The sequence below is a fragment of the Verrucomicrobiia bacterium genome, assembly GCA_035765895.1.
Lineage (GTDB): Bacteria > Verrucomicrobiota > Verrucomicrobiia > Limisphaerales > DSYF01 > DSYF01.
On sequence record DASTWL010000042.1, the window covers coordinates 1 to 57,671 of the forward strand.

Genomic DNA, 57,671 nt, shown 5'->3' on the forward strand with positions numbered 1-57,671 from the left:
CCGCATCAAGGCGCGCTCGTGGACACCCCGAACGGCAAATGGTGGTTCATTCACTTTCAGGACGCGGCGTTTATGGCCGCCTCGTGCAGTTGCAGCCCGTCCGCTGGCAGGACGGCCGGCCCGTCATCGGCCAGCCCGCGGAAAATGACGGCGTGGGCGAACCGGTGTCCGATCACGTGATGCCCGCGCTGGCAGCCGCATCCGCCGACGTGCCCCAGACAAGCGACGAGTTTGCCGCGCCGCAACTCGGGCTCCAGTGGCAATGGCAAGCCAATCATCGTGACGATTGGTTGTCGTTGCGCCCCGCCCCGGCTGGCTGCGATTGTTTGCGCAGGCCAGTCCGGATTCCCGCCTGAACAGCATCCCGCACCTGCTGGCGCAGAAATTCCCCGCACGCACGTTCGTGGTTGAAACCCAGGTGGAACTGACCGCTGCGCATGCCGGTGACGAGGCGGGCCTGGCCGTGGTCGGCCGGGAGGAGGCGGCCATCGCACTGGTGCGTGACGGCGCCGGCGGCCAAATCATTTGCCGCTCAGCCCGGCGTATGGATTGGCGCCAAGGTCAGCCTTTATTGCTCGCAAACTGCAGCGGCAGGTGGGCACGCGGATTTTGATTACTTCCGTTTCAGCGCCGCCGGACCAGCGTAAGTAAAGCGGCTCAGGCGAGTAATTTCACTTGAAGCGGCTCGCCGCACCCGCCAGGGCGGCGTCCAGTTCCTGCAACGGGCCGAGTGGTTTGATGCGTTGTTCGTCCGTTGAAACGTCCGGCTCGCCCGAAGCCAGCTTGTAAACCACCAGATGGTCGGTGAGGAGAATCAGGCCGTTGAACCGCCAGCCGGTTACATGGGTTCGTCGTTTGAATCCGAAAATGTCCAGCAAGACGCTCCCGTAGCGTTTGGATTTGATGTCGCTCAGTTCGATCAAGTAGGCCCGGCCCTGGTCCCGCGCTTCGATGCAGGCCAGCACGGCCGGATCCAGATCGGCCTTGGTGATGCCCGGATTGGGCATGAAATGTTGAATGACCTCGACGTAGGTCAGCACCTTGATGTTGGGCGTCGTTTGGGGATCGAACCCCAAGGCTTTCAAATCCGTGGTGGTCGTTTGGTAGGGAACAATCTGGTCGAAAGCGGCCTGAACATCCGCGTAATTCGTCCACTGAGATTTGAACGTCGTTCGGGTGGTTGGCAGCACCGAGGAGCAACCCACCGCAAACACCAGCAGCCCGCACCCCACGACCACCTCTGCCCTGCGCCAGTTCATAATTGGCCTCTGGTTTGACGGAAGTCCGCACGAAGCCGCTTAGGCAACATCGGGCAGCCCTCCATCATTTCGCTACATTCTACCCTACGCCCGCGATGGCGGGATTCAAGGTTCCGGCGACGCAGCCTCCTTTGCATCCATGGTTTGCGCTCAACCGCCGGCTTGGCGCGGCTTAATCCAGGGGGTTTTGAGGGACCACAAATCGACGAGGCCGGCAAAAAAACTTGAAGCTTGCGCCAAGGGTGAGCAATATCCGCGTCCGGCTGCGCGCTTAGCTCAGTGGTAGAGCATTACCTTCACACGGTAGGGGTCGCAGGTTCGAAACCTGCAGCGCGCACCATTCTTCTTCTCTGGTCCGATTCACCCGCCGCCAGAGCAACCGGTCTTTGCCGTCGGATGTCTGCCTTCACCATCCGCCATCCACCAGCAAATCCGTGATCTTCTGCGCCAGATCTTTGGCCAGCAAGGGCGTGGCCTGCCGTTCCGAGGAAACCAAATCGCTTCCCACCCGCAACAAGGTGCCGCCCTTGACGGTTTGATCGAGAACGGTGCGACCGCTGCCCCGCTCGATCACCTTGACGTGGGCGGAGAGCGAGATTTGATAATCCCGCACGGTGCGCACATCGTCCCGCTGCAAACTCAATTCCCGCCGCTGGTATTGTTCGATCACGCCGGTCAGAACCAGGTCGGCGTCACCCTCGGTTGCCAGGCGCAGGGTGCCATCCCGTTGGACTTGTTTGCGCAGTTGGGATGTTACTTCGTCCGCCAGCCCAGGTTCGGTGGAGTTGTTAAGAAACGGCGTGACCTGGACCGAGCGGGCGCTGGCCAGTTGTCCGTTGGTGGGGCCAAGGTGATACCCGGCGCAGCCGCATAGCATCAGCGCGGCCAGCAACACGAGATAGGTTCCGCCGCGCATAGGCTTACTTGGTATCCGCCCCGAGGCGGGCTTTGAGCTGATCGATTCGCTTGCGCGAATCATTGGCGTATTTCGAGGTTGGATCGAGCAGCAGCACCTCGTTGTAGTAGATCAAGGCGCCGCGGATTTTGCGCTTTTTCTCGTAGAAACGGGCGATTTCAAAACTGCCCCGCGCCTGCTCCGCGCGCAGTTCTTCCATCAAGTTTTGCGCCTCCTTGACGCGTTGATCCTGTGGATGGAGCGTGACGAAGTCGGTGAAGGTGGCGATGGCCGAGGCGGCCGCGCTCTGATCGTATTCCGCGGTTTTGGCTTCCTTGTAGTAGGCCATGCCGGCCTTGAAGGTGGCATCGGCGGCGATGGCGGGCCGGTCATTGTAACGGTCGGCAGCCCGTTCATAAGCGCGGACCGCTTCGGGATAATTTTTCTGTTTCTCCCGCGCGGCGCCAATCTTGAGCTGCGCCGCGGGAGCCACCGAACTGTAGGGTCCGGTTTGCACGATTTTGGTGAACATGCCCACGGTTTTTTCCATGGAAGGGTAGGCGGGGATGTAACCAAAAATCCGGAACCACTTTCCGGCGAGGTATTTGTTGGCAATGTTGAACTGGCGCTGCAGCACCTCCTGGAACAGGCTGATGCGCGGGTAGCGCTCCACCACCTTCTGGTATTCCTTGAACGCCCGCTCGTCATTCCCCTTTTCCTCGTAGCAACGCGCCACGATGTATTGCGCCTCGGGAGCGTAGTCAGAGAGGGGCCAGATGCGGACGGTCCGTCGGGCGGCCTTGAGGGCCGTGGAGAAATCCTTCTTCTCCAGCGCAGTCCGGGCGACTTCCAACTGATCCTTGGCCCGGGTGCGCTGCCATTTGCCCTCGCCGCCCAACGCCTCGTAAGACCACCCCTCGCCGGGTTGGTAGATCAAGGGTGCCGGCGAATGCACCACGGTGACCAGCCAGCAAAAGACCGCCAGCAGGAGGCGAATGGACCAACGTTTCATCGACGCACCGTAGCGACGGCATTTTTTCAAGTCAAGGCAAGCAGGGTTGCCGCCGCCACATGGCGCTGGCGCTTCACCCCTTGTAAACGATCATCACGCCGAAATCCGTCAACTGCTTCTGCGTGCCGATGTCAAGGTAGGTATAGCTGACCGGAATGAATTCGACGATGAACTCCTCGCCCACCTTTTGGATGAACTGCGTCACCGTTTCATCAAAATGATCGTGGCCGACCTCGACGCAGTCGATGCGCCGGATGGTTTTGACCTTGAGCGTGCGGTCGGTTTCCTTGGCCGCCACCTCCAGCGGTTTGAGCGGCTTGACGATGAGGCTTTCGCCGGGTTTGTCGCGCACCGGCACCTTCAAGTGCATTTCCACCTTGGCCGCCGCCGAGGAGGCGATGGGGTTGATGGGATGCACCTCGCCTTCGGTGGGCAGGGAATCCGTCGGCGAACCCGCCCGCGTGCCGGGCGCGCCGGGTTGCGGAATGGTAATCCTCTCGTTGCAGGACGGGCACTCGATTTCCGAACCGGCGCCTGAACTGTCCACCGCCAGTTCCTGATCACACTTGGGGCAATTGAAGATAAGGTCCATAGGCTGAGCGTTCTGAATTGAAAACTAGGACTGTGTTTCCACCGAGACCAGCAAAATCTCGGGCCAAATCTGCTTGCGACGCCCCACAGCGTCCTTTAGGTTCCGCGGTCCGCGGAGGGTTGGTAGCTCAGCGGTAGAGCAGCGGCCTTTTAAGCCGTTGGTCCAGGGTTCAAATCCCTGCCAACCCACCACTCCCTCAGCGCTTTCCCGCCCGCTTCAATGCGCCGCTCCGTAGCCGCGCACGAATCCGATGCATTGCGCGACCTCCGGCATCGAGCTTTCCCAGTGGTATTCGTATTCCACCGAGATGTTCCCCTGAAACCCTTGGGCCTTGAGTTCGTCCAGCACGCCTTTGATGTCGTTGACGCCGGTGCCGTAGGGCACATCGTGCGCATCCACCTTGCCGAACTCATTCAAGTCCTTCAGATGCGAACTGATGATCCGGCCCTTGAGAATGCGCAAGCAATCCACCGGCTTCAAACCGGACCGCGCCCAGTGTCCCGTGTCCGCCGCCGAGCCAATGCGCGGGTCCCGGTTTTGCACGACGGAGAGAACATAATGCGGATCCCACATGCGATAGCCCGGGTCGTTGGCCCGGCGGGGATGGTCGTGGAAGCCGACGCGAATGTCGTATTCCTTCACAAGCTTCTCAATCGTGTCGATGGCATCCACCGATTCCGTGGTGATGGCGTAAAGCCCCAGCTTTTTTGCAAAGTCGAACACCTTGCGGGCGCCCGCCTCATCCTTCGGGATGGAGACGACACCATAGTTGACGGCCCGCACGCCGTATTTTTCCAGGGCCGCCTTCACCTGCGCGATGTCCTCGGGCGACGAGTTGTGGTCAAACTTCACCTTCCCGTCCGCGGAAAATTTTTGTCCCGGATAAAGCTCGATGACCTTGCCGCCGCACGCCGCGGTTTTCTCGATCCCCTCAAACACCGTGTAATGGTTCCACGTCCACGCCTGGCAACCGATCGCGAAGCCGCCCGTGCGGCAGGATTCCGGAATGGGCTCGGCCTTGGTAGAAAGACCGGTGATGATGAATGCGGCCGCCAAAGTCAGCAGGAATTTGTGATTCATAGGCTTGAGAGATTGCGCGCCCCATCGCACCGGCAAATCGCGATGCTGTCAATCCAATTGCACCGCTGGCGGCACGATCAGAGACGGCGGAATGCGAAGGGTCTGCTTTTGACGGCGTCATCCACTTGCGGCATGCTCGGCAATCATGGGTCGGACCTACCTCTTTGCTTGCCCCAAGTGTGCCTATCAGGCGCGCGTGGCCGGCGGATCCGATGAAGGGATGAATCTGGTGATTCACACGTGCGCCTGCACCGACTGTCGCCGGCTGTTCGACGCCGTGCAACGGGCCCGCCTGCCACTGAGTGAGGCGCGCCAGTTTGGGGCGACGGCCGAAGCGCGCACCGGGCTGGCCGGGCTCCGCAAGAAACGACCCTGGCGACGGCCGCCCACGTTCGAGGGCCTGCTCGCGCGGCTTGGCGGCCTCAGCGATGAACCCCGGCGTTGGGTGGAATTCACGCCGGGCTGCGCCGTTTCCCGCCTGCACCGGGTGCGCCCGTGGAAAATCGGCGGCCGCTGTCCACGCTGCGGCGCCGTGATGGAGCGGAATGCCCTGCCCTTCCGGCTTTGGGACTGAGCCGGAGGTGATTTAGGCAGGCGGTGATCCCGGCGGAGGCCAAAAGTCCGGGAATTCGTTTTTGACACCACTGGCCGCGATTGGCACCTTGCGCGCCTGTTTAGGGATGGTTGCGAGCGGCCCGTAAGCACGATAAGCCGCCGTTGAATGTCACGTTTTAAAGCTTTATGGCAGAACTAACCGGAAATCTACTGGTCGCCCAGTCGGGCGGTCCCACGTGCGCGATCAACGCCAGCATCGCTGGCGTGATCACCGAGGCGGGCAAACATGAATTCATCGAGGAGATCTACGGCGGCCTCAATGGGATTCTGGGCATTCTCAACGAGGAGCTCGTTGACCTCAACGACGAGAAGGCCAAAACCATCGAAGGCCTCCGCCACACTCCCGCCGCCGCGCTCGGCACCTGCCGTTACAAAATCAATTTCCAGAAGAAGCCCGAACAGGCCGCCCAGGACATGGACCGGCTGTTTGAAGTGTTTGCCGCGCACAACATCCGCTATTTCTTCTACGCCGGCGGCAACGATTCCCAGGACACGTCCCACAAAATCCATCTCGAAGCGGTGAAGCGCGGCTACGACCTGCGCGTCATCGGCGTGCCGAAGACGATTGATAACGACCTGCCGCACACGGACAACTGCCCCGGTTACGGTTCGGTCATCAAATACAACTCCGCCACGGTCATGGAAGTCGGGTTCGATGTCGCCAGCATGGCGACCGACGACGGCTCATGCTGCATCATTGAAGTCATGGGCCGCAGCGCGGGCTGGATCGCCGCCGGCACCGTGCTTGCCAAACGCGGCAACCCCGCCAACCCGCCGCACATCATTTTGCTTCCCGAGATCCCCTTTGAAGAGGAAAAGTTCCTCGCCAAGGTGAAGGAAACCGTGGACGCCCATCGCTACTGCATCGTCGTGGTCGGCGAGGGCATCAAAGACGCGCATGGCAACGAAGTCGGCGCGGACAAGACCCGGCTCGATGCCTTCGGCCATCCGGTGCTTGCCGGCGCGGCCGAGGAACTGAAGGAACGCATCCAGGGCAAGATGAACCTCAAGACCCGCACCGTGCTGCTGGGTTACGCGCAACGCGCCGCGGCGCATTTTGCCAGCCTCACCGACACCACGAATGCCTTCGCCGCCGGTGAAGCCGCCGTGCGCGCCGCGATCGACGGCAAGAGCGGCTACATGGTGAAAATCGTGCGCAACCTGCAGGGCGACGGCTCAATCCGCTGGACCACCGATTTGCAATCGCTCGAAGACATTGCCAACGTCGAGCACTTCCTGCCCAAGGACTGGATCTCGGAAGACGGCATGATGGTGAACGAAAAGTTCATCGAGTATGCCAGTCCGTTGGTGGAAGGCGAAGTGAAGTTCCCCACCGAAGGCGGCCTGCCCAAATACGCCGTCCTCGAGAAGAACAAGGTGGAGAAGAAGCTCGCCGCGCGGATTTGATTCAAATCGAAATTCCCAAACCGGAGCCGTCGGCCGACGGCTCCGGTTTTTTGTCGTCGTCTTCGGATAATGTCACCCGCCCGGACCGAATTCCAAACTCGACATCCCCCGCTCGCCACGGCTTAATCGGCGAGCTTTTTACGCGCCATGCCGCTTACGCCTGAACAACTCGCCCAAGCCAAGTCACTCGGTTTTTCCGACCGCCAAATCGCGCATCTGACCGGCACCACGGAAGACGCCATCCGCGACCAGCGCAGGCAACTGGGCATCGTGCCCAGCTACCGCCTTGTGGACACGTGCGCTGCCGAGTTTGAGGCCTACACGCCCTATTACTATTCGACCTACGACCGTGGCGACGACGAGGTCAAACAGACCGGCAAGCGGAAGGTGATGATTCTCGGCGGCGGCCCGAACCGCATCGGCCAGGGCATTGAATTCGACTATTGCTGCGTCCACGCCGCGTTCGCCCTCAAGGAAGACGGCTTCGAAACCATCATGGTCAACTCGAATCCGGAAACGGTTTCGACCGATTACGACACGAGCGACCAGCTCTTCTTCGAGCCGCTCACGCTGGAGGACGTGCTGCACATTTACGAACGGGAGCAGTGCTGGGGCGCCATCGCCCAATTCGGCGGCCAGACGCCGCTGAACCTGGCCCTCGGCCTGCAAAAGAACGGCGTGAAGATCATCGGCACCTCGCCGCAGAGCATCGAGATCGCCGAGGACCGCAAGCTGTTCGCCGCGATGCTGCACAAGCTCAACATTCCGCAGCCGCCCAACGGCCTCGCCACCAACGAAGCCGAGGCGCTCGTTGCGTCCAAGCAGCTGGGCTACCCCGTCCTGGTTCGCCCCAGCTTCGTGCTCGGCGGCCGCGCCATGCAGATTGTTTACAGCGATGCCGAGTTGCAGCACTACATGCGCTTCGCCGTGGAAGCTTCCCCCGAACGTCCCGTGCTCGTGGACAAGTTCCTCGAAGACGCCACCGAAGTGGATGTGGACTGCATCGCCGACGTCGGCCTGCCCAACGGCGGCACGATTGTCATCGGCGGCATGCTGGAGCACGTCGAGTTTGCGGGGGTCCATTCCGGCGACGCCGCCATGGTGCTGCCGCCGCACTCCCTCTCGCAGAAGGCGATTCAGATCATTCGTGAATACACGCACGCGATGGCCCACGAACTCAAGGTCGTCGGCCTGATGAACGTGCAATACGCCGTGAAGGGTGAGGTGGTTTACGTGCTGGAGGTCAATCCGCGCGCCTCGCGCACCGTGCCGTTTGTCAGCAAGGCCATCGGGTTCCCGCTGGCAAAGCTCGCGGCGCGCGTGATGGCCGGCAAAACCTTGAAGGAACTCGGCTTCACCGAAGAAGCCTGGCCGAAGTATTGGGCGGTGAAGGAGTCGGTCTTTCCGTTCAACCGCTTCCACGGCCAGGACATTCTCCTGTCGCCCGAAATGCGCTCCACCGGCGAGGTCATGGGACTCGATGCGGACCTCGGCATCGCCTACGCGAAGTCGCAAATGGCCGCAAATTCCCCCCTGCCCATGGGCGGCAAAGTCTTCATCAGCGTCAGCGACCTGCACAAACCGCACGTCGCCGGCGTGGCGAAGCAGTTCATCGACCTGGGCTTCGAATTGCTGGCCACGAACGGCACCGCCACCGTGTTGGAAGGCGCCGGCCTCAAGGTCGAACGCATTCACAAGCTGCAGGAGGGCCGGCCCAACGCGATCGACTTCCTGAAGAACAAGCAGATTCAGCTCGTCATCAACACACCCGCCGGCCAGACGCCACGCGCGGACGAGGTGAAGATTCGCACCACGGCGGTTTACACCAGCACACCGATCATGACGACGCTTTCCGGCGCCCGCGCCGCCGCGCTCGGCATCGCCGCCCTGCGCAAAAGCGGCTACGGCGTGCAGACGGTGCAGGAATATCATTGAACCGCCGGAACGGGAAATCGTCGTTGCCCGATATTTTTCCTTCTCACCGTCGGCGCCCGCGTTAGGCTGGCGGCCCGATGGATTCCAGCCGTCAACTGCTCCCGCTGCTGAAGCAATATTTCGGCTTCAGTTCCTTCCGGCCCTTTCAAGCGGAGATCATTGGCGACGCACTGGCCGGCCGGGATGTTTTTGCGCTGCTGCCCACCGGCGGCGGCAAGTCGCTCTGCTTCCAGCTTCCGGCGCTCGCGCGCACCGGTCTCACGGTCGTCATCTCGCCGTTGATCGCGTTGATGAAGGATCAGGTGGATGCGTTGCAGGCGGCGGGCGCGCCCGCGACGTTTCTCAACTCTTCGCTGACGCCCGCCGAGGGCCGCGACCGTTTCCGCCGCCTTCACAACGGCGAATTCCGCCTGCTTTACGTCGCGCCCGAACGGCTGATGCTCAACGGCACGCTCGATGCCCTGCGTCAGTGGAACGTCCGCCTGTTCGCGATTGACGAGGCCCACTGCATCAGCGAATGGGGTCACGACTTCCGCCCCGAATACCGGCAGATCGCCCAGCTCCGCCCCCTGTTCCCCGATGTGCCGATGATGGCCCTCACGGCCACCGCCACCGAACGGGTGCGGTCGGACATCGTCAAGCAACTCAAGCTGCGCGAGCCGCGGTGCTACGTGGCGAGCTTCAACCGCCCGAACCTGACCTACCGCGTGGCGCCGAAAACCAAGGGCTACGACCAGTTGCTCGATTTCATCCGCGCCCGCCCGCGCGAAGCGGGAATCGTCTATTGCGCCTCGCGGGCCACCACGGAAAAGCTGGCCGACCGGCTAAACCGCGACGGGGTCAAGGCGCGCGCCTACCATGCGGGCCTCATCGCCAAGGAGCGCAGCGAAAACCAGGAGCTGTTTCTGCGTGACGAAGTCCGCGTGATCTGCGCAACCATCGCGTTTGGCATGGGCATCAACAAGCCAAACGTCCGCTTCGTGGTGCATTACGACCTGCCCAAAAACATCGAGGGTTATTACCAGGAAACCGGGCGCGCAGGCCGTGACGGCCTGCCCAGCGAGTGCCTGCTGCTGTTCAACGCCGGCGATGCCGTGAAGCAAATGCGGTTCATCGACGAAAAGCCGAACCCGCAGGAACAGCAAATCGCCCGCGAGCAGTTGCAGCAGATGGTGCATTATGCCGAAACCGCCGAGTGCCGGCGCGCGGAGCTGCTCGCGTATTTTGGCGAAAAATGGAACGCGAATTCGCCTGCTCGGGCCGCCGGCCATCCGCTCCCCGTCGGACAGGGGGAAGGATGCGGCGGCTGCGACAACTGCCTTTCCCCGCGTGAAACGTTCGACGGCACCGTGTCCGCGCAAAAGTTTCTCTCGTGCGTCTACCGCATCCGGCAGCACAGCCATTTCGGCGTCGGACTGAACCACGTGGTCGAAGTGCTCACCGGCGCGGACACCGAAAAGATTCGCAAGTGGGGCCATCAGCAGCTTTCCACCTACAACATCGGCCACGAACACACCCGCCCGGAATGGCAGGCCATTGGCCGTGAACTCATCCGGATCGGCTACCTGACGCAAACCAATGAACGGTTCAGCACAGTCGAGCTCACGCGCGAGGGCAACGCCGTGTTGAAGGAACGCCGGCCAGTAACACTCACGCGACCGATGAAGGCGCCGGTGAAGGCCGCGCACCAGGCCGGCGAAATCGCCTGCGATGAAATGCTCTTCGAGCGCCTGCGCGGCCTGCGCAAACATCTCGCCGACGAACGCGGCGTGCCGCCTTACATCATCTTCTCCGACGTCGCCCTGCGCCAGATGGCGCGGTTGTATCCGGCAAATGAATTCGAGTTTTCGCGCATCAGCGGCGTGGGGGCGCAAAAACTGAAGGAGTTCAGCGCCGTGTTTCTGGCCGAGATCGCCAAACATCTGACGGTCAATCCGCGGCAGATTTTTGCTGACGATGCCTTCACCACGCCGGCCCCGCCGCCGAAACCAGCGCTCACGGACACCGTGCGCGAATCCCTGCGCCGCTTCCGCGCCGGCGAAACGGTCGCGGAGATTGCGAACGCACGGCAGATTGTGCCCGGCACGGTCCATGGTCATTTAGCGACCGCCATCGAAGCCGGCGAGGCGATTTCCTTGAAGGCGCTGCTGAACGAAGACGACTGGGAGTGCATCACCGCAGCACTACGCGGACATGCTGGAGCCTCGATCACCCCCATCCACAACACATTGGATGGGCGTTATGATTTCGGCCTCCTCCGCATCGTGCGCGCCGCGGTGAATCAGGGACGGAATTTTGAGTAGGATGACGAACGTCCCGTCGATCCGGCGAGGCTCCTGGTTGCTTCCCCATCGCGCTGGCAGCTGTTGCCCCACCGACGGACGAAACGCTTCTCCACTCCAAAGCGAAAGCCCGCGAGCGTTGCCGCCCGCGGGCTTGAATTCAACTGACCGCACGCGCGCTTACTTGTCCTCCGGAATGCGCATGCCGTAGAAGGAGCGATAGACGAAGATCAGCGCGACCAGGAAGAAGAACACGCCGATTGCCGTCTTGGCGCTTTGGCTGGTCATCGTCACCGCAATCTGCACGGCGAGCAGGCCAAACAGCGTGGTGAATTTGATCACCGGATTCAACGCCACCGAAGAGGTGTCCTTGAACGGGTCGCCCACCGTGTCACCGACGACGGTCGCCGCGTGCAGATCCGTGCCCTTTTGGCGAAGGTCAACTTCGACGATTTTTTTGGCGTTGTCCCACGCGCCGCCGGCGTTGGCCATGAAGATGGCCTGGAACAAGCCGAAGAACGCGATGGCGACGAGATAGCCGATGAAGAAATACGCGTTGAAAAAGGCGAGGGCCAGGGCCAGGCAGAAAATGACGATGAAGATGTTCCACATGCCTTTCTGTGCATACACGGTGCAGATGCGGACGACCTCCTTGCTGTCTTTTTCCGAGGCCGTGGTGGCGTCGAGCTTCATGTGCTCCTTGATGTAAACCACGGCGCGATACGCCCCGGTCACCACGGCCTGCGTCGAAGCGCCGGTGAACCAGTAGATGACAGCGCCCCCCATGATGAGGCCAAGGATGATCTCGGGTTGAACGATGCTCAGGGCGTTGATCACGGGTTTGAACGGTCCGATGACTCCCGCAGCGAGCTGGGTCTCATACAGCCCTTGCAGCAACATGATGATGCCGAACACCATCGTGGTCGCACCGACCACCGCGGTGCCAATGAGCACAGGCTTGGCGGTGGCCTTGAAGGTGTTGCCGGCGCCGTCGCCCTTTTCGAGCTGATACTTGGCGTTCTCGAAGTCCGCCTCGAAGCCGAACTGGCTCTTGATGTCCTGCTTGATGTTCGGGCGCGACTCAATCTGGCTCAGCTCATAAACAGACTGGGCGTTGTCGGTGACCGGACCGTAGCTGTCCACCGCAATGGTGACGGGCCCCATGCCGAGGAAGCCGAATGCCACCAGGCCGAAGGCAAAGATCGGCGCGGCGAATTTGAAGGCGTCCGGCATCAACGCCACAATCGGCGAACCACTGTAAGTCGCCAGGATCGACGCAATGAACATCAGCAACAGAATGCACAGGCCCATCCAGAACGCCGAGAAATTGCCGGCCACAAAGCCCGACAGAATGTTGAGTGACGCGCCGCCGTGTTTGGAGCAGTTCGTCACTTCACGGACATGGCGAGACGTGGTGCTGACGAAGATTTTGGTGAACTCCGGAATCAGTGCGCCCGCCACCGTGCCGCAGGAGATGATGGCCGAGAGCACCCACCACAGGTTCGCGTCGAGACCGGATTGTTTGGCCAGCAGCAGATAGCTCGCGGCAAACGTGATGCCGATGGAAATCGCCGACGTAATCCAGACGAGATGGGTCAGCGGCGCCTCGAAATCAAAATCCTTTTGGTGGCCATATTTGGCCTTGCTGAACACCTCGTTCACAAAATAGGAAACCAGCGAAGTCACAATCATCAGGGCACGCATCACAAACAGCCAGATGATGAGCGTGGCGCACACCGGTGCGTTGGCTACGAGCGCCAGTGCGAGAAATGCGATCAAAGCCACGCCAGTCACACCGTAGGTTTCGAAGCCGTCCGCCGTCGGCCCGACGGAATCGCCCGCGTTGTCGCCGGTGCAGTCTGCGATGACGCCGGGATTCTTCGGATCGTCCTCGGGCAGCTTGAAGACAATCTTCATGAGGTCCGAGCCAATGTCGGCAATCTTCGTAAAGATGCCGCCGCAGATGCGGAGCGCGCTGGCGCCAAGCGATTCGCCAATCGCGAAACCGATGAAGCAGGGGCCGGCAAGATCCTTGAGAAACACCAAAATGCAGATCATGAAGAACAGCTCCACGCAGACCAGGAGCAGGCCAACGCTCATCCCGGACCGCAGCGGAATGCCCAGCGTGGCAAATGGATTGCCTTTGAGCGCCGAAAACGCGGCCCGGGAGTTGGCCACGGTATTGATGCGGATGCCGAACCACGCGACGCCGTAGGAGCCGAGGATGCCAAGAATCGAGGCCAGCAGAATGACAATGACATCGCCGAGGCCTTTGTGCTCCAGCACATTGAAGTAAAAGAAAATACAAGCCGCGATCAGCACCCACAGAATCGCGAGGAATTTGCCCTGCTGAAAGAGGTAGGTCTTGCACGTCTCCCAAATGGTGTTGGAGACGTTGGCCATGGATTCATGCACGGGCAGGGCCTTGGTCTGCTTGTATTGCACCAACCCGAAGATCGCGCCAATGGCGCACATCAGGATGCCGAAATACATGAGCTGCACGCCCGTGATGCCGCCCAGACCATTGAAGCTGACCTGGGTCAGGTCGGGAATTTTAATGTCCGCCTCGCTGGCCAGGGCGCCCGAGGCGAAGCCGAAGGTTAACAGCGCCAACGCGCCGAACTTGGGAATACGTTTGAGGATGGATTGCGTAATCATAAAGTTCCGTTCGGGGGCTGATGTCCGGGACTATGGCAAATCGCCCCCCTGCACCGCGAACATTTTCTCGAAGCCCCCGGCTGGCGCTTCGCGTTTATTGTTGATTGCAAATCCTTTTTTGCAGGCCACCTCCCGCTGCTGCGGAAGGGGCACCGGTGCCCTGTGCGGAGCGCCGACATCTCGTCGGCTTTAAATACCGTGTGCCCAAAAAGTCACCAGAATGGATCAGCCCGCCGGGACTTTCATGTCCATCGCTGGCCGGAAGCCGGCGTTCTGGTGCGGGGGCAAGTATCGCCCTCCGCCTTTGCCCTTGCCGCCTTCCGGTGCGTTCCGCATCTTGCGGTCATGTCGCAACGGATGATTTCGGACGTGCTCGCGAAGCCCGATACGGCGCTGGAAATGACGCTGCGGCCTTCGGTGTTCTCCGATTTCACGGGCCAACCAAAGGTCAAAGAGCGATTGGAAATCACCGTTGCCGCCGCCCGGCAGCGCGGTGAAGCCCTCGACCACGTCCTCCTCTCCGGTCCGCCCGGTTTGGGCAAGACCACGCTCGCGAACATCCTGGCCAAGGCGATGGGCACAAACCTCAAGGCGACCAGTGGACCCACGATTGAAAAGGCCGCCGATCTCGCGGGCTTGCTTACCAACCTCGAGGAAGGCGATGTGCTGTTCATCGACGAAATCCACCGGCTGCAAAAGACGATTGAGGAATACCTCTATCCCGCCATGGAGGACTTCAAGCTGGACATCATCATCGACCAGGGACCGAATGCGCGCAGTGTGCGGCTGAACCTGCCACGCTTTACCCTGATTGGGGCGACGACGCGCAGCGGCCTGCTCACCGCCCCTCTGCTCACGCGCTTTCCCGTGCGCGAACGACTGGACTACTACGAGGCCGCCCAGCTCACGCGCATCGTCGAACGCGCAGCCCGATTGTTGAACATCGAAATTGAACCCGCCGGCGCCCATGAAATCGCACGGCGCAGCCGCGGCACGCCCCGCATCAGCAACAACCTGCTCCGTCGCGTGCGCGATTACGCCCAAGTCAGGCACGATGGCCGTGTGACCGCTGAAATCGCGGATCGCGCGCTGGCGATTCTGGAGATTGATGAAAACGGGCTCGACGAGATGGACAAGCGCATTTTGGAAGCCATCATCGTCAAATTCAGTGGCGGTCCGGTGGGCGTGAATTCACTGGCCGTGGCGGTCGGCGAGGAACCCGACACGCTGGAAGAAGTCTATGAGCCTTACCTCATCATGGAAGGCTACCTCAAACGCACTTCCCAAGGGCGCGTGGCGACCGAACTCAGCTACCAGAAGTTGGGCATCAAACCAGCAGCGGGCCGGCAGGAGGGTCTGTTGTGACGACTGGCGGGCTGGCTTGCTGACCGGCCGGGTAAAATGGGAGCGCCGGTCTGTGACCGGCTTCGACGCACCACCCGGCAAAGCCGACAACATGTCGGCGCTCCGATCGTTAGGATTGGGTGCCCCTTGATTCCCTCAACCCATTCCATGTCGCCTGCGGCCTTTGGCAAGCAGAAAGACTGGGCAACTTGAATATCGCCCGCACCAGCAGACAGGAATATTTGCCCTACTGAGCCGCCGGCACTGTGGGAGGATTGATGACGGGCGCAACGGGCGTTCCCATGTCTTGCGGGAGCGTTAAGTCGGTAGGTGGCAGCGGGGGCATATCTCCACTGATCACAGCGTCCCGAGTTTGATCACGGTTTAATTCCATCAATACCTTTTGCTCGTCAGCGGTCAGTTGCGGTGTGCCAGTCAATGGCGCTTGGCCAGGCAATGCCGATGGTCCCGCACCCACTACACCGCCGGATGACGAGAGCGCGCCTGTGCTCCGCAAAGGACGTCCGATGGAGGTTACGGATCCCGGAGCCACATTAGCCGCCGGAGCGGGCAGCGGCAACGGCAGCACGGGTTTTGCCCCTGGCACGGGCGCGCCCGGTGCCGCCGCCGCAGGGGCGGCTGCCGCCTTGGGCGCGTTCTTCTCAATATCCAAGGTCTGGAGGGTGCCGTTGTTGCTAATCTTAACGGTGCCGGCGGCGACATTGATTTCCAACACCTGCACACCCTCTTCTGCAGGCGCACCTTCGGCCAAAATGACGCTGACCTCCTTGGCGGGCTCCGGCGGACGGGCGGGACGAGGAATGCGCAACAACGCTGTTTTCCCCCCCATCAACGTGGTGATGCCGGCCAGCAGGACATTGGGCACCTGCGGCGGTGGGGCCGTGGGTGCCTGCGAGGGATCCGGCGGGGCCTTCAGGTTAAAAAGATTCCGGTTGGTGATGGTGTCGACATACGGGTTATCTGCCGTCAAGGCCGAGGCTGTCGAAACCGCAGCCAGCAGGGCGCCGGCGATACCAACCAGCCGGAAAACAGTTCGTTTCATAACATTGATAGTCCGATGAGCAGTTTAAACACCAACCAGCCGCCGATGTTTCGCGCCGCGAGAATTTCAACCTGATCCCAGAAACCAGCAAGAATTTTAACAACAAAAAAGGCCGCCCGAAGGCGGCCTTGGAATTTTGACCGACGCCCAATTACTTGCGACGGCGGAAGATCAACAGCCCCGCGAGGCCGAGACCGGCCAGAGCAAAAGTGGACGGCTCCGGAACAACGGTGGGGGAAACAGTAAAGGGTTGAAGTGTGCCCAGATTGTTCAGTGGGGTTGTGCCACCGTTTTGCACCAAGTCAACCTGAACCAAACTTGAGGCACCACGAGTTGTTGCGCTCGCGTAATCGGCCCCTCCCGTCCAAGCAACGACCATGATGGTGTATGTCCCAGCGGCACCAAAAACTGGTGAACCACCGTCAAATATTCCAGCACCATCAACAAGCGGCCCATGGCTTGGACCAGTTCCGGTCGTCCCGAAAAATGCGACAGGACTTCCATAGTATGTCGCACCGGACATGAAGGTTCCCAAGTCAGTTACGGTTCCCGCCATGTAGTAAAAGGAGGCGAAGTAATCGGCCCCAACATATTCGCCGGTTCCTTGAACCGTAACAGGCGATCCCAAACCAGCATTTTGGGAATAGTTATTAAAATTAAATGTTCCTTGACCATAGGTGGTCAACGCTGTCAACGCGGCTGCACAGGCTGTCGCAATTAGTGTTTTTTTCATTTTTTCTATGGGTTTGTTTTTGAATCCAAATTGTTTCACCTAAACAAATCAAGGGTTAAAACTCCTCACCCAGCTATATGGCGTAGCCGCATTGATGAAGAACCCCTGCCCGACATTCAGCGAGGGCACAGAAGGCGTCCATCCGGAACCAAAACCCACTTTGCCATAAGTTGTATACCCACCCACCCCATCTTCCTTCCAAACCAAAATCTGACTGCCCGTTGGGGGGATCAAATTGAGGTTCGTCACAGATCCAGCGTCAGCGATTGGATTTCCAATCATGCTAAAGCCCGCAGGAAGATTGTTTGTGAAGGACCCAATCATAACCTCACCGACAAATGTGTTAGTGTAAGGCGACCCACCAGTGGCAGACTTAATAAACACGGCTTCACCAGGGTTAAAAGTATTTGTAGAAGCCGTTGTCGGGGTCCATCCGTTACCAAACCCAACACGCCCAGCAGCCGGAGAAAATCCAGAGCCTGTCCACTTTGTTACAGACCAACCAACCGGCAACCCTTGAAGCAAGCCAGCATACGTATTATTTGTGGTGTTTAAAGGATTTGAAACCAGCGAATACTGCCCATTTCCTTGAAGAGGACGATTGACGTAACCGACAATGTTTAACGAGTAAACGTTGGACTGCGCAGATGAAACCCAGACCCCTCCAAGAAGGGCTGCTGCTGCGAGACATAGTGATTTTGTTCTCATGTTGTGTGTTTTTACTACCGTGTGTTGCGTCAATCTCGCAAGGAGAGCAAGACAGGTCAACGTTTTTTTAGAAGAATTTGCAACCGCCGCGATAGCCTCAACCAGTGTGCAAACTTGATCAACTCGCTCCGGTAAACCATTAAGAGCCTGCCAGCCAAAAAAGCAATTGAAAATTCACAAAATGCTTATGGATAGTAATTAGCATTAAAAATGAGATTAGACTAAGCCTCTAAAGCAAACCCGTCGAAAAAGCCGGTTCGTGTTTGCCAACCTCCGAGTCGTTTGGCAACAATGCCACCTTTCTGTTATGCGCCTGTTTTTCCCGCTATTGACGGCCATCGCTGTCGCCACTTTGTCAGGATGCTCAAGTCGCGAAGATTCATTTTCAGGCGCCTCTGAAGGATCACTAACCAACCAAACTACACTCCAATCACGCCTAACGACTTCGTCGCCTTTTGACCCTGATTTGCTGCTGCGAATCCAATTTGGAGGCACCACAAGAATCATAACCGATTCAAACACAAACTATTTTAAAAAATTATCACAATTGCCAGAAACGGAAATGCTCGGACGTCATGTTGCGGAGCTGATGGCCCGCCTGCCTGGGCGTCTCATTGTAGAAGACTCTCCTCATGCAACCGAGTCGGCTGCTCGGGCTGCCAAAGTGCTGGAGCCAGTTTTTGCGGAGTTGATGAAAAGAGGGTTTGTGCTTGAACTGCGCGGCACCAGCAACGGGGTAAATCGGATGATGCTCGCCGTCAAGGGGCCGTCCGCGACCGAACAAAGCTGGAGCCGTAGCTACGTCCAAGCGGCCAACTGTTGGTTCGCAAACGAGACAAATTTGGCTTCATCTTTGGAATGGCAACTGCAAGAGAACGGCAGGTCGATGAGAGTTTGGCAGACGAATGCCTGGCTAATGCTCGAAATCGCAGAAATGGCTCCAGTGCCTAGCATTCAAAAAGGCGATCTGCCGCGTCTGCCAAGCGAAGCAGTGCAAAGCAAAACAAATCCAGTGCTGTCCGTTGAAATGGCGCCATTCCTCTTGCCTCACTCAATCAGACGCGCCGAGTATGGCAACTTTGCCCGGTTCCATTTCCAAGTCGCAGCTACAGATCAGGGCTTTAAAGTTCAGGGAGCCATTCATTATGACCACGACCTTCCAGCGGCAGGTTCGACTTTAGTCGTTCCCACCAAGATCATTGGCAACCCGACGGTTAGTTTTACAGCAGTAAGATCCCCCGACCGTTGGGTTGCGCCCGGGAGCGGAATTAGAGATTTCTTACCTGTTCCGATCCCCCGGGAGATTTACTTTTGGGGAACGGCAGAAGCCCCTTTTTGCTTCTTTGCCGCAGGCCGCCTGGACCAGAAAGAGCTACAGATGCAATACGTCAGACGGCTGGCCCCCAAGCTTCAGGAATTGGCCAACCAAGCAGACGCGGGAAACGTGACGACCGCGCCTGACGGTCAGGAACTGTTTTGGCAGGGCATGCCGTTTGTGACCCCAAACGTGAAAGCGATTGTCCAAGATAACATTCATTACGCCGTTGCCGGTCTGGCGCCTCAAGCTGAATCAACGAATTCGTTTCCGAAGCCACTGCTGCAAAGAATCGAACAGCACCCAAATCTGGTTCTGTATGATTGGGAATTCACCAGCCCACGGCTAACAGGATGGTTGTATATTAGTCAATTGGCGCTCATGTTATCGCACAGCCAACAACTTTCGGAGTCGAGCCCGTCATTGAAGTGGATCCTCGCAGTCCAACATGCCCTTCCCGAAGGTGGGAATACGGTCACCGAAATTACTCAGACCGGGCCGCGCGAGCTCTCCTTCGAAAGGCGCGCTTCCTTGGGATTCACAAGCGCTGAGATCATCTGGCTCGCCAACTGGCTGGAGTCGTCAAATTTTCCGGCGGCAAATTTTGTGATGCCCACAAAGACAGGGTTGTGACCCACAAGATGGAAGCAAGAGCTTGGCGAGGGATGCTCATACAAGGGCCTTTTGGGCCTTGGAATAGTTTGCGTCAACGGGCTGATTTGTGCAGCCCTTCAAGCATGAGCACGGTGTATGGTTCGTCACGCGAACGCCTGCCAGTTTTGTCCTGTGAAAAGAACTTGAATTTGGCAGTCCCGGAGACATCGCTGTGCCAGACGTAATTCGTCCCTTTTCCCGTGTAGATGTCCGATCCACCGGGACCTTGAATCACCGTGGCAGCAAAGCCGGTTTGCAAAAAATTGAGCCACGAGAACGCAACCGTTCTTCCATCCACGGATGCCTTCGCTTGGATTTTTAATGGTGGCGCCCTGTCAAGCCTTGCAATTTTGGCAGGCTCCACGGGTGCCCTTCCATAACCACCATTTGAACGCCAACCGTCGGCATAATAGCTGGCGCTCTGGCGCAGATGCTGCCTTGCGTCCCACAAGTTGTAGCTAGGATGCGTGTCCAAAATGCGGGCAAGCTTCGCCGCCACCACAGCAGCAGCAGCGTTTTCGTTGTAATCATAGTTCATTCCATTTTTTTGCGGGGGAGCGGCATCAAAGAATTCAAGCCCCGGGCCATAGGTCATTTCATTGGAGTTCACTCCATACCCGACGGTAATTGCGGCGCCCAAGTATGCGGGGACCTCACGATTTGCCAAAGGCTGATCGGCCGTCAGCGGCTCGGCACAATGTGACATCACAACCGCAATCCCGGCAGCCACGGCCTTCTCCCATAACGCAGATTGCGAAGCATCAACAGAAGGGCCATTAAGCGGGACGAGGATGAGGCGATACCGATTGGAAATCGCATAATCCGCCATGGCGGAAAAATTGGGGAGTGCCGCGGCGTAAACCCCTCCATGTTCATAAAGGTCAACCCATTTCGCAGCGGGAGAATTGGTGCGACATGTTATGGCGCAAATCCAATTGGTTGCCTGCCGCTGAAATACATTCTGCATAGCCAAACTGGTAAACTCATGGCCGCCAGATTCTGCAAGCACCAGACAAGCAGGGATGCCGTTCTCTTGTAACCCCATCACCACGCGGGTCTGGAACGGCTCCAGCCGCGACTTGTCGCCCGCCTGGTTCTCGGACCAGTAGGTGAACGTTTGCGGCCCGTCCGCGTCGGTGGTCCAGACGAAGTTGGTGCCCGTGCCGCGGTAGACGATCTCACCGTTGCCGCGGGCAATGACGGTGGCGGCAAAGTCGCTCATGAGGAAGTTGCGCCAGGTGAAACGCACCTGCCGGGCGTTCCGGGAAATCGCTGCGCGGAACTCCAGCGGCGGTCCCGGCAGGAGTTTGTCCACGTGCACGGCGGGATCGGGCCGGCCAAAGCCATTGCGCTCGGTCCATCCCTTTGCCCAGCAGCTTCCGGTCTGACGCAGGTATTCCCGCGCATCCCAGATGTTGAACTCCGGGTGGGCATCGAGAATTTTGGCGAACTTTGCCGCGACCACCTGATTGGCCCAGCTTTGTTCGACGTTGTCCTGGAGATACCACGGCATGTAATCGAAAAACTCGAGCGTGGGGCCGTAGGTGTTTTCCGACTGGTTCACGCCGCCGGCGACCGCAACACAGGCCTGCAGTCCTGGCGGGTAATCGAGCCGCAGATGCGGCGTGTTGTTGCCGTGCGGGGCGAACGCCATCATGCCATTGTCCACCGCCGCCCCCCAGACTGGCGAGTTGGCTCCACCCGCGAAGTTCTGTATCACGATGCGATAGCCGAGATGATGTTCGCCGATGTAGTTGAACAAGGTCGGCAACGACGTTTTTTGTGGGTCCATGCCCAGCTTTTTCATCAAGTCCCACGACAAGTCACACGTCCAGCCCTTGGCGGGATCGTTCTCCGGATTGCCCACGAATTTCAGGAAATTGATCTTGGCCGCCTGGGGATGCGTGGGGCTGCCGTCCTTTTCGCGCAAGGGATCGCCCTGACCGATGACCAGCGCCTTGCGGAGGTTGTTCGTGTCGGCAGACCGCACCGGGAGCGCGAGGCACAAGCCGGACAGGAAAAAAGCCAAACGAAGCGACCACAGGCTATTGCGCGTCATGCCGGACGTATGTTTCACAGCTTACCTTTAGCTCAACGCGGACGGTGAAGCGAGCCTGCTCGCGGAAGAAGCCGGCGCCTCAGCCAGACTGCGAGACCAGAATCTTCAACGATTCCGGCGTGGGCCGCGCTGCAAGTTCCACCGCCGCGGCGGTTTGGGCGAGCGGGAAACGGTGGGTGATCAACGGGCGCACGTCCAGGCGACGGCCGAACACCAGCCGGGCGACCTGCTTTTGCAGGGTGAAATCCGCCGAGTAACTGCCGACCAAATCCACTTCGTCAACGCAGATACGGGCAAGGTCCACGGGCAGTTCGGCTCCGCGCTTGGTGTGGGCGAACAGGAGAATTTTCCCGCCGCCGCGCAGCTGTTCAAACGCCTGCTGCACCAGGGCATCCACGGGCACCGCGATCACGACGGCATCGAATGGGAGCGGCGGCCTGGCACGCAGGGAGCGGCGGGCCAGGCCGTCCCGGCCGGCGAGCGCGTCCGGCGGCAGGGCCCATTGCGCGCCGAACTGCCGGGCCAGTTGCAAACGGTTCTCCAGCAAATCCGTCGCCACCACCCGCACGCCCCGCAACGCCAGCAATCGCGTGAACATCAATCCAATCGGTCCCTGCCCAGCCACGTGCACCACATCGCCCGGCAGCAGGTTCAAGCGTTCGACGGCCTTGAGCACGGTGTTCACCGGCTCCAGCATGGCGCCCTCCTCGAAGGTGTTGCGAGCAGGAATCTTCACCACCCCCGGCAGCACGAAAGGCAGCACACGGACGTATTCCGCATAACCGCCACCCGCCGGCTCGAATCCCGCCGTGATGCCGGTGCGCTTGTAGGTGGCGCATTGGGCGAACGCCCGGTGCCGGCAGGCGTGGCAGTCGAGACAGGGCACATGATGGTGCAGGGCCACCCGCTCGCCGACGCGAAAACCGCGCACAAGCGCACCCACCTTGACGATGGTCCCGGCGGTTTCGTGGCCAAAGACGCGCGGTGGCGGCACGGTGCCGTAATGGATTTTTTTGATGTCCGTCGGGCACACTCCGCAGGTCGCCACACGCACCAGCAGGTCGTGCGCGCCGCTGCGCGGCACCGGCAGTTGCTCGAGTCGCAGTTCGTGCGGCCCGCGATAAACCACCGCCGCCATGGTCTTCGGAATGGTCACGGCGCATTTCTAATCGACTGTGCCGCGCGAAGAAAGGTCGGAAAACAACCCTCCGCCGGGCGACCCGCACCAAGCCGGCACCGGGCGCGAATTTCCCGCACGGAATTCATTGCCAGCCCGCCCGTGTGTGCCTAGTTTAGGCATAAGGATTTATCGGCATTGTCAGCCGACTTGGCCCGGTTTTCTAATCGCATGAATCAACGGCACATTTTCTCCCGTCACGAGCAAGGCCGTTCATGTCACCTAAAAGCAGCATAGTTCGCCAGCCAGGTGAAGCGGAGGCGGCCGGCGTCGCCGGAAGTAAAACTGCGGCAGGACCGCACGCCGGGGCTGAAGCGCACGGGCATCATTTGCTTCAACTGCAGGCGGTCCTGGATCATCTGACGGAAGGGCTGGTCATCACCGATCCCGCGGGCAACATGCTGCACTGGAATCCCGTGGCGGTGCAGATGCACGGCTTCGCCACCGCGGCCGACTGGCAGCGCCCGCTGTCCGAATTTGGCGACATTTTTGAGCTCGCCACGCCCGCCGGCAAAATCCTGCCCGTGAATGAATGGCCGCTGGCGCGCATCCTGCGCGGCGAGATTGTTCGCGAATGCGAAATCCACGCGCGCCGCAAGGACATGGACTGGCGGCGCGTGCTCAGCTACGCCGGCGCCCTCGCCCATGATGCGGCGGGCAAGCCGATGGTGGCGGTCGTCACCATCACGGACATCACCGCGCGCAAACGCGCCGAACACAAGTTGCAGGCGAGCGAACGCTGGTTCCGCGCGCTGACGGAGAAGGCCGCCGAGGACATCATCCTGCTGGATGCGAACGGCCGGATCACCTACGAAAGCCCGCATGAAACGCCGCTGCTCGGGTTCGTCTCCGGTGAGATGACCGGCCACAGCTGCTTCGAGCTGGTGCATCCGGACGACCTCCCGTTCGCCCGCCAGACTTTCGCGCGCATTCTGGACCACGCGGGGGCGACGGCCCAGGGCGAGTTGCGGATGGGCCACCGCGACGGCCGCTGGAGCTGGATTCATTTTTCGGCCACGAACCTGTTGCCCGACGAGGCGGTGGGCGCCGTGGTGTTGAATCTCTACGACATCAGCGAGCGCAAGGAGGCCGAACAAAAACTGCGCGCCAGCGAGGAGCGGCTGCAACAGGGCATCAACGTGGCCCGGCTCGGCCTCTTCGAACACGATCATCGGACCGACCTGATTTATTACTCGCCGCTGATGCGGGAGATCAACGGCTGGAAGGACACCGCGCCCGTCACGCTGCAACGCATCCTCGCCGCGGTGCATCCCGACGACCGCGCCACCTTCCTGAGCGCCGTCAAACGCGCCCACGATCCCGCGGGCAACGGCCAGTTCATCACCGAACACCGCATCGTTCAGCCCAACGGCATCATCCGCTGGGTCAGCGCGCGCGCGCAGACCACGTTCGAGGGCGAAGGCGCCGCGCGCCGGCCCGCGCGCACGATTGGCGCGCTGGTGGACATCACCGAACGCAAGCAGGCCGAGGCCCGGTTGCGCTACCAGTTGCGGCTGACGCGCGACATCGCCAACAACACCGCCGCCGCGATTTTCGTCACTGACGGCAAGGGCTGCATCACGTTTTTGAACACCGAGGCGGAGCGCGTCTTCGGTTACTCGCGCACGGAATTGCTGGGCCGCATCCTGCACGATGCGTTGCATCATCATCACCCCGACGGCTGCCCCTTCCCGATGAACGAGTGTCCGCTGGCGAAAATCTTCAGCTCGGGCGAAACGGTCCGGAACCACGAGGACGTGTTCTTTCGCAAGGACGGCTCGCCGATTCATGTTTCCTGCTCGAACAGCCGCCTCGAACTGGACGACGCATGGCCGGGCACGGTGATCGTGCTGCACGACATCACCGCGCGCAAGCAGGCGGAAACCGCGTTGCGCGAAAGCGAGCAAACGCTCCGGCTGGTCATGGACACCGTGCCGCACGGGATTTTTGCCAAGGATGAAACCGGTCATTTCGTGCTCGCCAACCAGGCCATGGCGCGCTTTGCCGGTCTGACCCCCGAACAGATGGTCGGACACACGGATGCCGAACTGTTCGGGGTTCCAGAGCAAATCGCCAACTTCCGCCAGACCGACGCGGAGGTCATTCGCAGCGGCCAGTCCAAGATGATCCAGGAGGAGCTGTTGACCGATGCCCAGGCCCGGACCCGCGTGCTGCAAACCACCAAGGTGCCGTTCACCGTGCCGGCCACGGGCGCCGCCGCCGTGCTCGGCGTGGCGGTGGACATCACCGAGCGCAAACAGGCCGAGGCGCGCTTCCGCGATCTGCTCGAATCCGCGCCCGACGCCATGGTCATTCACGATCAGCGCGGCCAGATCGTCCTCGTCAACGCGCAGGCCGAACGGCTCTTTGGTTATGACCGCAGCGAGATGGTGGGCCAGCCGATCGAGCTGCTGATTCCGCCCCGCTATCATCATTCCCACATCCAGGACCGGCTCGCCTATGCGCAACAACCCCGCACGCGGCAGATGGGCCCGGGCCTGGAACTCTTCGGCCGGCGCAAGGACGGCGGCGAATTCCCGGCCGAAGTCAGCCTCAGCCCGCTGGAAAGCGACGACGGCGTGCTCATCTCCAGCGCCGTGCGCGACATCACCACCCGCAAGGCCACGGAACAGGCGCTGTTGCAGGCGCGCGACAAACTCGAGCACCGCGTGGCCGAGCGCACGGCCGAACTGGCCCGGACCAACGAGCAGTTGAAAACCGAAATCGCCGAGCGCGTTGAGGCCGAGCAGGCGCTGCGCCGCCAGGCTGAACTGCTCGACATGGCGTCGGACGCCATCATCATCCGCGACGAGGACGGCATCATCCGCTACTGGAACCGCGGAGCGGAACGGGTTTACGGCTACACGCCCGCGCAGGCCATCGGCCAGCCCATCCAGCCGCTGCTGCGGTCGGTTTACCCGAACGGCTGGGAAGCCCTGGAGACGGCCCTCGCCAAAACCGGCGTCTGGATCGGTGAAATCGCACAAACCTCGCGCACCGGCCGCCCGCTCATCGTCGAGAGCCACCAGCAACGGGTCCTCCAGCCCGACGGCCGCACGGTCGTGCTCGTGACCAATCACGACATCACCGAGCGCGTGCAGATGAACGACGAAATCGTGGCCGCCGGCGAGCGGGAGCGCGAACGCATCGGCCAGAATCTGCACGATGGCCTGTGCCAGATTCTGACCGCGGCCCGGTTGAAAACGGATTCGCTGATGACGCGGATCAGCGGCGAGGACGCGGCCACGGGGCGCAGCCTGAAGTCCATTGCCACGCTGATTGTGCAGGCCGTCGATGAAGCCCGCGACCTCGCCCGCGGCTTGGAGCCGGTGGAGCACCTGCCCGAGGGCCTGATGTCCGCGCTGCACCAGCTGGCCACCACGACCAGCCGGCTGTTCAACGTGGCCTGCACCTGCGAATTCCCGCAGTCCGTGCTCGTGCTGGACCACAAGGTGGCCACCGCATTGTTCCGCATTGCCCAGGAGGCCACCAACAACGCGATCAAGCACAGCCGCGCTGGAACCATTCAAATCCGGCTCATCCGGGAGGGAAAAGCCGGCGTGCTGACCGTAATCAGCGACGGCAAACCATTTCCGAAACACCCGCGCACCTCCGGCATGGGCCTGAAGACGATGCGCTTCCGGGCGGAACGCATCGGCGCCACGTTGGAGGTGAAGCGCGGTCCGCGCAAAGGCACCATCGTCCGCTGCGTGCTGCCCACCCTGCCGGAGAACCCGGGCGAATCCGCCGTCACCGAGTCGCGCCCGAGCCAGTTGAACATTCTCAACATCCTGTCGAACCCGCCCGCCGCCAGCCAACGCTCCCCTGAGCCACCGAAAGGAGGAACCTCATGAGCGCCCGCAGCAACAGCACCGGATCCCGCAGGCACCGCATTCTGCTGGTGGATGACCACGCCATCGTGCGCGAAGGCATCGCCGAAATCATCAGCACGCACCACGACCTCGAAGTGTGCGGCGAGGCCGAATCCGCCGGCCAGGCCATGGACGCCGTCGCACGGCTGCGGCCGGATTTGGTGGTGGTGGACCTTTCCCTGCAAGGCGGCAGCGGGCTGGACCTCATCAAGAACCTCAAAGCCTTGCACCCGCTGCTGCCAATGATTGTGCTGTCCATGCACGACGAATCCCTCTACGCCGAACGTGCGCTGCGCGCGGGCGCGTTGGGCTACGTGATGAAACGGGAGGCATCCACGACCGTGCTGGAAGCCATTCACACCGCCTTGAACGGCCAGGTTTTCCTCAGCCCAAAAATGCGCGAACGCATGCTGCAAAATGTGGTGGGCAACCGCCCGGCACCGACGGCCGTGCCCGCGATGGCCCAGCTCACGGACCGCGAGCTGGAGGTGCTGGAACTCCTCGGCGAAGGCCGCACGACCCGCCAGATCGCCCAACAACTGCACCTGAGCATCAGCACCGTGGAAACCCACCGGGCCCACATCAAGGAGAAGTTGAACCTGGCCAACGGCAGCGAACTGATCCGGACGGCCGTGGAATGGGCCAACCGGCGCTGAGGCCCCGGGCCGTCACCGGCCGGCTGAACTCAACGCCGCATTTTGCTGTTCAACGGAATGAACCACGGCCGGCGACCCGTTGGCGGCGTCCCCCGCAACCGCATCACGGAATCCACGATGGCACCTTCGTTCAGCACACGATTCACAGATTGGGTCCGGCGCCTTATACGTTGGTCGTATGGATGCAATTCAAGTCATGGAGCTGACGGATGCCTTCCCCACCGGTCTCGCCGCAGTGAAGCCGGAGTTGAAGGTGTTGCTCGTGTATCAAGATTTCGAGATGGGGGTGCAGGGCAAGCAGGTCTTTGACCTCATTGCCCGGGAGGCGGGGAACGAATGCGCGGCGCGATTGACCGTCTGGCGGTTCGACTTCTTCCATTCACCCCAGTTGACGGTTGCAGCCAGTCAACAGGCGGAGGAAGCGGACGTCATCATCTTCGCGCCGCGCGACCCCAACTGGCTTCCCCCACAAATCAAGGCGTGGCTGGAACGCTGGCCACAGCGCCGGAAGCATCACACCGGGGCGCTTATTGGCGTCTTCCACCCGGCCGTCGGAGCACAGGCGCGCTCGTCGGATGTCGCCCTCTTGCTGCTCCGCGCCGCCAGCCGGGCCGAGATGGATTTCTTCTTCCGCGCTGAAACCCCGACGCCAACCGGCTTGGAATTGCCGCGCCCGGCCCATTCGGAACCGTTCACCATCACCCGGACCGCGCGGCCGCAGTATCGCAACTGGGGCGTCAACGAATGATTTCAACTATGGCAACGACAAATAGCAATACGACCACGCAAATCGCCGACAACGAAACCATCGCGCGCGCCGCTTATCTGGAATGGATCAAGGCGGGCAAACCGACGGGCCGGGATTTGGAGTTCTGGCTCAAGGCCGAGGAGAAGGTCCGTCACAGCACCACGGCCCGGCCGCTCCCGCCCCGGAAAGACGGCGGAACCACCAGCCGAACCGCCCTGTCGCGCTCGAAGAAATGAGCCGCCCCGCCACTGCGTCGGATGCCGTCAGCGGAGTTCACTACGGCAGGGCCGCCGCGAACCGGGGCGTAAAACCAGACAGGAGCGCCAAGTGAACGGCGAACAGGCCGGCGGAGGGCCGGTGGAATGGCGTCAGCCAGGCAACGGTCGCGGCGCACCCAATTTGCCGTCCTGTCGCGCCAAACCGGCGGGCTTTGGCGATTACGTGGACTGCTTGGCGGCCCGGCCGGAGCGATGCCTGTTCGCCCTCGCGTTCGGGGAAGGTTACCTCTGCCAGCATCCTGCGCGACGCGACATCGTGGCGCGCACCCGTGATCGTTCACCGCCGGAAAGATTGTGACAGCCGTCCGATCTGGTTCACGCGCCGCGCACCCAGACATCCGCGTGCAGCAATCCCCATTCGGCCAGTTTCCGCCGCGTCAGGAAAAATCCGGCAGCGCTCAAGAATTCATCCGGCGGGATCAACTGCCGCGCCGGCAGCGCCGTGGCCCAGCGGAAAAAGGCATACGCCGATGCCAGAATCAGCCGCGCCCGCCCGCGTTGCCAGCCGCGCGCCGGCACGTTGAAATCGGCAATCAGCCAGTGCGCACCGGGCGCCGCCCGCCGCGCGAGCGCGGCCACCACCGGTCCGAGCTGGGCCGCGGGGAAGCAGTCGAGAAAGAAATTTGTCACGATCAGATCGAACAATCCGTCGCCGCCGGACCATTCGGGCAGATGCGCCTGCACGAATTCAATCGCCTCCGGCCGGCCGCCCGCCGCGCGCCAGCGGGTTTCGGCCACGCGCAACATGCCGCCGCTGGCATCCACGCACGTGATGGTGGCCTGCGGAAAACGGCGGGCGCAAACCTCCAGGAAGCGGCCATGCCCCTCGCCCACCAGCAAAATGCGCCGGGGTTCGGGAATCTCCGCCAGCCACGCCACGCGGCAGCGTTGCAGTTTGCCGCCCGCGAGGAGCCATTCCATGGCGCGATAAAATGGGGCCAGCCGGTCGAAGCTCATTTGGCCGCCACCACCGGGCGCAGACGCCACCAGCCCGCGGCAAACACGGCGCCCACCGTGTAAGCCACCACGTCGAGCGGGTCGCCCACCGTTCGCATGATATGCGGCCCGATGCCCTCGAACAGGATGGACCAGACCACGAGGTGAAAAACAATTTCACTGAGGCGCGGAGGCTCGTCGTGATCGCGCAGATGGAGCCAGCGCTGCAGTTGCAGCAACACGGGCAAGGCGCACGGAATCAGCAGCAGATCGTCGAACTGTCCGGACAGAAAGGCCGAATGCGCGCGGGGCGCAACGACCCAGCGGTTGAGGGCGTAGAGGGCGCACCCCGCCAGGCAAAGCGGATCCCGCCAGTAACCAAACCGTTTCACAGCAGGCCGAGAATCACAATGCCCGTGGCAGCCGCCAGGGCCAGTTTCAAGAAGCCAATGATCATCGTCATAAAGAATTAAATGACAGGCCAAACGCCGGAAATACTCAAAAATCGGCCGGATTCTCCGCCGCCGCCTGCTGCGCCCGCAGCAGATCGTGAATGGTAAGCAGGCCAAAACCGCCTTCCGGGCCGACCCCGCGGACCACCAGCGCGCCGGTCGGCGATTCCAGCAGGTCATTCTGAATGTCGCTCAGGTGCGCATCCGGCTCGACCACCACCACCGGCTGCAACCGGGGTTCGCGTTTGCCATTGAAGGCCAGTTCCGCCTCTTCCCGTTCCAGCATGCCCAGCGGCGCGCCGTCGCGAATCACCGGATAACGGGCATACGGATGCTTCGCCAGCACGGCCCGGACTTCCTTCTCCTCGAGCGTCGGCAACACCACCGGCCGCGGATTGGCGAGCGCGCGCACCGGCTGTTCCTGCCACGCGCGGAGATTGTCCAGCGGCCGGAGGCGTTCGACGTCGTGGCCGTCCTGCTCCAGCAGTTCGTCGTAGAAACTTTGCTTCAGAAAGGAGCGCGTGATGGCCTGGCTGATGAGCGCGGTCAGCATCAACGGCGGCACGATGGCGAACTGGTGCGTCATCTCAAACACGATCAAAATGCTCGTCACCGGCGCACGCACCACGGCACCCAGCGTGGCGCTCATGCCGACCACCGCGAGCATGACCACGTCGTTCGGCGTCAACGGCAGCACGTAATTGGCGCCGCCCGCCACGAGCACGCCCGCCATGGCGCCAAAAAACAGCGTGGGCGAAAAGATGCCGCCGCAACCGCCCGTGCCGTAGCACGCCACGGTGGCGAATAATTTTGCGGTCAACAGCATGGCGGCCGTGCCCCAAAACATCTTGCCCGCCAGCGCATCGCTCAAATCACCGTAACCCAGGGCAAACACGCCGACGCGGCCCGTGTGCCAGAACACGGCCAGCCCGAGCGCCCAGCAAATCAACGCCCCCACCGCCGGGCGCATCCACATGGGAACCTGCTGCCACTGGCGGCAGCTCAACCGCAGGCCCATGGACCATTTTTGAAAGAAGACACCCGCCAGGCTGGCCACCGCCGCCACCAGCGGGATCAACACATACGCCTGCCAGTTGGCCTCGCCCAGCGGCGCCAGCGCAAACGCCGGCTGTGGCCCGAGGATGCCGTGCGCAACCAGCGCCCCGAGCACGCCCGCAAACAGCACCGAACCCAGCAGCCGGCTGTTCAAATCGCCAATCAGCTCCTCCAGCACAAACGTCACCGCCGCCAATGGCGTGTTGAAGGCCGCTGCCAAACCCGCCGCCGCGCCCGTGGCCGCGCCCAACCGGCGCCGCTGCTTCGGTTCGCCGAGCAGGCCGGTCAAATTGGAGCCCACGCCCCCCGCCATCTGCACGCTTGGACCTTCACGCCCCATGCTGCTGCCGCCGCCGATTTGCAGCGCGCCCGCAAGGAACTTCACCCAGACCACCCGCAGTTTGACGTAGCCAAAATCCTTCCACAGTGCGGCCTTCAATTGCGGAATGCCGCTGCCCGCGGCCTCCCGGCAGAACGAACTCATCAACCAGCCCGCGGCCAGCGACGTGACGACGATCAACACAAAGCTGCCGACCGCAAAAGGCGCGACCCCCTGCTTGGACAACGGCACCAAGCCGCCCTGGTAAATGCCGTTCATGGCCATCTGGAAGAGCACCGCCAGGAATCCGGCGCCAAGGCCGGCGACCGCAGTGAGCACTGGGGTCCGGGCCCGCCGGGGAAGGCGGGCAACAAGCGAGGGCAGGAACTGGACTGCTTTCATCAAACGTCAACCCCTCGCCCCACCGTGAGCAGGTTCATTGTCGTAAAAACAGAAGGTGGTCGGAACATCCGCAGCACAGTCAACGCAAACCATGTGTGATGGTGCGTCGAAAGACAGCGCGATTCAAGATTGGAGTTCCCGCCGCGGCTCGCTTCGGGGGACAAATCGACCAAAGCAGAATCTTTTTTTTGGCTATCCAACCACGTCACGATAAACTGCGAACGTGCCGCTGCTGACCAGTTTGCTTTGTCTGATCGTTTCCGCCCGGCTGCTTGGGGGTTTGTTTGCGAAATACAAACAGCCCTCCATCGTCGGTGAAATGATTGCCGGCGTATTACTGGGCCCCGCCGTATTCAACGTCGTTCATGCGACCCCTCCGCTTCAGGGCATTTCGGATCTCGCTGTGTTCCTGGTCGTCTTGTCGGCTGGTTTGGAAATGAACTTCAAGGATGTCATCAAGGCGATGTCCGGCAAGGGGCTCGTCGTCGCGTTGCTGGGATTCGTGATTCCGCTTTCGGCGGGCCTCGGCATCGGCGTGTTGTTCAAGCTGGATGTAACCCGAACGGTTTTTCTGGGCCTTTGCATTTCCATCACCGCCCTGCCCGTGGCGGTGCGCATTTTGGACAGTTTCAAGATGCTCAATTCGGAAATTGCACGTTATGCCGTTGTCACGGCGATCATCAACGACGTGGCCGCCCTGCTGGTGCTTGGAGTGATCCTCGGCCTGCCCCGGGCTGGCAGTGCCTTGGACGTGGCAAAAGGGGTGCTGTTCACAGGAGGCAAGCTGGTGATATTCGCGACGCTCGTTTGGGCATTTGGCAGCCTCCTGGCGTGGGTGGAGCGCAAGGGCATCGCGGTTCACCGGGTGCCCGAACGGCTCGTCGCCATCTTCGGGGCCGAAGCGTTGTTTGGCATCGTTGTGCTGCTGGTGCTTGTGTTCGCCTCCGTCAGCGAGATGCTCGGGTTTCACTTCGTGATTGGCGCGTTCTTCGGCGCGCTGCTGATCAACAAGGATCTATTCCTGGCATCACGCTACTCGGAGCTGGAAAAGACTTTGAATTCGGTGACGGGAGGATTTCTTGCGCCGGTGTTCTTCGCCTATCTCGGCCTGGAGTTCAACATCACGAAGATGAACTCGCCCGAGTTTGTCATCGCGGTTTTTGCCGTTTCCGTCGGAGCCAAAATTCTGGCTGGCTGGCTGGGCGGGCGCTTGATCCGGCTTTCCAACGTGGATTCCCTCGGCATCGGCATCATTTTGAACGGCCGCGGCGTGATGGAACTGGTCATCGCCAGCATTGCCTTCCAGCACGGCCTCATTGGCGAGGGACTGTTTTCAACCCTGATCCTGATGGGCGTGGTGACCACCATTCTGACGCCGGTGCTGTTCCGCAAGTTCGTCCTGCCGCACGTTGCCCCGGTGAACGGGACCGCACAGGCGCAAGCCGCCACGCCCTTGGGCTGAACCAAGTTAAGTGTCACGGGCGCCTCACTTTGGGCGAATCAGCTCGAAACGGTCGCGCGTGCGGCAATACCAGTGGGGGCTGGCCATGCGCCCGATGGGGAAAAACCGGTCCAGATTCACGCGCAACGTCTGCGGGTCAATCAACCCCTCCCGCGCGTGGAGGCGCTTGATCAGGCCAATGACGAGCCGGTTGCCGCCAATTTCCACCGTGCTGTGCTCAACGCACTCCAAACTGACGGGCGCTTCGATGAGGCGGGGCGGTTTGACCACCGATGAAGGCGCCGCGGTCAGGCCGGCGGCCGGCAGTTCACTTTCGCCGTAGGGCAGCGATGCCGCGCAGCGGTTCATGGCTTCGGCGATGGTTTCATCGACCAGGTTCACCACGAACTCATGCGTCGCGCGAATGTTGCGGGCGGTGTCCTTGGGCGTGCCGTCATCGCGGTCACCGGGCGCGAACGCGCACAACGCCGGGTCGGCGCCGAACACGTTGAAAAAGCTGAACGGCGCGGCATTCACCACGCCAGCCGGGCTGACGGTGGTCACGAGCGCGATGGGCCGCGGCGTCACCAGCCCGGCCAGCAACGCGTAGGCGCGATGCGCGTGTTGTCCAATCAGGTCGAGTTCCATAATCGCCGCCGGGCTGCCCCGCGAAAGCCGCCGTTACTTCAACGCCGCCCAGACGCGGTGCACATCGTCGTGATCCTCGAATTGCTGGAGGAATTCCCCCACCTCGGCGCGCTGATCGTCGGTCAGTTCGGCGAACTGCTTCGGCACGAAGCCGATTTCGCTGGTCACCACGGTCCAGCCGTTGGCCTTGAGCCATTCCGCCACGGCATGCACGGCGGTGCGTTCGCAGATGAACCGGGCGCCACAGGCGCTCTCCGGCAAATCGTCATTCTGCTCGTGGGTCAGTGGCTCCACCTCGTTGGCGCCGGCCTCGATGGCCGCGGCCTCGCGGTCCGCACCGGCGTCGGAGTGATGGGCCTCCACCAGCCCGACGTGGTCGAACAGGAACTTGTTCGCGCCTGCGTTGCCGAGCGTGCCGCTCTTGAACATCTTCCGCATCTCGGGCGCCGTGCGGTTCACGTTGTCGGTGTAGCACTCGATGATGACCGGCACGCCGTGCGGGGTTTTACCCTCGAACACCACGTGTTCCATGGTGAGCTTGTCATCGCCGGTGCCCGCGCCCTTTTTGATGGCGCGCTCGATGACATCCTTGGCCACGCTTTCCTTTTTCGCCTTTTCGACGGCAGTAAAGAGGCGGGCGTTCATGCCCGGGTCGGCGCCGCCCATCTTGGCGGCCACCATGATTTCCCGAACGAGTTTGCTGGTCGTGCGGCCCTTTTTGAGGCCGGCAACCAGGCGTTTGGCATGCAACCATTGACGTCCCATGCGGCGAAGCTACCAAAGGAGAACGCCGCCAAACAAGCCGCGAGACGGGCGGGCTCAGGGTTTCACGGCCAGCGGCGGTTCGCCGGTTCCCAGGTCCCGCAGGAGTTCCTGATACGTGGGATCCTGCCGCAACAACAGGTGTCCGGCCTCCCGCAGCTTGTCCACGTCCGTCCCCGGCAGAAAGAAGCTCGTGGGCAGGTTGAGGAAAAACCGCTGCTGCTTCTGGTCGCGGAAGTTGGTGAAGCTGAGAAAGACCGGATAAATCTTCACGTCCGGCGGCAGTTCGAGCCGCTCCTTCAAGTTGCGCAGGCTGTCGCGCAGATAGTCGAGCGTGTCCAGTGAGCGTTCATCGAGGGTATGGCTCGCCGCCGCCGCGGCCGTGGCCAGCGAACCCGGCGGGGTTTCGCGCCGGTCCCAGTCCCGGTCCGGCGAGGCGTAGGCATTGACGATGATGAGCACGATCTTCCGCGCCCGCAACTGGGCCAGTTCCCGGTGCCGGCCCGGACTGAGCGGAATGGATTGCACGTAATCGAGAAACGGCTGCAGGCCGAGATTATCGCTCACACCGCCGTCCACCAGGTGGATGAACGGTCGGTTCGTGGCGTCGAGGTAACTCGTGAGCACCTGCGCCCGGCGCGTCATCCGGCCGGCCTCCTGTTGCCGGGCCGCCGTGATCCAGTCGGGCAACGCACAGTCGCACGCGCCGGCAAAGTTCTTCAACGTCACCGGCGTCAGCGCCCCCGGCACCGCCGATGACGCCGCCACCGCGCTGGCCAGCGGATACTGCGCCACGTCGGAGCAGATCAAATCGAAGCAATGCTGCGTGAAGTCAAACCGCGTGCCGGTGGTGATGTCCGTGCCGTTGATGACGAGAAACGGGCTGCCGTTCGTCTGCAACGTGGCAAACGTGGCGCCGTGAAACAGCAGCCGGTCGTAATAATCCGCCGCGAGTTCCGACCGGCCGTAGGTGGGCGACCACAGCGCGGGCCAGTGCAGCGGGTTGAGCGTTTGCAGGACCAGCGACCGCTGCACGTTGTGCTTGAGAAACGCCGGCTCGAGCACCGAGAACACCCGGTCGCCGTAAAGCCCGTAGGCCGCCGCCGTGACGCTGCCGCCGGAGACGGACGAAATCACGTCCACCTCATCGAGCAGCGAGCGCGGTTGCGGTCCGGGCAGGCGCGTATCGTGCAACTCCTCCAACACGCCATAGGCGAACGCCGCCGCGCGCGTGCCGCCGCCCGAAAAGGCCAGCGCCACCAGCATTTCGTCCGATTGATTGGTGCGGCCGGCCGGATGAAAGTAATAGCCCGCGGAGCGATCGACGGCGGTGAGCGGGAAATTGAGACGCCGATGCGCGCACCCGCACGCCAGCCCGGCCAGCAGCAAACTGCCAAGCACGGCACCAAGCCCGCGGCCAACGTGGTTGCCCCCATGCATGCCGGCGAGTAAGCCCCGCCCGCCCGGCAAACGCAATCCCTGAAACGGCCCGCCTCCGTCAGCGCCGGAAGGGCATCAAGCCAAAGTGAAGCACCAGCCAGACCGGCACGGCAAACAGCGCAATCGCTATCAGCCGGTCCCAGGTCCAGGGCAGATGTCCCGCCAGCACCGATTGAATCGGAAAAATCATGATGGCGAAATAGTTCGCAAAGCGCGAATGCCCGAGGAACGTCCCGTAACGCGGGAAACGCCGCCGCAGGCCGCACACCAGCGCCATCAACCCCAGCCCGAGCACCAGCACGGTCACCAGCAGATTCACCGGCAGCATGGCCCCCAGTTCCACCCGCGGCACGGCCGCGCCCCGCAGCTTGAGGTGCGGATACAGCCATTGAAAGCCCGCCCAAAGGAAACTGAAGCCGGTTTGCAGCGCGGTTTGGAAATTCGCCCGGTCGGACGTCAGCTCGTTCAACAACAGCCCGAAGTAAAGCGGCACGATGCCCCAGATCAGCGCGCTGTGTTCAAAGGGCGTCCGCACCAGCTCCAGGAAAATGTTACCGTAATGGACCAGAATTTGCACCGGGGCCGGATGCTAGAAGGCTGCCCGGCCGCCGTCCAGCCGGCGGCGGGCGCCGGGTTACTCGTCGGCTTCCACCGAGGCCAGGGTTCGTTGAATGACGGACACCAGTTTTTCGTGTGTGAAGGGCTTGAGCAACGCGGCCGCCATGCCGAGCTTGCGAAACTCGCGTTCGAGGTTGTCATCCAGCCGGCCGCTCATCACCACCAGCTTGACCTCGGGGATCATGTGGCGCAGCGCGCGGGCAAACGTCAGCCCGTCCATGTGTGGCATGTGCGCGTCCGTGATGACCAGCGAGAGTGCCGCCTGGTTCTCGGCCGCGCGGACGAGCGCCTCGGCGCCGTCGGCGGCGGTGATGACCTTGAACCGCAGCCGTTCCAGGATGGCGCAGGTGACGCGCCGCACCGAGGCATCGTCCTCCACCACCAGCACGGTCTCGCCGTGGCCATGGAATTCGACGTCGGCCCTGGTCATTTTCTCCGTGTCGCTCCCGGGACTTTGCGCGGGCAGGAACACGGAAAACGAGGAGCCCTGACCGACCTTGGTGTTCACCTGGATGAAGCCGCCGTGGCTGCGGACGATGCCAATCACCGTCGAAAGCCCGAGGCCCGTGCCCTTGTCCGGACTCTTGGTGGTGAAGAACGGCTCGAACATGTGCTCCAGAACTTCCGGCGGAATGCCTTCGCCCGTGTCGGTCACGCGCCAGACGACGTATCTGCCTGGTTTCGCGCCTTCGCCCGTGACCGAATAGGCTTCGTCCACGGCGACGTTCGCAACCTCCAGGATCAGCGTGCCGCCCTCGGGCATGGCGTCGCGGGCATTGACGCACAGGTTGAGCAACACCTGGTGGAGCTGGGTGGGGTCGCCCAGCACCGTATCGACCTGCCGGCCGACGTTGGTCTGGAGCAGGATGTTTTTCGGGAACGTGCTCTTGATGATTTTTTCCATCTCCTTGAGCAGGTGCCGCGGCTGGAGCAGCAGGCGCCGGCCCTCGACGCCTTTGCCGAAGGTCAGCAACTGACGCACCATGTCCGCCCCGCGCTTGGCGCTGGCTTCCATGGTGTCCAGCATCACCGTGGCATCCGGCCGGGCGTTTTCGCGCAGCAGGGAAAGGCCCATCATGACCGGCGCGAGCGCGTTGTTGAGGTCGTGGGCAATGCCGCTGGCGAGCGCGCCGATGCTCTCCATGCGCTGGGCGCGCAGCATCTGGCGTTCGGCATTCTTGCGTTCGGAAATATCGAGCCCCGTGCCCAACAGGGCCGGCTGCCCGTCCACCGTCACGACCCGCGAGGAAAGCTGGAACAGCAGGCGGCGGCCGCTGCGGGTCTGCAAGGTCAGTTCCGCCTGGGAATGACCCTGCGCGAAGGTTTCGCGAATCTTTTCCTCCGCCTTCCTGCGATCCTCGGGCGCCACGAATTCGAGCGGCGACATGGTCGCGATCTGCTCCGCGGGATATTCCAGCAGGGTTTCGATGACGCGATTCCAGCGGAGGAAACGGCCCTCGGGCGTGAAGCAGAAGAACACGCCGGGCACGCTGTTGATGAGCTCGTCGGAAAACTGCTTGGCCGCCTGAAGCCGCTGCTCCGCCTGGAGCCGGTCGGAAATGTCCCGCACGAACGAGACGATGAACTCCTGATGATCGAATTGGAGCCAGTCGCGTTCGATTTCGGTGGGAATGATCTGGCCGTCCTTGCGGCGCAGGCGGCAGTTGATGACGAGGCGCTGGTTTTCGCGGACGGCGGCGCAGTGGGCCGGCCACGCCTCGCGGGGGACATCCAGATTGAATTCCGAAATGCTCAGGCTCCGCAGCTCCATCTCGGTATAGCCGAGCATGTCTGCGTAAGCCTGGTTCGTCCGGATGACACGGCCATCGGGCGTGGTCCAGACAATGCCGACCAGCGCGTGGTTGACGGAAAAATCGCTCAACCGCAGCAGCCGGTTGGCTTCTTCGAGCTGCGCGGTGCGGAGGCGGACGCGTTCCTCCAGCGTTTCATTGATCTGGGTGCGGGCGATCTCGAGCTGTTTGGGGCCGCTGACGTCTTCGATGGCGAGCAGGATCAAACGCGAGGAATTGCCGGGCCGGAAGACCTTGCGCCCGCTGATTTGCAGGCTGCGGCGGCCAATGACCGGCGAGGAGATTTCCACCTCCAAATGATCGAACGGCGCGTTTTCGGGAATCACGCGTTCCAGCCTTGCCCGCAGTTCGGGCAGGTTCCACAGGCCACCGCCCCACTCGGGCAGCAGGTGTCCTTCCGTCTCAGCCGGCGTCGTGCGAAACATTTCGTAGAAGGCGCGGTTGGCCGAGCGGATGCGAAGGTCGGCCGCCAGAATCACCAGCGGCTCCTGCACGGTTTGCACGATGTTTTCCGCGTAGTCACGTGCCTCCTGCAAGGCCTGTTCCGCCTGTTTGCGGGCCGTGATGTCGAGGTTGATCGTCGTCACGGACCAGTGCCCGGGCGTCAGCGGCTGGAGCAACGCCGTCTGGAAAAACCAGTGCAGCCGCCCGTGCCGGTCCCACGCTCGCAACTCCTGCTGCCAGGTGGTCGCGCCGGTCACAAAGGCCTTTGCCGCCACAAGATTCATGGGGTGCCAGTCGTCCCGGTGCTTGGCGCGGGCCCAGCCGTTGGCGTAATGCTCGCCGGGCTGCAGCTCCAATGGCAGCACCTCCTGCGCGGACGCTTCGTCCTCGTAATGCGCGTCCCAGTGATACCGTTCCGCCCCCCACTCGGGCGGATGCTCATTCCAGCCTTCCGGCGCGGTCACCGTGGCGCGCATGATGATGGCGCGGGCGGCGCGCAGCAGGCTGCGCCGGGATTGCTCGGCCCGCTTGCGTGCAGTGATGTCGAGCACCGTGGACCGGCTGGCTACAAACCGCCCCTGCGCGTCGCGAATGGCCGTGGCGTTGATCAACGCGGAAAACGCCGTGCCGTCCTTGCGGACCATTTCCACTTCGATGTCCTTCACCCAGCCGCGCTCGCGCAGCCGGGGGAACTCGTCGGTGAACACGTGCCGGTCCGGCGGCACAATCAGGTCCGTCAGCCGCAGCTTCCCGACGACCTCGTCCCGCGTGAAGCCGAGCCACTGCAGTTCGGTGTCGTTCATGGCCACGATTACGCCTTCGGCATTGAGCGAGTGATAACCGCAGGGCGCGTGATGATACAGGTCGGCAATCTCCGCCGCCGACCGTTGCAGGGCGAGTTCCGCCTGGCGTTCTTCGCGGACGTCGCGAAAGACCAGCACCACCCCGACCACTTCGCCCCGCGCATCGCGAATCGGCGCGGCGCTGTCGGCAATCGGGCATTCCGTGCCGTCGCGCGCCACGAGCGTGGTGTGATTGGCCAGGCCGATGATGAATCCCGAGGCCAGCACTTTCTCCACCGGGATGGCCGCCGGCTGGCGCGTGGTTTCGTTGATGATGTGAAACACCTCCGCCACGGGCCGGCCCAGTGCCTCGGCCTCGCGCCAGCCGGTCAGCTGCTCGGCCACCGGGTTGAGGCGGGTGACACGGCCCTGAACATCCGTCGCCAGCACGGCATCGCCGATGGAACGCAGCGTCACGGTGAGATTCTCCTCGCTGCGGCGCAGCCGCTCCTCGGCGGCGCGCAGTTCCGTCACATCCCGCGCCACGGCATAAATTTTGCCGTTCACAATCGGGGTCGCGCGCCACGAGAACAGGCGGTAGGAACCATCCTTGCAGCGGTAACGGTTGTCGAAGCGCACGACGGCCTCGCCCGCGGCCTGGCGTTCGTATTCGCGCTGCGTTGCGGCGCAATCGTCCGGATGCACGAATTCGATGAACGGCCGGGACAGCAGTTCCTCCGCGGACCAGCCCAGAATCCGCGAGAAGGCCGGATTGACCCGCTGAAACCGGCCGTCCACGCCGGCCACGCACAACGGGTCCAGCGATTGTTCGAAGAACTGGTTCCGTTCGTTTTCCGCGGCCTGCCGTTGCCGCAGATGATGCCGGGCCAGCCACCAGCCGCCGAGCAAGACGAGGACGACCAAGGTGGACAGCACCGCCATGGTCACCAGCAGACGTTGCGTGCCCGCCTGCGCCGCCGACTGCGAAACGGCCAGGTGCCCGACCTCCGCCTGATGCAGCGTGTCGATGAGGCCGCGCGCCGAGTCCATCATCACCTTGCCCTGGCCGGTGAGAATCATCTGGCTGGCGGTGGGCGCACCCTGCGCCCGGCGGGCTTCGACGACGGCCGCCCGGTAGCGGATCAGATTGGTGACCGCGTCGTTCAACTGCGCCAGCCGCCGTGACTGTTCCGCATCCGCCGCCCAAAGACGCTGCAAGCCGGCAATCTGCGCGGGCAGGTTGGTCCGGGCGGTTTGAAAGGGCTGGAGGTAGGCCTCGTCGCCGCTGAGGACATAGCCGCGCTGGCCGGTTTCCAGATCGATCAGGGAATTCAGGGCTGCTTGCAGTCCGGCCTGCACGCGCAGCGCGTGGTTGGCGGCGGCGCGCGCCGCGTGGCTGGCGGTCAGGTTGAACCAGGCCGCCACCACCACCAGCGCCGCCAGACCGAAGGCCACAAAAAACAACACGGCGAGTCTGCGTTCAAGTTTCATGGCATGCCTTGACTGTCCCGAGCAACGGCGGGCTTGTGTTGCCGCCCATGAAACCCGGCCGCGCGCCCGATGGCCAGCCTTTTGCCGGGCTCCCCGCCGCTGCCCGGCGGGGACGTGGCTCATTCGACTGCGTGGAAGGAAACCAGTTGCAGGTCGCGCGGGCTGTTGCGCACGATCACGCCGACGAAGCGGCGGGTGTAGTTGCCGACCGAGGCGCTGACGTGCACCTCGAACGTCCGGCTGCGCACATCACAAAAGCGCGAGATTTGCTGCACCGCCTGGGGATTGGGCACGGCATTGATCAATTCCCCCACGTTGCGAAACGGCACGTCATCATCCGTCCCGTCGGCGCCGTCCATGCCCGCGCGCTGACGGATGATGTCATTGGCAGCCTGTTCATCGACGCCGGGAATGAGCTGCAACACGGCGGCCGAGGCGGTGTTCACGTTGATGCGTCCGCTCGAAAGCGGAGCGAACAAATCCACGAAGCCCACCGGATAGACCGGCGTGTCCGCCTGAAACCCCAACCGTGAATTGGCGCCCTGGCGGGCATGCATCGGCACGTAGTTGGTCGAGCTGGGCCCCCAATACAAATCGGGGGTGATCCCCTTCACCAGCAGCAACTCGGACAAGTCGTCGATGGGACCGTTCTTCGCGAAATACGGCGGCTCCCCGCCCTGGTAATAATCCGACTCCGCGCCCTGAATGCGTTCGCTGTCGTCCGGGTCGGTCCAATCCAAAATGGAGTTCACGATGGCCGGATACTCGCCGGCATCAACGCCCATTTCGATCAGCGCCTGCTGGAGCATGACATCATTCGCCGCGTTGATGTTGGCCTTCCGTTCAAGGTCGATGATTTTGTCCACCGTCACCTGGCCGTTCCCGAGCGGGATGTTTTTCATCGAGAACGACGCGAGCGGCGAGTTGGAAATGGCCAGGCCGCCGGGACCGCCCGCCCATGTCTGGTTCAAGGAATCGTAGGGCTCGGCATTGATGCCCAGTTGGAGGCCCAGCACATATTTGGCGACTTCCATGCCGGAACGGCCCATCCATTCCATCTCCTCGTCGTTGTTGGTGTTCATCGCGAGCCGGCCCTCCACCTTCATCGAGTAGGCGAAGATGCCAGCCAGAATGGACAACGAAATCACCGCGATCATGACGATGATCAACGCAATGCCGCGCGGGCGCTGGGAAACGGCGACCTTCATCGGGGCACTTGCAGGTTGGGGGCCCCGCCCGGCGGCACATTGTTGCCCGGCGGCGGACCGCCCGGCACCTGGCCCGGCGCACGCGCCTGCCAGCCGGGTTGCACGGCCACCGCTGCCGGCGCGACGATGCGCGTGTATTCCTGGCCGCGGTCAAAGGGCTGGTTCGGATTCTCCGTGGTAAGGGTCACGCGGATGAGCTTGGGCATCTGATTGGTCTGCGTCCATTCATCGGTCCAGTCGTCCTTCTGCACGTCCCAAAATTCCATTTCCATGCGCTTGATGTTACGCATCAGAATCAGCGGGTGCTCCTGCTCATCCTGGTCGAAATCCATCAGCAAGGGCGCCTGACGCAGGGCCAGCACGCGGTCGCCGCCCGGGTCAGACTCAATCGTATAAGCCAGCCGGCGCACGGGATAATCCCCAAACCGCCCGCTGCGGGGAAAATCGCTGGGCAGCCGCGAAACGAACGAGAGCGAGGCATCCGAGCCGTTTTCCGCCACAAACCCGTAATAGCGGGCATTGGCGACATACATTTCCGTGTAGGTGAGCGATTCCTCCAGGCAGCGCAGCGCCACGCGCGTGCGCTGCACCTGCGCCGCCGCCTTGCGCCCCACTTCGGTCGCGCGCATGATGGCGGTCCACGTTGCGTAGATGGCCGCAATGACGCCGCTCAGGATGACAATCGCGAGCATGATCTCCACGAGCGTGAACGCCCGGCGCTGCGACCGGCGGAATCTCATTGCTGCACCCCCAGCCGTCGGGTCTGCGAATTGGGACTGTAAATCAGCAGGCTCATCCGGGAATCCGGCGCGCCGCGATTGCCGCGGCGAAAGACCTGAAAGTCCACCTCCCACAGGCCGTTCGTGCCCGCTTCGTAGGTGTCGCGCGTCCACGAGTAGTCGCGGTAAAGATTGCCGAAATCGCCCGACTCCGTGCCCTCCTCCAGCCGGTTGGTGAGCGACAGTTGCGCCGCAAGCATCCCGGCGTTGGGCCGGGTCACCTGCAGGGCCCGCGCAGTGCGCAGGCCGGAGGACACCACCGCCAGAATCGAAAACGAAACCATGAAGAAAATGCCGACGGCAATCATCACCTCGAGCAGGCTGAAGCCGTGCCCGGACAGCCGCCCCGCCCGCGACAATCCCGGTGGTTGAACGTGCAGCGTCATTGCACATCCCCCACGGTGGCCAGGCCGGTGATGGGATCGAGGGAAATTTTCCGCCAGTCGTTGCGGGACGAGTGCAGCACAATCGTGCATTCGTCACTGGTCCCGTTGGCAAAGAAGCGCACCCGGGCCACGTCCTGTTGCCGGTATTCACTCAGGTTGACATCCAGCATTTCAATGCCGATGGAGTCGTCAATGCGCCCCGCCGTCGCCGAGCCGGGCTGGGCCGGACTGCCGGCGCCTTCCACCGAAAACGTGCCCTGCAACGGCTGGAACGTCACGTTCACCGTCTTGCTTTGCAAAATGGCCTGGGCCCGCGCCGTGCTGAACACATCGATCAATCCACGAATGGCGGCCCGCATCGGCTCGCGCGAGAAAGAACGGTAGAAGCTGGGGATGCCGATGCCGACCACCAATGCAAGGATTGCCACCACCAGCATGATTTCAATCAGCGTAAAGGCCCGCCGGAGAACTACCCCACGCCCGCGCCCGGGAAACGTCTTCATGGCCCCGCGCCTCCGCCGGCGCCGCCACTGCCGATCGCGGAAATCAGGTTGAACATCGGCATGAGAATGCTGATCAGCAGGAAGCCGACGCCCAGCGACATGATGATGATCAACAGCGGCTCGATGAGATTGGTCATGGCGCGCAGGCCGATTTGCAGTTCGCCTTCGTAGGTGTCCGCCAAACTGGCCAGGGCGCCCGGCACATCGCCCGTTTCCTCGCCAATGCGCACCAGATCCACCATGAGCTGCGGAAAGATGCGGCTCTGGGCCAGCGGCTGGGCCAGCGTTTTGCCGTCGGTCACCTGCTGCCGCGTTTTGGCAATCGCCTCCTTCAGCAGGCGGTTGGGGATCACCTGCTCGGTGATTTTCAAGGCCGTCAAAACCGGCACGCCGTTTTGCAGCAAGGTGGACAGCGTGCGCGCGAACTGGCCGAACAAATTCAGGCAAACAACCTTGCCCACGATCGGCGCCCGCATCTTCCACTGGTCCATCTTCAACTTGCCCTCCTCGGTGGCCTTGAACCGGAAGAACAGCACGATGAGCGCCAGCACGGTCGGAATGAACACGGCCCAGAACAGGCCGCTGGTCACGAGCGTGCTGAATTTCATCAGCATGCGCGTGGGCAGCGGCAGCACCATGTTGAACCCGGTGAACATGCCCATGAACCGCGGCAGCATGAAGAAAACGAAGAACGCCACAATCGCCACGCCGACGCAGCAGACGATTGCCGGATAAATCAACGCCGAGGTGAACTTGGACTGCACCTCCGCGAACTGCTGGAAGTGCGACGCCATGCGCCGGAGCACCTGTTCGAGCGAGCCGCTCGATTCGCCCGCGCGGACCATGTTGATGTAGAGATCCGAAAAAATCACCGGCTGCTTGGCCATCGCGTCCGACAGCCCGCGGCCTTCCATGACCTCCTGGCGCAGCTCGCGGCTGACGTCGGCGGGAATGCCCTTTGTCTCCAGATGCGTCATGCTGTTCAGGGCGAGCGTCAACGGCATGCCGGACTTGAGCAGGTTGGCGAGCTGCGTGGTGAAGGTGGCCAGCTCCTGCAGCTTGGGCCTGCGCTGCCGGTTGAACGCCGCGCGCAACGTCGGCGGCAGCATCGCCTTGAAGGACCGCGCCTCGCCGCCGCGGCGTTCCACCACAGCCGCGCCCTTGGCGGCATCCACCTTCACCGGGAACAACCCCAGACGCTCGATCTGGAGCAAAGCCGCCGGGCGGTCGGTCACTTCCAACACGCCTTCCACCAATTCACCGGTGCGCCTGCGCGCCTTGTAACTGAACTGCGGCATAAACTTAGTCTGTCAAAACCGTCTCCCGCCGAAAGTTGCGCCTCTCAAGCCGTGGCTGCCCGGATCGTGGGCAGCCGCTGTCCCAGCAACTGCTCGTTGGCGCTGCCCCGCCGATAGCCCTGCAAATCCAGCGTGACGTGGGCATAACCGGCCTGCTTCAGCGCCTGCGTCACCTGCGCCGCAACGCCATTCAGCAAAAAACGCTCCAATTCGCCCGCTCCCACCTCGATCCGCGCCAGGTGTCCCAGCTTCAATTCGTGGTGCCGCACGCGCACGTCGTAGAATTTCAAGTCGCGCAACACGTTCTCGGCAGCCTCGATCATGCGGAGCTTTTCGGGGGTAACCGGTTCACCGTAGGGAATGCGCGAACTCAAGCACGCCATCTGGGGTTTGTCGGCCGTCGGCAGCCCGAGCTCAGCCGACAGCGCGCGAATGTCGGCCTTGGTCAGGCCTGCTTCCTTCAACGGCGCGCGCACTTGAAATTCCGCCGCGGCCTGCGCGCCAGGACGGAAGTCCCCCACGTCGCTGGCGTTTTCGCCGTAGGCAATCACGGCAAAGCCCTCCGCCCGCGCCAGCGGTGCCAGCTCGGTGAACAACTCGTGCTTGCAGAAGTAACAACGGTTGTTGGGATTGGCGAGGTAGGCGGGATTGTCGAATTCGCGGGTCCGGACGACCCGCACAGGAAAGCCGTGCGCGCGCGCGATGTTCAACGCGTCCTCCAGTTCACGGCGCGGCAGACTCGGCGAATCGGCGATGGCCGCCAGCGCGCGTTCGCCCAGAACGTCCCACGCCACCCGCGCCAGAAAAACGGAATCCACGCCGCCCGAATAGGCGACGAGGCACGAACCATAACCGCGCAGCAAAGTGCGCAACTGCTCTAACTTTTCAACAGACACGCCCGCAAACTGCCACTACGGCGCCTCGTTGTCGAGACGGCTCCGGACGCCGAAAGCATAGATTGACTCGTTGGCAAAATGGATCTGGGCCATGAATTGACCGGGACGGGGCCGGCCTTTCGCGTCCCGGCTCTGGCTGACGGTCAAATACGCGTGGCTTAACCAGTGCCGCGTTGCCGGCGAGAGGGGTGCCGCAGCATCCAAATCAGCGACAGTCAAGCGCCGGGCTTTTTCGGCCTTCTCCGCCAAAGGCATTCGCGCCAAGGCCGCATACGTTTCCTCCATCAAGAAAGAACGATACTGATACGACGTCGCGAAAAGGCTGCCCCAGACAAAAAAGCCACTGAGAAAAGTCGCCAACGCCAGCGGCAGCCAGCGACGTAGAACAAACCGAATGCCCTCGCCGGGTTCAGCACGGAACAAACCGCGACTTTGCAGGAGGGCCACCACCAAGGCTGGTGTAGCCAACCAGAAAGGCATCAGATCCCGGGCCCATTGCCATGTTAGCTCTTGTAGTGTTCGGGGGTTTAGTTCCAGCGCCGCAATCCAGTGCGTTGCCAGGGCACCTAGAGTCGCATTGCACTTGCTCGCGGCCCAACCACCCAAACCGCCGACCGCCACCAACCCCGCCATCACTGGAATCACCCACAAGGCAGCCCGCACTGTTCCCTTAACCGTGCAGGCACACCAGAAGGACGGTAAGCTGACCATGCAGGTCAGAAAAATGGTGGCAAAAGTAACGGGCCAGTTTATGGGCTGGATACCCCACTTGAAATCGGGTCCCAAAGGCAAACCCGTCAATGATTGGCTCGCCAACAACAGAACCGCCGGCAAAACCACAGCGCAAAGGACGCCCCCCACCAACGCCACCAAAAGCTTGGTCAGCCATTGTTGGCGAGCGGATACCGGCAGAGTCAGGTGCCACGCATGGGTGCCCGAACTACGTTCCTCTCCCAACGAAAGGCAGCCGGCCAGCACGGCCGTCAGCGGAATGTAGAAAGCCAGCATCAACATGGGGAGGAGTTGCAGCTTAAGCCTCCACTCACTGGTTTTGGGTAACAGCGCCAGCGTTCCAACCACACACACCCAGCAGACTACGAAAATGAAAGTGATCAGCCACAGCGGCCGGAGCAGCCGGAGTTCTTTTCGCAGCAGATTCAAGCTGGCCCCGGTTGCACGACAGCGCAGGAGTTCGGCCCAGGAGCGTGGCAACAGGCGCGGACCCGCCATCAACAAGTCCTCTCCGGCCGCCGCACCCGTTGCCTGAAAATGAATCAACTGGTGCCAGCCCAGCCACAGCATCAGCCCTGAGTAACCGAGACAAATCAGGATGCCCAGCAGTTCGGCAAAGTGCAAAGCGCGGGCGGATGGTTCCGGCCCGAACACTCTAATTCCTGTGTTAATGATTAATGCCCCCAAGATGAACTGAACGGCCTGCCCCAAAGCCAGACCGCCCATGGTGGAACGCGCCAACAAGGTCCAAAATGTGGCCGAGGCCACGGTCACAAGGAGCCAGGCGCCCACAATGCCAAGCGCATCGGCGTTGAGATCATTCCGGTCATACCAGCCAAACCAAAAAACCGGAACGAGGATGGCCAAACCCACCAGCAGCACGACTTGTTTTTCAATCCAGAGACGCAGCCGACCAACAGGCTGTCCCAGGAGCAACGACAAGGTGCGCTGTTGAAATTCTCCTCCCAGCGAAAGCGCCGCGAGAAAAGGAACGCCCGCAAACCAGCCCAGGGTGCCGATGATGCCCAGCAAATCGCGCGGCCAGCCAAGCAGGTCGCGAAAGAGCGGCAGCACGCCGGCCGCCGCCACGACACACCACGGCCCGGCCAGCATCCGCACTTCCTTGAGCGTGCGTTGATTCATGGTGCCTCCTATTTTTTGAGAGTTGCCACAAACACTTCCTCAAGCGTCAGGGCTTCCGTCGTCAACATCTCGGGCTGCTCCCGGCGCAACCGCTCCAGCAGTTCCGGCCCGCCACCATTGGCGATCAACTCCAACTCCCGCCCGTGGCAGCGCACCTGCAATGCGGCTTGCAAGTCCAGCTTCGGTGGCGTCCCGGCAAAACGCGCGCGGATTTTTTGATAACGCGACCGGGCCTGGTCCGCCTCCAACGTCAGCACCGCCCGCCCGTGGTCCATGATGGTAAATTCGTCGATCAGCCCCTCGAACTCGGCGATGAGATGGGTGGAAACCAAAATGGTGCGGGTCCCCGGATTGCCCTCCTGATAGGCGCCGATCACGGTCTCGATGAACTCGCGCCGCACAATCGGATCGAGACCCGACGTTGGCTCGTCGAGCACAAGCAAATCGGTTTCCGGGCAGATGGCCGCGATCAGCGCCACCTGCGTGCGCTGGCCCTTGGACAAACCGCCCGTGCGCTGGGCCGGATCCAGCCGGAATCGCTCCAACAATTCCTCTTCGGTCTTCCGGTTCCAGTTGTCGCGGAAGGACGCAAGGTAATCCAGCGTCTCGCGTATGGTCATCCACGGATAAAATGCCACCTGATCCGGCACGTAGGCGAGCCGTCGCTTGACTTCAACTTCCTGCCGCGCCGGATCCCGGCCAAACACCCGCACGCTGCCCCGCTGTGGCCGCAGGAGATTGAGCAGACATTTCATCGTGGTGGTCTTGCCGGCACCATTGCGGCCAAACAGGCCATAACACCGCCCGGGCCGCACCGTCAGGTTGAAATCATGCACCGCTTCGGCCCGGCCGTAGGCGTAGCCGAGATGGTCAATCTGAATCGCTGGTTGTGAAGCATTCATGGCAACTTAATGAGTTTCGGATTCCCCGTGCGCCCGGCGCTTTTCCTCAAGCCGATCAAACCGCTCGTTCACCAGTTCAAGAAATTCGGACCGCGGCACCTGCAGGTGATGGGCCTGCACCACGGCCTGGTCGATTTCCTGCGTGAGCAGTTTGCGCCGCACGTCCTTCCGCAACGGCGAATGGTTTTCCCGCAGAAAACAGCCCTTGCCTGGCAGCGTCTCAATCACCCCCAGGCTCTCCAGTTCCGCATACGCCCGCGCAATGGTGTTGCGGTTCACACGCAGTTCCTCGGCCAGCGGCCGGATGGACGGCAGCGCCTCGCCGGCCTGCAACGCGCCCGAAGCCGCCGCCGCCTTCACCTGGTCCACCACCTGCAGATAGACCGGCTTGCCCGACTTGAAATTGATTTGAAACACCATGTGCGCTTCGGTTTTCTGTCCTAGGACACTAGGACAGTTGTGCCATGCTGTCAAGCAGTCTTTATCCAGCGGAGAAAACATTCCGGAGCGCCACGGCAAACAGGACGCGGGGAAGGTTCGGCCGCAGGCGTGTCGGCCCGGCGGCCCACAGCGTTGCCCGGTTGCGGCGGGCGCGAGCGCGCGGCCACAAGTTGCTTGACGCAAGAGGCGGTTCTGGTTGGATACCGCGCATGCGAATGAAGATTTTAGTCGGTCTGTTTGCCGCCACCCTGCTCGTCACCGGTTGCGTCAGCACCGTGAGCGGACGCAAGACGGCCGCCGTGCCTTTTGTGAAGGACCGCATTGAAGGTCGTTACCAACGGCCCGTCGCCGAGGTGTTCAACGCGGCCAAGGACGTGGTGCGCGTGAACGGCACGCTCATCAATGAAGTCACCCAGCACAACGAGACGAATGCGCCGGTGTTCGCCGTCGAAGGTCGCGTGCAGGGCCGCAAGGTGTTCATTTCCGTGACCGAACTGGATCCCAAGGTCACCCAGGTCATCACCCAGGTCCGGACGAGCGCCGGCGGCACGGACATTGACCTGGCGGCGGAACTGGACAAGCAGATCGCGCTGAAGCTAGTGCGGTAAGCCGCCTTTCAATCCCAGATCATCTTCGTAAGAGCCAAGCGGAATCGCCTGGCTCTTTTCATTGGCCTTGAACTCCAGCCGCAGCAGTTCGAGGCGGTTTCGCGCCATGTTGGCGGCGCCGGATTCCGGATACAGGTCGATGATGCGCTGAAGTGTGGCTTGCGTAACTGCGAAGGTGCCGCCGTATTTGACCTGCCAGTCCGCCAGCAAATTGAGCCAGCGCACCACCTGCTTTGCCGGCTGGTGCGGATACTGGATCAACTGCTCCATTTGGTCCTGCGCCAGATCGAGTCGTTTGAATTGTTCCGCGTAAAGATGGGCGAGTTGCTCGCGAACTTCCGTGTCGAGCGGGAATTGCTCCAGGTGCCGCACGTATTTTGCCGCCAGATCGGCGGTGCTTTCCTCCGGCGCGGGCTGAACCTGCCCCCACGTGCCGCCCAGTCCGGGGTCGCCCTCGATGTGCCGCACCTTGAAGGTCTGCCGGTCCTGCGCGCCCAACAGCGTGTGGACATCCCCCAAATGCGCCACGCGCTGGGCTGCCCGCAGCGCCCACTCGGAGTCCGGCAGCAGTTCACCAATTTTTTCCAGACAAGCCCGCGCCGCCTCACGGTCCTGTGCATATTTGAGCTGCCAGTCGGCCATGGAATTCAACGCGTAGGCAATTTGCGCCGGCGCCCGCCCCTTGTGGTGAATGAAGCGCCGGATGATGACGTCCGCCGCCGGCAAATCCCGCAAATCCTGCGCCTCGATTTCCGCCAGCAGCAACATGCCTTCGGCGTCCTCCGGAAACTTGAGCAGCTGCTCGCGCACGTCGGCCTTGGCGCCCATGAAATCGCCACGCTTTCGCTTGGCCTGGGCGCTGGAGTAAAACGGCCTTTTCTCCGGCTCCTCATTGCCGCCGTCGTAGAGCGAGGCGAACGGCTTGGCGAAAAACATCGCGATGTTGTAGCGCCACACGATGGCGAGAAACAAACCCACCACGGCCGTTGCCGGAATGCCCACGAAGGCCCCGCCGTAGCCGCCTTGGGCCACGATCGGCATGACGACGCGCAGCAGCACGCCGATGGCAATGACGGTCAGAATCCACTTGAAAATGAGCCGCGGCGGATCCTCGGTCCGCTTCAACGTGCGCCAGAGAAACCAGCCGATGCCGGCAACCAGGGCGAACATCAGCAGGATGCTGATCAGGATGTCGGTATTGCTGCGGACCACGGCTTGCATGGGTTCACTCCCTGTTCGACCGCACAGTCGGCCCCAACTCACGCGAACTCAAGCGAATTGTCCGGCGCGCCGCCGGCCGGACACGAAAAAGCGCCAGCCCCAAACAGGACTGGCGCCGGGAAGAAAAACCGTTCAAGGCTTGCTCGTCACTTTCGACCATTTGAGCCCCTGCAGGGCCGCATACATTTCAAACGCCTTTTCATTCTGAATCAGCACGGCCCGCACCACGGCAGAATCATCGGCCTTGCCCAGGTCCAGCACGCTGTCCGGAATGATGCCGAGCTTCTTGTGGGCGTAAATCAGCGCGTAGGTGGCCTGCGCGACCGCGTAATATGGCAGGTCCTTGTAGGTGCCGTCGGAAGTGTCCTCCACCGCATTGGCCAGGAACTCCAGCTGGTCCACGAGGTGCGGGAATTTGGGCGCGTTGATCTGCGAGAACTCCAGCTTCCAATGCGGGAGCTGGCGCACGACTTTTTCGACCACGGCGGGCGTGACCGTGGTCGCGCCGCGCCTCACGAACTCTGCAATCTCAGGCATGGCCGCAGCGTAGCGAAACACCCGGTCGGCGAAAGCGAAAACTTGGCGGGCGCCGCCGCCCAGATCCGTCGCGCCTCCGCGCGGACCGTCGCAACACTTTCGACGCCGGGTAGTTTGCGCGGCGCGTTAAATTTGGGTGACGATTCCCGTCCCGCGCGCGTTTCTGGGTTGCCACCGACCGGCGCGCGCCCAAACTGCCCGCATGAGTGAAACGCCGCCCGCCTACCGCAAACTGCTCAAGCGCGCCCGCGCCATCGCCCTGCTGACCAGCACCAACGACGTGTTGTCCTGGGACGAGGAAACCTGTCTGCCGCCCAAGGCGCTGGCGCACCGGGCCGAGCAAATGGCCTGGCTCGGCGGCCACGCGCACCGCCTCTTCACGGCCCGCAACGTGGGCGATTGGATCACCGCCTGCGAGCAGCACGGTTTCCCGGCGGACTCGGCTGAAGCCGCCAACGTGCGCGAATGGCGGCGGGCCTACGATCGGAAGACGAAAATTCCCGCCCGGCTCGTGGAAAAATTTCAACGCGTCCGTTCGCATGCGCGGGAAGCCTGGGGCGAGGCGCGCCAGCAATCGAAGTTCAAGCTCTTCAAGCCGCATCTCCAGAAGCTCCTCGATCTGCATTTGCAGTTCGCCGATTTGTGGGGCTACACCGGCTCGCCTTACAACGCGCACCTCGACGAATACGAACCCGGTGCCCGCGCGGAGGAGCTGCGGGAACTGTTTGCCGGCCTGCGCCCCGAAATCGTCGCCCTGCTCGGTCCGGCCGTGGAACGCTCGGCCGCCACGCCCCGTTCGATGTTGCACGGGCACTATCCCATCGCCGCGCAACAGGCCTTCAACCAGGAAGTGGCCGCCGCCATGGGCTTTGACTTCGCGGCCGGCCGGATTGACACCACCACGCATCCCTTTTGCACCGGCCTCGGTCCGAACGACTGCCGGCTCACCACCCGTTATAGCGAAACCGATTTCACCCAGTCGCTCTACGGCATCATGCACGAAGCCGGGCACGGGCTTTACGATCAAGGTCTGCCGAAGGAACACTTCGGCACGCCGCTCGGCAGCGCGGCTTCGCTTGGCATTCATGAATCGCAGTCGCGGCTCTGGGAAAACCACGTCGGCCGCAGCGCCGCGTTCTGGCAGCACTGGCATCCGGCCGCGTGCCGGCACTTCCCAAGCTTGCAGCGGCTGTCGCCGGAGCAAATCACTGCGGCGGTGAATCACGTCGAACCCTCGTTCATCCGCGTGGAAGCGGACCAGGTCACCTACGATCTGCACATCATCCTGCGCTTCGAAATCGAGTTGCAGCTCATCGAACGCCGGCTCGCCGTCGCTGACGTGCCGGCCTACTGGAACGAACAGTTTGAGAAAATGTTCGGTCTGAAAGTCACCCGCGACGCAGATGGCTGCCTGCAGGACATTCATTGGAGCATCGGCACGCTCGGGTATTTCCCCACTTACACGCTCGGCAACTTGAACGCCGCCCAGCTCATGCGCCAGGCCCGCGGAGAGCACCCCACCCTCGATGCGGACCTCGCCCGCGGCGACTATCGCCCGCTGTTGGATTGGCTGCGGAACAAGGTTCACCGCCACGGCCAGCGGCATCGCCCGCAGGAGCTGATGACCCTGGCCACCGGCGAGCCGACCCACCGCGCCGCGCACCTGGCCAGCTTGCGCGAAAAGTTCGCCGCATGACCTCTGCCTCCGGCGCCGGCGGCGGAAAAATTGCCGGTGGCGCACCTGCTGGCCGGGCAGTGCCCGGCGCTTCATCCGCAACGTTTGCGGGTTCCAAGCCCGAACGTTCCCGGGAACTCTCTCCCTGACCCGGTGACTCCTTCATGCCCCCGCTCGGTCCCGGTGAACTCTTCGGCGCCCGGACTGGCCGCAAAAGTGCTAATTTATCGACCCGTTATGGCCACGAAGAACATCCTAGTGGCGATCGCGGACGCGCAGGCGGTCGTTGAAATCGATCAAGCCCTCGGCGAGGAGTGGCTGACGACGCCGGTTGCCAGTGAGGCAGATGCGCTGGCGTTGCTGGACGCCGGTTCGTTTGACGCGCTCCTGGTCGATTTCAATCTGGGCGAGCCCGACGCCAGTGAATTGCTCAATCAATCCCTCGTGAAGTGTCCCAAAATGACACGTTTCATGCTGGCGTATGAGGCAGACCTCGCGTTGATCGCAGCCAAGGTGGAGGGTGACCACGAGATTTTGCCCCAGCCGCTGGAGATGGCCGCGCTGAAAAGCCGGATTGAAAACAGCCTGGCCAGCCCGAAGGCCGGCGCGGTCAAACCGCAAAACCCTTCGGCCGGTTCCACGGAAGATGAAATTTCTCACGTTTACGCGGAAGTGCTCCAGGCCCTGGAATCGTCCACGGTTTCGTGCCGGCAGATCGGCGCCATCATTGGTCACGACGCGGCCCTGACGCAGGAAGTCTTGCGACTGACCCGGTCGGCCTACCTTGGCCTGCCCGGCAACATCACCAACCCGATCGAGGCCGTGGAAGTGCTGGGGTTGGAGACAGTAAAGGCGGTCGTCATGGCCCGCCGGTTTCTCGACGAACACCGCCACCTGAACTCCTGTTACCTGTCGCCCGACAAACTCTGGCAGCACAGCCTCAACGTGGCGCAGATTGCGCGCGACCTCGTGTTGTTCGAAACCAGGAACCGCGCGCTGGCGTCACAGGCACTCGCCGCCGGTTTGCTGCACGACCTCGGCAAAATCGTGCTGGCCACCAACTTTGATGACCTTTACGGCCGCGTTCATTCGCTGGCCCGCAAACAGCCGGTCGCGCTTTGGGATGTGGAAAAGGAAATGTTCGGCGCGAATCACGGCGAAATCGGCGCCTGCCTGCTGGGCATGTGGAACATGTCCGGCGACATCGTCGATGCCGCCGCGTTCCATCACGAACCGCCGCTGGGCGAGCACAATCAACTGACCCCGCTGGCGGCCGTTCACATTGCGAATGTGCTGGAACACCAGCTCCGACCGGACAACGAGTTCCAGGTGCTGCCCGTGGTGAGCACGCCGTTCCTCAACCAGCTCCATCTGTTGCAACGATTGCCCGTCTGGCGCGCCACTTTCGCAAATCAGCGGTCACCCGAAAAACCGGCTCAACCCGCCGACGCACCGGCCTCCCAAACCGGCAATCAGCTTCCCGGTCCGGCCACTGCAACCTGGACCAGCACGGCAGCACCGGAAAACGAACCACAACGAACAGCATCCTCAACGTCTCGCTCCCAAACGCGCGGCCGGGTTTACGCCGGAACGATCGCGGCGGCTCTCCTGCTGGCCGCGGCACTGTTCCGCCTCAAATGGAGTTCCGACGATTCAGTGTCGGTCAACGCCCGAACCCTCGAACATGCGGAGCCCGCCGTGGCCGGCTTCCCCGCTCCATCGCTCGAACCAGCCCTCGCGCCGGCTCCCGAAGTCGCCGCCACGACCGATCTCGCACCAGCGGCGCCCACGCCAACATCAGACCTCGCTTCCAATGCGCTGCCTGAAGTCGTCGCACTCGAACCGGCGGCCGTGGCAGCACCGCCGGTGATTGCCGAAGCGGCCGTGACCAACGCTGCGCCCGACACCACCGCGTCCGCGAGCGTGGCACCCGTGAAGGCCGAAGGACCGACGTTCAAACTCAACGGCATTTTCTACGGGGGCAGCAATCCCTCGGCGATTGTGAACGGCAAGGCCGTGGCGGTCGGTGAATCCGTGAATGGCGCCACCGTCATCCGCATCGGCCAGAGCGAAGTGACCCTGGACCTCCATGGCGAACACCAAATCGTGCGCCTGCCGGTCCGCTGACGAACGCTCGCGCGCCCGCTTCCAACCCATCCATTTGCCGCGGCGCGTTGCCGCGGACCGCAATTCTGCTGGAGCGATGCCCGGGCGCGGCCTAAATTCGACGACGATGAGTTCGTCCGACGAAATCCCCAAGCTGCGCATGGCGCCGCCCGAACCGCCGGAATCGGCGGAGCAGCTCGAACGCCGGGTGGCGCGCGAGAAACTGGCCCTCGAACGCAAAACCGAGTTCGACCTCGAGCAATCGCTGGCGCCGTTCCGCGTGGGATCCGTGGACACGCTGAACGCCGTGCCGCTCACGCGCGGGCTGGAGAGCGAAATCCAATACGCCTGGCCGTCACAGCTCGCCGAACGGCTACGGCGCGACGAACTGGACGCCGCGCTCGTCAGTCTGGCCGAGGTGCTGTTGACGGATCGTTACGACATTCTGGACGGCATTGCGGTCGCCTCGCTGGGCGAGGTGAAGAGCGTGGTGCTGGCGCACCGAAAGCCGCTGGCCGAATTGCGCGAAGTGCATCTCGACCCCGCGTCCATCACCAGCGCCAACCTGGTGAAGGTGCTGCTCGCCGAGCGCGGCCTCAAACCGGAGTTCAAGCCGCTGCCAGCCTACACAGCGGCGCCTGATCTCGACGCCGTGCTGCTGATTGGCGACCGCGCGCTGGATTTTGTCTTCGCGGGGCATCCGCATTCAATCTGGGACCTCGGCACCGCCTGGTATGAACTGACGCACCTGCCGTTTGTTTACGCCGTTTGGGCCCTGCGGCGCGGGGTTGAAAACCGGCCCCTGCGGCGAATCCTGCGCGAAGCGCGTGATTTCGGCCTCGACACACTTGAGACGATCGTGCGGGAACGCACGGAATACACGCTCGAGTTCCGCCAGGATTACCTCGGCTGGCACATCCACTACCACCTCGGCACGGACGAAAAACGCGGCGTGCTCAAATTCATGGAACTGCTCGCCAAGCACGGCCTCGGGCCCGTGCATGCGCCGCGCTACGTCAGTTGACCGCACCACCGCCCCGCAGCACGGCTGGCGGCGGCTTGGATTCATATAGTCCGTTTTATTGACTATCCGATATTTGGACCATACGATTCAGGCCATGGCCAAAACCAACCCCTGGTATGAAGCGATCGCAATGCCGGCGCTCCTCCGGCATGCCCGGACCGTTTACGGCGGCGCCATGCGCCGGGCGCTGGACGAGGCCGGTTACGAGGACATCCCGAAGAACGGCCTTTACGTCATCGGCGGCCTGGCGCCCGGCGCCCACGGCGTGCCGCTGGGCCAGCTGGTGAAGGAGTTGCGGGTCAGCAAACAGGCGGCGGGCCAGTTGGTGGACACGCTCGTGTTGCGGGGCTACCTCGAACGCACCGTGGACCCGGATGACCGGCGCAAGCTGACCGTCACGCTGACCGAACGCGGCCGCGGCGCCGCGGCCGTGCAGACGGCGGCCCGCAAACGGATTGATGCGGCCTGGCTCGCGCGGGCGGGGCGCAACAACGTCCTTTGCACGCGCCGGACCCTCGCGGCGCTCATTGATCTGGCCCACGAACAGGCGGACCGTCAGCCTGACGAACCTTGACCGGCACGGCTCCCCTGCCCTTCGTAACGCGCCACGCCACAATCCGGGCTTGTGCCCGCAGGCCCGTTGCGTCAAACCACCCGCATGACGATTCGTTGCTTTATCGTCGCTGCAACTTTGACCGCCATGAGTTTTTTCTCCGGATGCTCCACCGTGCCATCGTCGTCGTCGCGTGCGTTCGACCGCTATGAACTGGGCTACGACACGCCCGTGGATCCGGCTTTGCAGGCCGGCCTGGAAGCCCTGGATGACCGCCTGCGCGCCCGGTTCGGCATGACAGCCGATCAGACCGCGGCCGGCGTGCTGGATTTGAACACGCTGCGGCTGGCGCTGCTTCGGCCCGATCATGAAGACTACGCCGCCAGCGTGCCGAAAATCGGCATTTTGCTGGCCTACTTTCAACTGCATCCCGCGGCGGCCACGAATCTCGATGCGCCGACGCGCCATGAACTGGGCGAGATGATCAAGCAATCCAGCAACGAAATGGCCGCCAAGTATTCCCGCCTGCTGGGGTTGAAGCGGATTCAGGCTGTGCTGGACTCGTATCAATTCTACGACGCGCAGCACGGTGGCGGCATCTGGGTGGGCAAGCATTACGGTTCCGACGACGAACGCTATCCGGATCCGGTCGGCGGCAATTCCCACGCGGCGACCGTGCGCCAGTTGTTGCGCTATTACCTGCTGCTGGAACAGG

Annotated in this window: 47 protein-coding genes, 2 tRNA genes and 1 pseudogene (1 of these 50 running past the window's edge); 20 read left to right on the forward strand and 30 right to left on the reverse strand. The window is 62.3% G+C overall.

Going from position 1 to position 57,671, the window contains the following annotated elements; genetic code table 11:
- Positions 1–356 (forward strand): hypothetical protein (locus VFV96_09025; GenBank protein HEU5070541.1); only part of this gene is annotated, 356 nt, incomplete at its 5' end.
- A gap of 315 nt (positions 357–671) precedes the next feature.
- Here VFV96_09025 and VFV96_09030 read toward each other — a convergent pair.
- Positions 672–1,259 (reverse strand): hypothetical protein, encoded by a 588-nt coding sequence (locus tag VFV96_09030; protein ID HEU5070542.1) that lies wholly within the window; start codon positions 1,257–1,259, stop codon positions 672–674.
- Between the two features lie 265 nt (positions 1,260–1,524).
- Here VFV96_09030 and VFV96_09035 point away from each other — a divergent pair.
- Positions 1,525–1,599: transfer RNA gene (locus VFV96_09035), tRNA-Val, on the forward strand.
- Between the two features lie 66 nt (positions 1,600–1,665).
- On the opposite strand, the gene VFV96_09040 is transcribed toward VFV96_09035, so the two are convergent.
- The 3 genes from VFV96_09040 to VFV96_09050 form a co-directional block, all read right to left on the reverse strand.
- On the reverse strand, positions 1,666–2,175 hold the full coding sequence (locus VFV96_09040) for an LptE family protein (protein HEU5070543.1): 510 nt from the start codon (positions 2,173–2,175) through the stop codon (positions 1,666–1,668).
- A gap of 4 nt (positions 2,176–2,179) precedes the next feature.
- Positions 2,180–3,166 carry an outer membrane protein assembly factor BamD gene (gene bamD, locus VFV96_09045; GenBank protein HEU5070544.1) on the reverse strand — a complete coding sequence of 329 codons (987 nt, stop codon included), beginning with the start codon at positions 3,164–3,166 and terminating at the stop codon, positions 2,180–2,182.
- 73 nt (positions 3,167–3,239) lie between these two features.
- A complete protein-coding gene (locus VFV96_09050) occupies positions 3,240–3,758 on the reverse strand; it encodes a hypothetical protein (GenBank protein HEU5070545.1) in 519 nt (172 codons plus the stop codon).
- A gap of 116 nt (positions 3,759–3,874) precedes the next feature.
- Between VFV96_09050 and VFV96_09055 the strand changes: the two genes are divergently transcribed.
- A tRNA-Lys gene (locus VFV96_09055) sits at positions 3,875–3,949 on the forward strand.
- A gap of 25 nt (positions 3,950–3,974) precedes the next feature.
- Here VFV96_09055 and VFV96_09060 read toward each other — a convergent pair.
- Positions 3,975–4,838 carry a sugar phosphate isomerase/epimerase family protein gene (locus VFV96_09060; GenBank protein HEU5070546.1) on the reverse strand — a complete coding sequence of 288 codons (864 nt, stop codon included), beginning with the start codon at positions 4,836–4,838 and terminating at the stop codon, positions 3,975–3,977.
- A gap of 145 nt (positions 4,839–4,983) precedes the next feature.
- Here VFV96_09060 and VFV96_09065 point away from each other — a divergent pair, with 145 nt between their 5' ends.
- The 4 genes and pseudogenes from VFV96_09065 (at position 4,984) to recQ (ending at position 11,098) form a co-directional block, all read left to right on the forward strand.
- Positions 4,984–5,412 (forward strand): hypothetical protein, encoded by a 429-nt coding sequence (locus VFV96_09065; GenBank protein ID HEU5070547.1) that lies wholly within the window; start codon positions 4,984–4,986, stop codon positions 5,410–5,412.
- A 167-nt stretch (positions 5,413–5,579) separates the two neighbouring features.
- Positions 5,580–6,860 (forward strand): 6-phosphofructokinase, encoded by a 1,281-nt coding sequence (locus tag VFV96_09070; GenBank protein ID HEU5070548.1) that lies wholly within the window; start codon positions 5,580–5,582, stop codon positions 6,858–6,860.
- A 153-nt stretch (positions 6,861–7,013) separates the two neighbouring features.
- Positions 7,014–8,795 (forward strand): annotated as a pseudogene (gene carB, locus VFV96_09075) (carbamoyl-phosphate synthase large subunit).
- Between the two features lie 77 nt (positions 8,796–8,872).
- Complete coding sequence (recQ, locus tag VFV96_09080; protein HEU5070549.1) at positions 8,873–11,098, forward strand: DNA helicase RecQ; 2,226 nt, start codon at positions 8,873–8,875, stop codon at positions 11,096–11,098.
- A 159-nt stretch (positions 11,099–11,257) separates the two neighbouring features.
- Here recQ and VFV96_09085 read toward each other — a convergent pair whose 3' ends face one another.
- Positions 11,258–13,735: a sodium-translocating pyrophosphatase gene (locus VFV96_09085; GenBank protein ID HEU5070550.1), complete on the reverse strand. Its 2,478-nt coding sequence runs from the start codon at positions 13,733–13,735 to the stop codon at positions 11,258–11,260.
- 345 nt (positions 13,736–14,080) lie between these two features.
- Between VFV96_09085 and ruvB the strand changes: the two genes are divergently transcribed.
- Positions 14,081–15,100, forward strand: coding sequence for a Holliday junction branch migration DNA helicase RuvB (ruvB, locus tag VFV96_09090; protein ID HEU5070551.1), 1,020 nt, complete (start codon positions 14,081–14,083; stop codon positions 15,098–15,100).
- A 226-nt stretch (positions 15,101–15,326) separates the two neighbouring features.
- Here the strand turns inward: ruvB and VFV96_09095 are convergent, their stop codons facing one another.
- From VFV96_09095 to VFV96_09105, 3 genes are all read right to left on the reverse strand, one after another.
- Positions 15,327–16,142 (reverse strand): hypothetical protein, encoded by an 816-nt coding sequence (locus VFV96_09095; GenBank protein ID HEU5070552.1) that lies wholly within the window; start codon positions 16,140–16,142, stop codon positions 15,327–15,329.
- Positions 16,143–16,293: 151 nt separating this feature from the next.
- On the reverse strand, positions 16,294–16,914 hold the full coding sequence (locus VFV96_09100) for a PEP-CTERM sorting domain-containing protein (protein HEU5070553.1): 621 nt from the start codon (positions 16,912–16,914) through the stop codon (positions 16,294–16,296).
- 9 nt (positions 16,915–16,923) lie between these two features.
- Positions 16,924–17,583, reverse strand: coding sequence for a hypothetical protein (locus tag VFV96_09105; protein ID HEU5070554.1), 660 nt, complete (start codon positions 17,581–17,583; stop codon positions 16,924–16,926).
- Between the two features lie 307 nt (positions 17,584–17,890).
- Here VFV96_09105 and VFV96_09110 point away from each other — a divergent pair, with 307 nt between their 5' ends.
- The gene (locus VFV96_09110) at positions 17,891–19,531 is read left to right on the forward strand and encodes a hypothetical protein (GenBank protein ID HEU5070555.1); all 1,641 of its coding nucleotides are present in this window, start codon (positions 17,891–17,893) and stop codon (positions 19,529–19,531) included.
- A 73-nt stretch (positions 19,532–19,604) separates the two neighbouring features.
- Here VFV96_09110 and VFV96_09115 read toward each other — a convergent pair whose 3' ends face one another.
- Together VFV96_09115 and VFV96_09120 are read right to left on the reverse strand one after the other, a co-directional pair.
- Positions 19,605–21,359: a hypothetical protein gene (locus VFV96_09115; protein HEU5070556.1), complete on the reverse strand. Its 1,755-nt coding sequence runs from the start codon at positions 21,357–21,359 to the stop codon at positions 19,605–19,607.
- Positions 21,360–21,690: 331 nt separating this feature from the next.
- On the reverse strand, positions 21,691–22,767 hold the full coding sequence (locus VFV96_09120; protein ID HEU5070557.1) for an alcohol dehydrogenase catalytic domain-containing protein: 1,077 nt from the start codon (positions 22,765–22,767) through the stop codon (positions 21,691–21,693).
- Between the two features lie 350 nt (positions 22,768–23,117).
- On the opposite strand from VFV96_09120, the gene VFV96_09125 reads away from it, so the two are divergent.
- The 4 genes from VFV96_09125 to VFV96_09140 all read left to right on the forward strand — a co-directional run bounded on the left by VFV96_09125 (position 23,118) and on the right by VFV96_09140 (position 28,300).
- Entirely contained in the window at positions 23,118–26,642 is a 3,525-nt protein-coding gene (locus tag VFV96_09125; GenBank protein ID HEU5070558.1) for a PAS domain S-box protein, read from the forward strand.
- On the forward strand, positions 26,639–27,316 hold the full coding sequence (locus VFV96_09130) for a response regulator transcription factor (protein ID HEU5070559.1): 678 nt from the start codon (positions 26,639–26,641) through the stop codon (positions 27,314–27,316). Before VFV96_09125 ends, VFV96_09130 begins: the two co-directional genes overlap by 4 nt.
- 178 nt (positions 27,317–27,494) lie before the next feature.
- On the forward strand, positions 27,495–28,064 hold the full coding sequence (locus tag VFV96_09135) for a hypothetical protein (protein HEU5070560.1): 570 nt from the start codon (positions 27,495–27,497) through the stop codon (positions 28,062–28,064).
- A gap of 8 nt (positions 28,065–28,072) precedes the next feature.
- Positions 28,073–28,300, forward strand: coding sequence for a DUF2934 domain-containing protein (locus tag VFV96_09140; GenBank protein ID HEU5070561.1), 228 nt, complete (start codon positions 28,073–28,075; stop codon positions 28,298–28,300).
- Between the two features lie 357 nt (positions 28,301–28,657).
- Here the strand turns inward: VFV96_09140 and VFV96_09145 are convergent, their stop codons facing one another.
- The 3 genes from VFV96_09145 to VFV96_09155 form a co-directional block, all read right to left on the reverse strand.
- Complete coding sequence (locus tag VFV96_09145; GenBank protein ID HEU5070562.1) at positions 28,658–29,263, reverse strand: class I SAM-dependent methyltransferase; 606 nt, start codon at positions 29,261–29,263, stop codon at positions 28,658–28,660.
- Positions 29,264–29,295: 32 nt separating this feature from the next.
- Positions 29,296–29,670 carry a hypothetical protein gene (locus tag VFV96_09150; protein ID HEU5070563.1) on the reverse strand — a complete coding sequence of 125 codons (375 nt, stop codon included), beginning with the start codon at positions 29,668–29,670 and terminating at the stop codon, positions 29,296–29,298.
- A 106-nt stretch (positions 29,671–29,776) separates the two neighbouring features.
- Positions 29,777–31,507, reverse strand: coding sequence for a chloride channel protein (locus VFV96_09155; protein HEU5070564.1), 1,731 nt, complete (start codon positions 31,505–31,507; stop codon positions 29,777–29,779).
- A 223-nt stretch (positions 31,508–31,730) separates the two neighbouring features.
- Here VFV96_09155 and VFV96_09160 point away from each other — a divergent pair, with 223 nt between their 5' ends.
- Positions 31,731–32,969 (forward strand): cation:proton antiporter, encoded by a 1,239-nt coding sequence (locus tag VFV96_09160; GenBank protein HEU5070565.1) that lies wholly within the window; start codon positions 31,731–31,733, stop codon positions 32,967–32,969.
- A 24-nt stretch (positions 32,970–32,993) separates the two neighbouring features.
- Here VFV96_09160 and VFV96_09165 read toward each other — a convergent pair whose 3' ends face one another.
- From VFV96_09165 to VFV96_09230, 14 genes are all read right to left on the reverse strand, one after another.
- Positions 32,994–33,596 (reverse strand): flavin reductase family protein, encoded by a 603-nt coding sequence (locus VFV96_09165; protein ID HEU5070566.1) that lies wholly within the window; start codon positions 33,594–33,596, stop codon positions 32,994–32,996.
- Positions 33,597–33,629: 33 nt separating this feature from the next.
- On the reverse strand, positions 33,630–34,361 hold the full coding sequence (locus tag VFV96_09170; protein HEU5070567.1) for a YebC/PmpR family DNA-binding transcriptional regulator: 732 nt from the start codon (positions 34,359–34,361) through the stop codon (positions 33,630–33,632).
- Positions 34,362–34,415: 54 nt separating this feature from the next.
- Complete coding sequence (locus VFV96_09175) at positions 34,416–35,798, reverse strand: patatin-like phospholipase family protein (protein HEU5070568.1); 1,383 nt, start codon at positions 35,796–35,798, stop codon at positions 34,416–34,418.
- A 58-nt stretch (positions 35,799–35,856) separates the two neighbouring features.
- The gene (locus VFV96_09180; protein HEU5070569.1) at positions 35,857–36,375 is read right to left on the reverse strand and encodes a hypothetical protein; all 519 of its coding nucleotides are present in this window, start codon (positions 36,373–36,375) and stop codon (positions 35,857–35,859) included.
- A gap of 57 nt (positions 36,376–36,432) precedes the next feature.
- Entirely contained in the window at positions 36,433–40,944 is a 4,512-nt protein-coding gene (locus VFV96_09185; protein ID HEU5070570.1) for a PAS domain S-box protein, read from the reverse strand.
- Between the two features lie 119 nt (positions 40,945–41,063).
- Entirely contained in the window at positions 41,064–42,152 is a 1,089-nt protein-coding gene (locus VFV96_09190; protein HEU5070571.1) for a general secretion pathway protein GspK, read from the reverse strand.
- Positions 42,149–42,892 (reverse strand): type II secretion system protein GspJ, encoded by a 744-nt coding sequence (locus VFV96_09195; protein ID HEU5070572.1) that lies wholly within the window; start codon positions 42,890–42,892, stop codon positions 42,149–42,151. Before VFV96_09195 ends, VFV96_09190 begins: the two co-directional genes overlap by 4 nt.
- Positions 42,889–43,317 (reverse strand): prepilin-type N-terminal cleavage/methylation domain-containing protein, encoded by a 429-nt coding sequence (locus tag VFV96_09200; protein HEU5070573.1) that lies wholly within the window; start codon positions 43,315–43,317, stop codon positions 42,889–42,891. The genes VFV96_09195 and VFV96_09200 overlap by 4 nt, the downstream gene beginning before the upstream one ends.
- Complete coding sequence (locus VFV96_09205; protein HEU5070574.1) at positions 43,314–43,820, reverse strand: prepilin-type N-terminal cleavage/methylation domain-containing protein; 507 nt, start codon at positions 43,818–43,820, stop codon at positions 43,314–43,316. Before VFV96_09205 ends, VFV96_09200 begins: the two co-directional genes overlap by 4 nt.
- The gene (locus tag VFV96_09210) at positions 43,817–45,118 is read right to left on the reverse strand and encodes a type II secretion system F family protein (GenBank protein ID HEU5070575.1); all 1,302 of its coding nucleotides are present in this window, start codon (positions 45,116–45,118) and stop codon (positions 43,817–43,819) included. The genes VFV96_09205 and VFV96_09210 overlap by 4 nt, the downstream gene beginning before the upstream one ends.
- A 44-nt stretch (positions 45,119–45,162) precedes the next feature.
- Entirely contained in the window at positions 45,163–46,014 is an 852-nt protein-coding gene (gene larE, locus VFV96_09215) for an ATP-dependent sacrificial sulfur transferase LarE (GenBank protein HEU5070576.1), read from the reverse strand.
- Positions 46,015–46,029: 15 nt separating this feature from the next.
- A complete protein-coding gene (locus tag VFV96_09220) occupies positions 46,030–47,865 on the reverse strand; it encodes an ABC transporter permease (protein HEU5070577.1) in 1,836 nt (611 codons plus the stop codon).
- 32 nt (positions 47,866–47,897) lie between these two features.
- A complete protein-coding gene (locus tag VFV96_09225) occupies positions 47,898–48,791 on the reverse strand; it encodes an ABC transporter ATP-binding protein (protein HEU5070578.1) in 894 nt (297 codons plus the stop codon).
- A 6-nt stretch (positions 48,792–48,797) separates the two neighbouring features.
- Positions 48,798–49,211, reverse strand: a complete 414-nt coding sequence (locus VFV96_09230) for a GntR family transcriptional regulator (GenBank protein HEU5070579.1) — start codon at positions 49,209–49,211, stop codon at positions 48,798–48,800.
- Between the two features lie 236 nt (positions 49,212–49,447).
- On the opposite strand from VFV96_09230, the gene VFV96_09235 reads away from it, so the two are divergent.
- On the forward strand, positions 49,448–49,840 hold the full coding sequence (locus tag VFV96_09235) for a DUF3568 family protein (protein HEU5070580.1): 393 nt from the start codon (positions 49,448–49,450) through the stop codon (positions 49,838–49,840).
- Here the strand turns inward: VFV96_09235 and VFV96_09240 are convergent.
- On the reverse strand, positions 49,829–51,061 hold the full coding sequence (locus tag VFV96_09240) for a hypothetical protein (protein ID HEU5070581.1): 1,233 nt from the start codon (positions 51,059–51,061) through the stop codon (positions 49,829–49,831). The two genes, VFV96_09235 and VFV96_09240, sit on opposite strands and share 12 nt — an antisense overlap.
- Positions 51,062–51,193: 132 nt before the next feature.
- Entirely contained in the window at positions 51,194–51,598 is a 405-nt protein-coding gene (locus VFV96_09245) for a hypothetical protein (GenBank protein ID HEU5070582.1), read from the reverse strand.
- Between the two features lie 202 nt (positions 51,599–51,800).
- On the opposite strand from VFV96_09245, the gene VFV96_09250 reads away from it, so the two are divergent.
- The 5 genes from VFV96_09250 to VFV96_09270 form a co-directional block, all read left to right on the forward strand.
- The gene (locus VFV96_09250) at positions 51,801–53,294 is read left to right on the forward strand and encodes a carboxypeptidase M32 (protein HEU5070583.1); all 1,494 of its coding nucleotides are present in this window, start codon (positions 51,801–51,803) and stop codon (positions 53,292–53,294) included.
- Between the two features lie 216 nt (positions 53,295–53,510).
- On the forward strand, positions 53,511–55,400 hold the full coding sequence (locus VFV96_09255; GenBank protein HEU5070584.1) for an HDOD domain-containing protein: 1,890 nt from the start codon (positions 53,511–53,513) through the stop codon (positions 55,398–55,400).
- A gap of 106 nt (positions 55,401–55,506) precedes the next feature.
- Positions 55,507–56,403, forward strand: a complete 897-nt coding sequence (locus VFV96_09260) for a menaquinone biosynthesis protein (GenBank protein ID HEU5070585.1) — start codon at positions 55,507–55,509, stop codon at positions 56,401–56,403.
- Between the two features lie 94 nt (positions 56,404–56,497).
- The gene (locus VFV96_09265; protein HEU5070586.1) at positions 56,498–56,977 is read left to right on the forward strand and encodes a MarR family transcriptional regulator; all 480 of its coding nucleotides are present in this window, start codon (positions 56,498–56,500) and stop codon (positions 56,975–56,977) included.
- A gap of 126 nt (positions 56,978–57,103) precedes the next feature.
- On the forward strand, positions 57,104–57,671 hold the 5' portion of the coding sequence (locus tag VFV96_09270; GenBank protein ID HEU5070587.1) for a serine hydrolase. Its footprint extends 284 nt past the window's final position; 568 of the gene's 852 nt are visible here — the first part of the coding sequence; it begins with the start codon at positions 57,104–57,106; its stop codon lies off the right edge, out of view.

What these genes read in the sequence shown, in the direction of transcription:
- VFV96_09105 (HEU5070554.1), bottom strand. Translation starts at nt 17,583, where the DNA reads ATGAGAACAAAATCACTATGTCTCGCAGCAGCAGCCCTTCTTGGAGGG.
- VFV96_09235 (HEU5070580.1), top strand. Translation starts at nt 49,448, where the DNA reads ATGAAGATTTTAGTCGGTCTGTTTGCCGCCACCCTGCTCGTCACCGGT.
- VFV96_09190 (HEU5070571.1), bottom strand. Translation starts at nt 42,152, where the DNA reads ATGAAGGTCGCCGTTTCCCAGCGCCCGCGCGGCATTGCGTTGATCATC.
- VFV96_09060 (HEU5070546.1), bottom strand. Translation starts at nt 4,838, where the DNA reads ATGAATCACAAATTCCTGCTGACTTTGGCGGCCGCATTCATCATCACC.
- VFV96_09245 (HEU5070582.1), bottom strand. Translation starts at nt 51,598, where the DNA reads ATGCCTGAGATTGCAGAGTTCGTGAGGCGCGGCGCGACCACGGTCACG.
- VFV96_09170 (HEU5070567.1), bottom strand. Translation starts at nt 34,361, where the DNA reads ATGGGACGTCAATGGTTGCATGCCAAACGCCTGGTTGCCGGCCTCAAA.
- VFV96_09140 (HEU5070561.1), top strand. Translation starts at nt 28,073, where the DNA reads ATGGCAACGACAAATAGCAATACGACCACGCAAATCGCCGACAACGAA.
- VFV96_09200 (HEU5070573.1), bottom strand. Translation starts at nt 43,317, where the DNA reads ATGACGCTGCACGTTCAACCACCGGGATTGTCGCGGGCGGGGCGGCTG.
- VFV96_09095 (HEU5070552.1), bottom strand. Translation starts at nt 16,142, where the DNA reads ATGAAACGAACTGTTTTCCGGCTGGTTGGTATCGCCGGCGCCCTGCTG.
- VFV96_09130 (HEU5070559.1), top strand. Translation starts at nt 26,639, where the DNA reads ATGAGCGCCCGCAGCAACAGCACCGGATCCCGCAGGCACCGCATTCTG.
- bamD (HEU5070544.1), bottom strand. Translation starts at nt 3,166, where the DNA reads ATGAAACGTTGGTCCATTCGCCTCCTGCTGGCGGTCTTTTGCTGGCTG.
- VFV96_09195 (HEU5070572.1), bottom strand. Translation starts at nt 42,892, where the DNA reads ATGAGATTCCGCCGGTCGCAGCGCCGGGCGTTCACGCTCGTGGAGATC.
- VFV96_09225 (HEU5070578.1), bottom strand. Translation starts at nt 48,791, where the DNA reads ATGAATGCTTCACAACCAGCGATTCAGATTGACCATCTCGGCTACGCC.
- VFV96_09265 (HEU5070586.1), top strand. Translation starts at nt 56,498, where the DNA reads ATGGCCAAAACCAACCCCTGGTATGAAGCGATCGCAATGCCGGCGCTC.
- VFV96_09255 (HEU5070584.1), top strand. Translation starts at nt 53,511, where the DNA reads ATGGCCACGAAGAACATCCTAGTGGCGATCGCGGACGCGCAGGCGGTC.
- ruvB (HEU5070551.1), top strand. Translation starts at nt 14,081, where the DNA reads ATGTCGCAACGGATGATTTCGGACGTGCTCGCGAAGCCCGATACGGCG.
- VFV96_09185 (HEU5070570.1), bottom strand. Translation starts at nt 40,944, where the DNA reads ATGAAACTTGAACGCAGACTCGCCGTGTTGTTTTTTGTGGCCTTCGGT.
- VFV96_09205 (HEU5070574.1), bottom strand. Translation starts at nt 43,820, where the DNA reads ATGAAGACGTTTCCCGGGCGCGGGCGTGGGGTAGTTCTCCGGCGGGCC.
- VFV96_09210 (HEU5070575.1), bottom strand. Translation starts at nt 45,118, where the DNA reads ATGCCGCAGTTCAGTTACAAGGCGCGCAGGCGCACCGGTGAATTGGTG.
- VFV96_09230 (HEU5070579.1), bottom strand. Translation starts at nt 49,211, where the DNA reads ATGGTGTTTCAAATCAATTTCAAGTCGGGCAAGCCGGTCTATCTGCAG.
- VFV96_09155 (HEU5070564.1), bottom strand. Translation starts at nt 31,507, where the DNA reads ATGAAAGCAGTCCAGTTCCTGCCCTCGCTTGTTGCCCGCCTTCCCCGG.
- VFV96_09065 (HEU5070547.1), top strand. Translation starts at nt 4,984, where the DNA reads ATGGGTCGGACCTACCTCTTTGCTTGCCCCAAGTGTGCCTATCAGGCG.
- VFV96_09175 (HEU5070568.1), bottom strand. Translation starts at nt 35,798, where the DNA reads ATGCATGGGGGCAACCACGTTGGCCGCGGGCTTGGTGCCGTGCTTGGC.
- VFV96_09135 (HEU5070560.1), top strand. Translation starts at nt 27,495, where the DNA reads ATGGATGCAATTCAAGTCATGGAGCTGACGGATGCCTTCCCCACCGGT.
- VFV96_09040 (HEU5070543.1), bottom strand. Translation starts at nt 2,175, where the DNA reads ATGCGCGGCGGAACCTATCTCGTGTTGCTGGCCGCGCTGATGCTATGC.
- VFV96_09250 (HEU5070583.1), top strand. Translation starts at nt 51,801, where the DNA reads ATGAGTGAAACGCCGCCCGCCTACCGCAAACTGCTCAAGCGCGCCCGC.
- VFV96_09240 (HEU5070581.1), bottom strand. Translation starts at nt 51,061, where the DNA reads ATGCAAGCCGTGGTCCGCAGCAATACCGACATCCTGATCAGCATCCTG.
- VFV96_09110 (HEU5070555.1), top strand. Translation starts at nt 17,891, where the DNA reads ATGCGCCTGTTTTTCCCGCTATTGACGGCCATCGCTGTCGCCACTTTG.
- VFV96_09030 (HEU5070542.1), bottom strand. Translation starts at nt 1,259, where the DNA reads ATGAACTGGCGCAGGGCAGAGGTGGTCGTGGGGTGCGGGCTGCTGGTG.
- VFV96_09165 (HEU5070566.1), bottom strand. Translation starts at nt 33,596, where the DNA reads ATGGAACTCGACCTGATTGGACAACACGCGCATCGCGCCTACGCGTTG.
- VFV96_09260 (HEU5070585.1), top strand. Translation starts at nt 55,507, where the DNA reads ATGAGTTCGTCCGACGAAATCCCCAAGCTGCGCATGGCGCCGCCCGAA.
- VFV96_09115 (HEU5070556.1), bottom strand. Translation starts at nt 21,359, where the DNA reads ATGAAAAAGCTGGGCATGGACCCACAAAAAACGTCGTTGCCGACCTTG.
- VFV96_09070 (HEU5070548.1), top strand. Translation starts at nt 5,580, where the DNA reads ATGGCAGAACTAACCGGAAATCTACTGGTCGCCCAGTCGGGCGGTCCC.
- recQ (HEU5070549.1), top strand. Translation starts at nt 8,873, where the DNA reads ATGGATTCCAGCCGTCAACTGCTCCCGCTGCTGAAGCAATATTTCGGC.
- VFV96_09050 (HEU5070545.1), bottom strand. Translation starts at nt 3,758, where the DNA reads ATGGACCTTATCTTCAATTGCCCCAAGTGTGATCAGGAACTGGCGGTG.
- VFV96_09145 (HEU5070562.1), bottom strand. Translation starts at nt 29,263, where the DNA reads ATGGAATGGCTCCTCGCGGGCGGCAAACTGCAACGCTGCCGCGTGGCG.
- VFV96_09085 (HEU5070550.1), bottom strand. Translation starts at nt 13,735, where the DNA reads ATGATTACGCAATCCATCCTCAAACGTATTCCCAAGTTCGGCGCGTTG.